Source organism: Phenylobacterium sp., from assembly GCF_036723115.1.
GTDB lineage: Bacteria > Pseudomonadota > Alphaproteobacteria > Caulobacterales > Caulobacteraceae > Phenylobacterium.
Map to the genome: position 1 here is coordinate 1 of NZ_DAIMHV010000010.1, position 43,344 is coordinate 43,344.

General features: G+C 69.6%; 35 protein-coding genes. 23 read left to right on the forward strand and 12 right to left on the reverse strand.

All coding sequences use genetic code 11. From position 1 onward, the window contains the following. The 4 genes from V7D28_RS02380 to V7D28_RS02395 all read right to left on the reverse strand — a co-directional run. On the reverse strand, window positions 1-3,489 hold a 3,489-nt coding region (locus V7D28_RS02380; RefSeq protein WP_333585754.1), incomplete at its 3' end, for a cobaltochelatase subunit CobN. Between the two features lie 38 nt (window positions 3,490-3,527). Next, window positions 3,528-3,905, reverse strand: coding sequence for a DUF2149 domain-containing protein (locus V7D28_RS02385; RefSeq protein WP_333585755.1), 378 nt, complete (start codon window positions 3,903-3,905; stop codon window positions 3,528-3,530). Continuing rightward, the gene (locus tag V7D28_RS02390) at window positions 3,902-4,444 is read right to left on the reverse strand and encodes a MotA/TolQ/ExbB proton channel family protein (RefSeq protein WP_333585756.1); all 543 of its coding nucleotides are present in this window, start codon (window positions 4,442-4,444) and stop codon (window positions 3,902-3,904) included. Before V7D28_RS02390 ends, V7D28_RS02385 begins: the two co-directional genes overlap by 4 nt. Window positions 4,445-4,447: 3 nt before the next feature. Continuing rightward, on the reverse strand, window positions 4,448-6,478 hold the full coding sequence (locus V7D28_RS02395; protein WP_333585757.1) for a TonB-dependent receptor: 2,031 nt from the start codon (window positions 6,476-6,478) through the stop codon (window positions 4,448-4,450). 200 nt (window positions 6,479-6,678) lie between these two features. On the opposite strand from V7D28_RS02395, the gene V7D28_RS02400 reads away from it, so the two are divergent. Further along, the gene (locus tag V7D28_RS02400; protein ID WP_333585758.1) at window positions 6,679-7,776 is read left to right on the forward strand and encodes a phytase; all 1,098 of its coding nucleotides are present in this window, start codon (window positions 6,679-6,681) and stop codon (window positions 7,774-7,776) included. Between the two features lie 15 nt (window positions 7,777-7,791). Here V7D28_RS02400 and V7D28_RS02405 read toward each other — a convergent pair whose 3' ends face one another. After that, window positions 7,792-8,592, reverse strand: coding sequence for a universal stress protein (locus V7D28_RS02405; protein WP_333585759.1), 801 nt, complete (start codon window positions 8,590-8,592; stop codon window positions 7,792-7,794). A 69-nt stretch (window positions 8,593-8,661) separates the two neighbouring features. Here V7D28_RS02405 and V7D28_RS02410 point away from each other — a divergent pair, with 69 nt between their 5' ends. Continuing rightward, a complete protein-coding gene (locus tag V7D28_RS02410; protein ID WP_333585760.1) occupies window positions 8,662-10,269 on the forward strand; it encodes a Na/Pi cotransporter family protein in 1,608 nt (535 codons plus the stop codon). On the opposite strand, the gene V7D28_RS02415 is transcribed toward V7D28_RS02410, so the two are convergent. The 3 genes from V7D28_RS02415 to V7D28_RS02425 all read right to left on the reverse strand — a co-directional run bounded on the left by V7D28_RS02415 (window position 10,256) and on the right by V7D28_RS02425 (window position 14,567). Then, window positions 10,256-11,626, reverse strand: a complete 1,371-nt coding sequence (locus V7D28_RS02415; protein ID WP_333585761.1) for an FAD/NAD(P)-binding protein — start codon at window positions 11,624-11,626, stop codon at window positions 10,256-10,258. The genes V7D28_RS02410 and V7D28_RS02415 overlap by 14 nt on opposite strands. A gap of 74 nt (window positions 11,627-11,700) precedes the next feature. Further along, the gene (locus tag V7D28_RS02420) at window positions 11,701-14,046 is read right to left on the reverse strand and encodes a TonB-dependent receptor (RefSeq protein WP_333585762.1); all 2,346 of its coding nucleotides are present in this window, start codon (window positions 14,044-14,046) and stop codon (window positions 11,701-11,703) included. Between the two features lie 80 nt (window positions 14,047-14,126). Further along, on the reverse strand, window positions 14,127-14,567 hold the full coding sequence (locus V7D28_RS02425) for an RrF2 family transcriptional regulator (protein WP_333585763.1): 441 nt from the start codon (window positions 14,565-14,567) through the stop codon (window positions 14,127-14,129). A gap of 157 nt (window positions 14,568-14,724) precedes the next feature. On the opposite strand from V7D28_RS02425, the gene V7D28_RS02430 reads away from it, so the two are divergent. Genes V7D28_RS02430 through V7D28_RS02445 form a run of 4 tightly spaced genes read left to right on the forward strand, consistent with a single transcriptional unit; the run spans window position 14,725 to window position 18,483 of the window. Next, a complete protein-coding gene (locus V7D28_RS02430; RefSeq protein WP_333585764.1) occupies window positions 14,725-15,741 on the forward strand; it encodes a sulfate ABC transporter substrate-binding protein in 1,017 nt (338 codons plus the stop codon). Continuing rightward, window positions 15,738-16,601 carry a sulfate ABC transporter permease subunit CysT gene (cysT, locus tag V7D28_RS02435; RefSeq protein WP_333585765.1) on the forward strand — a complete coding sequence of 288 codons (864 nt, stop codon included), beginning with the start codon at window positions 15,738-15,740 and terminating at the stop codon, window positions 16,599-16,601. Before V7D28_RS02430 ends, cysT begins: the two co-directional genes overlap by 4 nt. Beyond that, window positions 16,598-17,431: a sulfate ABC transporter permease subunit CysW gene (cysW, locus tag V7D28_RS02440; protein ID WP_333585766.1), complete on the forward strand. Its 834-nt coding sequence runs from the start codon at window positions 16,598-16,600 to the stop codon at window positions 17,429-17,431. Before cysT ends, cysW begins: the two co-directional genes overlap by 4 nt. An 11-nt stretch (window positions 17,432-17,442) precedes the next feature. Continuing rightward, on the forward strand, window positions 17,443-18,483 hold the full coding sequence (locus V7D28_RS02445) for a sulfate/molybdate ABC transporter ATP-binding protein (RefSeq protein ID WP_333585767.1): 1,041 nt from the start codon (window positions 17,443-17,445) through the stop codon (window positions 18,481-18,483). A 24-nt stretch (window positions 18,484-18,507) separates the two neighbouring features. Here V7D28_RS02445 and V7D28_RS02450 read toward each other — a convergent pair whose 3' ends face one another. Next, window positions 18,508-18,948, reverse strand: a complete 441-nt coding sequence (locus tag V7D28_RS02450; protein WP_333585768.1) for an RrF2 family transcriptional regulator — start codon at window positions 18,946-18,948, stop codon at window positions 18,508-18,510. A gap of 212 nt (window positions 18,949-19,160) precedes the next feature. Here V7D28_RS02450 and V7D28_RS02455 point away from each other — a divergent pair, with 212 nt between their 5' ends. Then, window positions 19,161-20,381, forward strand: coding sequence for an NAD(P)/FAD-dependent oxidoreductase (locus V7D28_RS02455; protein ID WP_333585769.1), 1,221 nt, complete (start codon window positions 19,161-19,163; stop codon window positions 20,379-20,381). On the opposite strand, the gene V7D28_RS02460 is transcribed toward V7D28_RS02455, so the two are convergent. The 3 genes from V7D28_RS02460 to V7D28_RS02470 are packed head-to-tail and all read right to left on the reverse strand — an operon-like array spanning window position 20,382 to window position 25,038. Continuing rightward, window positions 20,382-22,268, reverse strand: a complete 1,887-nt coding sequence (locus V7D28_RS02460) for an ATP-binding protein (RefSeq protein WP_333585770.1) — start codon at window positions 22,266-22,268, stop codon at window positions 20,382-20,384. It abuts the gene before it with no gap. 5 nt (window positions 22,269-22,273) lie between these two features. Next, complete coding sequence (locus tag V7D28_RS02465; protein WP_333585771.1) at window positions 22,274-23,881, reverse strand: carboxyl transferase domain-containing protein; 1,608 nt, start codon at window positions 23,879-23,881, stop codon at window positions 22,274-22,276. Further along, window positions 23,878-25,038, reverse strand: a complete 1,161-nt coding sequence (locus V7D28_RS02470) for an isovaleryl-CoA dehydrogenase (RefSeq protein WP_333585772.1) — start codon at window positions 25,036-25,038, stop codon at window positions 23,878-23,880. Before V7D28_RS02470 ends, V7D28_RS02465 begins: the two co-directional genes overlap by 4 nt. Before the next feature lie 88 nt (window positions 25,039-25,126). Here V7D28_RS02470 and V7D28_RS02475 point away from each other — a divergent pair, with 88 nt between their 5' ends. From V7D28_RS02475 to V7D28_RS02550, 16 genes are all read left to right on the forward strand, one after another. Beyond that, window positions 25,127-26,002: a LysR family transcriptional regulator gene (locus V7D28_RS02475; protein ID WP_333585773.1), complete on the forward strand. Its 876-nt coding sequence runs from the start codon at window positions 25,127-25,129 to the stop codon at window positions 26,000-26,002. A gap of 75 nt (window positions 26,003-26,077) precedes the next feature. Beyond that, complete coding sequence (locus V7D28_RS02480; protein WP_333585774.1) at window positions 26,078-27,409, forward strand: OprO/OprP family phosphate-selective porin; 1,332 nt, start codon at window positions 26,078-26,080, stop codon at window positions 27,407-27,409. A 73-nt stretch (window positions 27,410-27,482) separates the two neighbouring features. Further along, a complete protein-coding gene (locus V7D28_RS02485; protein ID WP_333585775.1) occupies window positions 27,483-29,891 on the forward strand; it encodes a membrane-bound PQQ-dependent dehydrogenase, glucose/quinate/shikimate family in 2,409 nt (802 codons plus the stop codon). A 49-nt stretch (window positions 29,892-29,940) separates the two neighbouring features. Then, entirely contained in the window at window positions 29,941-30,144 is a 204-nt protein-coding gene (locus V7D28_RS02490) for a hypothetical protein (protein WP_333585776.1), read from the forward strand. A gap of 86 nt (window positions 30,145-30,230) precedes the next feature. Continuing rightward, window positions 30,231-31,163, forward strand: a complete 933-nt coding sequence (locus V7D28_RS02495) for a response regulator (RefSeq protein WP_333585777.1) — start codon at window positions 30,231-30,233, stop codon at window positions 31,161-31,163. A 49-nt stretch (window positions 31,164-31,212) separates the two neighbouring features. After that, window positions 31,213-31,722 carry a GAF domain-containing protein gene (locus tag V7D28_RS02500; protein ID WP_333585778.1) on the forward strand — a complete coding sequence of 170 codons (510 nt, stop codon included), beginning with the start codon at window positions 31,213-31,215 and terminating at the stop codon, window positions 31,720-31,722. A 57-nt stretch (window positions 31,723-31,779) separates the two neighbouring features. Beyond that, window positions 31,780-32,907 (forward strand): GNAT family N-acetyltransferase, encoded by a 1,128-nt coding sequence (locus V7D28_RS02505; RefSeq protein ID WP_333585779.1) that lies wholly within the window; start codon window positions 31,780-31,782, stop codon window positions 32,905-32,907. A gap of 16 nt (window positions 32,908-32,923) precedes the next feature. Beyond that, a complete protein-coding gene (locus V7D28_RS02510) occupies window positions 32,924-33,853 on the forward strand; it encodes a glycosyltransferase family 2 protein (protein WP_333585780.1) in 930 nt (309 codons plus the stop codon). A 16-nt stretch (window positions 33,854-33,869) separates the two neighbouring features. After that, entirely contained in the window at window positions 33,870-34,796 is a 927-nt protein-coding gene (locus V7D28_RS02515; protein ID WP_333585781.1) for a hypothetical protein, read from the forward strand. Between the two features lie 130 nt (window positions 34,797-34,926). Beyond that, window positions 34,927-36,099, forward strand: a complete 1,173-nt coding sequence (locus tag V7D28_RS02520; RefSeq protein WP_333585782.1) for an acetyl-CoA C-acetyltransferase — start codon at window positions 34,927-34,929, stop codon at window positions 36,097-36,099. 13 nt (window positions 36,100-36,112) lie between these two features. Further along, the gene (locus V7D28_RS02525) at window positions 36,113-36,811 is read left to right on the forward strand and encodes an SDR family oxidoreductase (RefSeq protein ID WP_333585783.1); all 699 of its coding nucleotides are present in this window, start codon (window positions 36,113-36,115) and stop codon (window positions 36,809-36,811) included. An 83-nt stretch (window positions 36,812-36,894) separates the two neighbouring features. Beyond that, window positions 36,895-37,053 carry a hypothetical protein gene (locus V7D28_RS02530; RefSeq protein ID WP_333585784.1) on the forward strand — a complete coding sequence of 53 codons (159 nt, stop codon included), beginning with the start codon at window positions 36,895-36,897 and terminating at the stop codon, window positions 37,051-37,053. After that, the gene (locus tag V7D28_RS02535; RefSeq protein WP_333585785.1) at window positions 37,050-37,307 is read left to right on the forward strand and encodes a hypothetical protein; all 258 of its coding nucleotides are present in this window, start codon (window positions 37,050-37,052) and stop codon (window positions 37,305-37,307) included. Before V7D28_RS02530 ends, V7D28_RS02535 begins: the two co-directional genes overlap by 4 nt. Before the next feature lie 72 nt (window positions 37,308-37,379). Continuing rightward, the gene (locus tag V7D28_RS02540; protein ID WP_333585786.1) at window positions 37,380-39,395 is read left to right on the forward strand and encodes a TonB-dependent receptor plug domain-containing protein; all 2,016 of its coding nucleotides are present in this window, start codon (window positions 37,380-37,382) and stop codon (window positions 39,393-39,395) included. A 201-nt stretch (window positions 39,396-39,596) separates the two neighbouring features. Further along, window positions 39,597-42,143 (forward strand): TonB-dependent receptor, encoded by a 2,547-nt coding sequence (locus tag V7D28_RS02545; protein WP_333585787.1) that lies wholly within the window; start codon window positions 39,597-39,599, stop codon window positions 42,141-42,143. 179 nt (window positions 42,144-42,322) lie between these two features. After that, the coding region (locus V7D28_RS02550; protein WP_333585788.1) for a protoglobin domain-containing protein at window positions 42,323-43,344 on the forward strand (1,022 nt) is incomplete at its 3' end.

Here is a 43,344-nt window from a genome sequence, read left to right on the forward strand (position 1 = left end):
GGCGCCAGGGGCGGGCGGGGCCAGGCGTTGGCGCAGTTCGGCCACGGTCGCGGCGTCGGCCTTCCACAGCCCGCGATCCACCGCCTCCAGCAGGGTCTCGGCCAGTTTTTGACCGGCGGCGGGGTTCTCGCGGGCGAAGTAGTCGGCCAGGCCAAGCTCATAGCGGTCGCGCACATACACGTCGCGCACGGCCTCCCACTCCTGGTCGGTGACCAGGTCGGGCGTGGTGACATCCCAGAGCAGCAGATGCTCGGTGAAGTCGGCCAGATAGCGGGCGCCGTTATAGCCGTCGGCCTGCATGTCGGCGATCCAATGCGGGTTCAGGTAGCGGCTGCGCAACTCCCGCCCCATGGTCCGGGCGATGGGCTCCACCCGGGCGTCGGTCGGGGAGGCGAGCTGACTGATATAGGTCTCGATCCTGCGGCCGGTCTCATGACGGACGGCCATGTTCAGCCCGCCCAGATAGGCGGCCGGCATGGGGGTGTCGAGAAGGCCGAAGACGTTGGAACTGCGGCTGAACACGGCGGCGTCGACGGTCTTCAGGTTTTCCGCAAAGGCCTCGCCATCCGCCCCGCCGCCGCCTTCCGGGTCCTCGCCATAGGCATGGGCCAGGCGCCGGCCATAGAGATCGGCCAGGGCGTCGTCGCTCCACCGCGGCTCCTGCTGAATGGCGAATTCGGTGGCGGGGGAATAGGCGCCGGGCGCCGTGGAGAAGATCCGCCTCAGGGCGCGGCTCCGGGCCGCCTCGGGGGCGACGCCCTCGCCGACCAGCCGCTCAGCGGTGGCGGCGGCGTTCTGGCGCACGCGGTTGTCGGCTTCGTCGGCCGCGGCGGCCAGGGCCACGGCCTTGTGCAGCAGGACGAGCTTGTCGCCGAAGTGGTCTCGATAGGTGCCAGAGGTGGTGACCAGCACATCAATCCGTCCGCGTCCCAGGACGCCGCGGTCCTCCAGCGCCACATCGATCACCTGGCCCTTGGGATTCCAGACGGGGCGGGCGCCCAGCAGGCGCAGGATCTGGGATTCCAGGACCCCCTCGTTCTGCACCGTCTCCCCCGACCACAGGACGAAGGCCGCCTTGCGCGGGGCTTCTCCGTGGGTCTCGACATAGTCGCGCACCATCTCGTCGGCCAGCCGGCTGCCGATGGCCCAGGCCTGGGGCGTGGGCAGCCCCCGCGGATCGAGGGTGAAGGGATTGCGGCCGCCGGGAAGGGCGTCGGGATTGCGAATGGCGTCGGCGTTGGGACCGGGCGTCACATAGCCGCCGGCCAGGGCGCCGATCACCGCGTCCATTTCGCGGGGCGCCTGAGCGATGCGCTCCAGATAGGCGGTGAGCTGCGTGACGACTTCGGCCGGGGCGTCCAGGGGTTGGCCCTCCACAAAGGCCCGCACCGCTTCCAGACTGGGGGCGTCGTCCGAGGCGGCCATCATGGCGTGGGCCATGCGGGCGGCGGCCTCGGGCGCCGGCGCCTCGCCCAGAACGTGGCCCCCCTGGGTGACGGGGGCCCGGTCGATCTCCTCCAGATGCCGCGTCAGAGCCTCGGCCAGGGCCGACCAGGGGGCGCTGGCCGGATCGATCCCCAGCACCCGGTCCACACCGAGGTCGGCGGCCTGGGCCCGAGCCTTCGCCTGGCGTGCGGGATCATCCTCCGCGGCGGCGATGTCGAGTTTCAGTTGGGCCAGGTCCGGCGCCAGGCCGGCTTGGGCCAGTTCAGGCATGAAGCCGATCAGAACGGCGTTGGCGCGCCGCTTGTTGGCCACGCCGCCATTGGCCTGCAAGGGGGTCGGCTGGATGTGCGGCATGCTTCCGATGAGCAGGCCGATCCAATCGGTGCTGGCCGGTCCTTCCTGCTTGCCGGGCATCAGGCTGAGCTGGGTGAAGAGCGGCAGATAGGCGTCGGCCCGCCACATCTTCTGCGCCCACAGATAGAAGGCGATGTACTGGTGATGAGGCGTGAGCGCCCCCTGGCTCTCAAGCCCCCGCGCTTCCTGCATGCCCCAGATCGGATGGGGCGTGAGGGCGACCTTGCCGAACTGCAGAAGGGGGATGGCCAGGGCGCGACGGCCCTGCGGGTCAAGGGTCACCATGACATCCCCCGGAGGCGGCCCCCACTGGGCCTCGACCGCCGCGCGGGCCGCTTCGGGCAACTGGTTCCACCAGGCGAGATAGTCGGCCTCCGGCACGAAGGCCATCAGGCCCTGCGCCGCCCGGACCCGCAGGGTCTCGGCGTCGGGGGAATTGGAGCCGGACAGCGCCATGAGGCGCGAAAGCTCGGCCTTGTCGGGCAGGGGCGCCTCGCCCACGTCATACCCCTCGGCCTTGAGGCGTTGCAGCAGGGCGACAAGGGTCCCCTGGGCGTCGAGGTAGCTGTCGGGGTCGGAGCCGACATCGGCCTGGCTGCGGCCTTCGCTGTAATAGGGGACCAGCAGCCGCTTCTGGCTGTTGTCGAGGCGGGCCAGCCTGGCCCACGCCATGGCGCGCGAGACGCGCCAGGCGATCTGGTGGTCGATGGGCTCGATCACGGCCGAGCCGTCGTCGGCGACGGCGCGGGCCCCCACCATCATCGGCTCCACCAGACCCTGGAGTTCGCTCATGGCCAGCTGTCCGGAGCGGGCGGGGGCGAAGCCGCCCAGGGCGCGCTCCCACGCCTGCGGCGTGCGGCTGTAGTCGTTGGTGCAGTTCAGCAGCGGCGCGTTCAGCGCCTGGGCCGCCCGCACCCCGGCGGCATGGTCCTGATAGTCGATCCAGTTGGAACAGAGGATGATCGCGTCCACCCCGGGAGATCCCGGCGGCGCCAGAACCTGGAGAGTCTCGGCGCTATCGCGTCGCCAGAGGGGCAGGGGCAGGCCGCCCTGGGCTTCGACCTCGGCGATCAGGGCGTCCACCACCTTGGCGTTCTCGGCCAGCACCAGGCTGCGATAGAAGACCACGCCGATCCGGGGGCGGGTATCGGCGTCCGGCAGGCGGGTCCGGGCCCAGGCCTCATAGGTCGCCAGGTCGGGGAAAGGCGCCTCGGCCTGCGGATGGTGGAAGGCTGTCTCCGGATAGACGACCGGCGGCTGAGCGGGGCCGCCCTGCTTCAGAACCTCGGCCAGCACATAGTCCAGCAGGCGCGCATAGTTCTCCGCCGTCGCATTGGTCCAATAGGTCTGGAGGTCAGGCAGGCTCTTTGGATCGACATTGCCGGCGACCCACTGCTCGCCATTGACCACCAGCACGCGGGTCCGTCGCTTGGCGGCCTCGATGGCGTCGGAGAACTGGACCAGCTGCGGCCCCACCCCTTCGATCAGGACAAGGTCATAGGCGGGCAGATCGGCCTCGGCCACGCTGGGCAGGAGACCGCCCCCGAGGCCGAACAGCTCCACCTGCGCCACCTCCGCCCGGGCGCGGGCCGCCCGCAAGGCGAGGTTGGGCGATTGGGCCAGCTCGATGGAGACCAGGGCGATCCGGGGCCGCGGGGCGGACTCCGCCGCCGCGGCTGGGGCGGTCATGCCGACCAATAGAAGCCAGGCGAGCGCCAGCCAAGCCCTCACGGGACCGCTGGCCCGTTGTCGTCGCCGTCAGACACCTCGCCCTCGGGGACATAGATCACCCGCCCGTCGGAGAGCTTGTAGGCCACGCCCAGCCGGTCGCCGTCGCCGGAGAGCTGCTGGTCGGTGACGCGCTGAACCTTGATCTCGCGGCCCTCCTTCTGGACCACCTCCAACGTGCCGTCCGCGGCCTGATGGGTCAGCGTCCAGTCGGCGGATTCATCGAACAGATTGCGGGCGCCGAAGACCGAGAACAGGGCCACGCTCAGGGCCACGATGAAGGCGAGGCTGAGATCGAACAGATTGGCCACCCCCGACAGGGGGTCTTCCTCCCAGGCGGAGGAGTCCTTCTGGCGCATGAAACGCAGCCGGCTCACGCCCCGGCCTCGCTGGCGCGCAACACGCGTTCAGCGTGGAGACGAATGGCGTCCAGGTCGCTGCGCACCCAGGCCTCGCGCACCAGGGTGAGCATATAGGCCACCACGCCCACAGCGATCCCCACCACGGTGCTGGAAAAGGCGATGACCATGTTGTTGGCCAGGCTGGGCAGGTCGCCCCGCGCCAGGCCGCTGAGGGCGGCCGACATGGGGATGAGGGTCGCCATCAGGCCCAGGGAAGGTCCGATCCGGACGGCGAAGCGGATGCTGTTCAGCATCCGTCCCGCCTCGGCGTCGGCGCGCTGGACCAGGCTTTCCAGAACGATGTCCAGATCGCGGCGGGCCGGAGCGCCGGCCGCCTCGTTCATGGCGTCGACGAACCGCGCCCTGGCCGGCGCCTTGCCGCCCAGACGTTGCAGGCCGCTGCGAATGAGAAGGCCGGTCTGAATCAGCGTCCAGACGAGGGTCGCCATCAGCAGGAGCGTGACCGGCGTGAACAGCAGATTGCTTATGCCCGTGAGAACCGCCTTCTCCCACATGGCTCAGAAGCTCCGCTGGTAGCGGACATAGGCCGCCCGTCCGGGCATCGGATAGTCGGCCTTCTCGTAGTAGTTCTCGTCGAAGAGGTTGGCGACCTCGACGCGGAGCGTGTCCCTGGCGGTCACATCCCAGCGCAGACTGGCGTCGACCACCGTGAAGGTCGGATATTCGAACAGGCCCCCCCGGCCTGCGGTGAAGATGCGGCCGGAGCTGTTGTCAGTGTCCCAGCGCTCGCCATTGTACCGGGCGGTGAGGGTGACCGAGACATTGTCGATGGGGCTCGCCGTGGCCGAGATCAGGCCTTTCCAGTCGGCCACATTGCGGATCGGCGTCGCGACGCCCGCCACCCTTTCCTCGGCCTTCAGGATACGCGTCAGGCTGGCCCGCAGGGTCAGCCGGCCGGGCGCGAGGCCGACCCAGTCGCTGGCGTCAGCCCAGGCCTGGGCCTCCACGCCACGCATCCGGGCCTCGTCGGCGTTGACATAGGTGGTTTCGCGCAGGGTGGCGGTGTTGGTCCGGATCACGGTGGTGATCCGATCCTTGGTGGTGGAATGGAAATAGGAGAGGTCCGCGCCGAGGCTCGCCGTGGCGTAACCCACGCCCAGGTCGTAGGTGACGTTGCTCTCGGGCTCCAGGTCGGGATTGCCATAGGTCAGGCGTCGCTGGACCCCGGCGAACTCCTCGCTGACCCCGGCGATCTGGTTGCCCTGCGGCGGGGCGAAGCCGGTCCCGGCCGTACCGTGGAGGCGCCAAGCCTCATTGAACTTGAAGACGAAGCCGCCGCGCGGGCTGAAGACCTCGAACTCGCTCTTGCCCGGGGTGAAGGTGGTGAGCAGGGGGGTGGCCAGGGTCTCTGACGTGATCCAGTCCTGCCGCGCGCCGAGGTTGACGATCAGTCGGTCCTGCAGGCCGCGCCACACGCCCTCGGCATAGAGGGCGCGGGTCTCGCGACGTTCATTGGGGCTGAAGGGCGCACGCGCCACGCCGCCCGCCAGATAGGAGGCGCGCTCCATTTCTACGGTCTGCCAGTCGGCCCCATAGGTGAGGGTGAAGGCGGGCCAGAGGGTCCAGACATCCTGGAGCATCAGACCCCGATATTCCGACTCCGTCCGGCTCGACCGATAGCGCGGCCCGGTCGTCGGAATGGTGATGTACTCATAGAGGTCGGCCGAGCCGTAAATCAGGCCGCTCAGCTGGTGGGCGCCCAGGTCGGCGGTGGCCCGCAGATCGCCGCCGAACCGCTCCAGCTCCGTGCCGTTGGCCGTCGGCGGATTGAAGGAAAACGCCCCGGAAGCGTTGTTGGAGAGGCGCGCCCCATCAAGACTCGCGTCCACGCGCACACGTTCGCCCAGGTTCGCCCCCACGCGCAGGCGTCCCGAAAGACGCTCTGAATCGCTGTTGGGACGCACCGTCCCGCCGCCGATCTTGAAGTCCCCGGCCTGGTTCACATAGCCAAGACCGACGTCGAAATCGGCGGCGCCGGCCGCCAGGTCGCCCCCGGCGCTGGCTTCGGCGCGGAAGGTCTCGAACGCCCCGTAGCCTACGCCCAGCCGGCCGCTCAGGGGACCGCTGGACCTGCGCGTGATGATGTTCACCACCCCGCCGATGGCCGAGGCGCCGTAGAGCGAAGAGGCGGGGCCTTTCAGCACCTCGACCCGCTCGATGCTCTCGGGCGCGATGGTGGTGAAGCTGGTGGAGCCCGACGGGCGGCCGTCCACAAGGGTCAGGGTTCGCGGATTGATGCTGAACTCGAAGTCCGGCCGAAACCCGCGCAGGCTGACGCCGGCCAGGCCGTTGGGATACTGGATGACATCCACGCCCGCGGTCTTCTTCAGGGCGTCGATGAAGCCCGTGGAGACCGTGTTTTCCAGCTGTTCGGCGCTGACCACCTCGACCACCGAGGGCACGTCCCGCGCCGATTGGGCGCGGCGGTTGGCGGTGACGACCAGTTCATCCACCGGCGTCGATGGTTGCGCCATGGCCCACACGGGCGCGGCCGTAGCCAGCAGGGCCGGCAAGATCATCCACTTCATAGTCATCCCCCCTCAAAGGCGTCGGGGGCGGACTGAAACAATATAACATAACGATCAAGGGAAATGTTATTCTGTAACAATGGTATGTGGCGGGCGCCCCTGACCTGGGCAGCGCGCGCCGACGTATCGTCGCGCGGGGCCGGCGGAGCCTGACGCAGCTCCGTCACACAAGCTTGTCCGTCCCGTCGCCGAAGCGGCCTATGGCGGCACAAGCTGTGCTGGAAGCCGGGGGACCCATGCAGATCCGCGATCTCGCCATTCTTGGCCTGTTGCTCACCGCCGGGTGCGGGGGCGCGACGCTTCAGCCCGCGGCGCCTGTGACGGCGCGGGGGGAGACTGCGGTGGTGGCCACGGTCAACGCCGATGCGGCTGACGATCCGGCCATCTGGCGGAACCCGGCTGATCCCTCGGCCAGCCTGATCGTCGGCACCGACAAGAAGGCCGGGCTCTACGTCTATGACCTGACGGGCGCCGTGCGCGATTTCCGGGATGCGGGCGCGGTGAACAATGTCGATCTGCTCGATGGCGTGGAGATCGCCGGTACGCCCGGGATCCTCGTGGTGGCCAGCGACCGCAACGATGTGGCCAACGCCAGGCTCGCCCTCTTCCGTCTGGACGGGCAGACCGCCAAGCTCACGGCCCTGGGAACCACGCCGGCCGGAACGGGCGAGGCCTATGGCCTGTGCCTCTACCGCGCGCCGGAGGCGATCTACGCCTTCATCGTCCTGAAGGACGGGACCATCCGCCAGATCGCCCTCGACCTGACGGGCGCTGCGCCCTCGGGCCAGATGGTCCGGACGCTCAAGCTCGCCACCCAGTCCGAAGGCTGCGCCGCCGACGAGCGGACTGGCCGGCTCTATGTGGCCGAAGAGGATGCGGGCCTCTGGCGCTTTGACGCCCGGCCTGAGGGCGATCCCCAACCGGTGAAGGTCGCCGCCGTCGATGGCGAGAGGCTGGTGGCGGACGCCGAGGGCGTGGCCATCGCCCGGGAGGGCGCAGACGGCGGCTATGTGCTGGTCTCCAGCCAGGGCGACAACGCCTTCGCCGTCTATCGCCTGCCCGACGAAGCTTATGTGGGACGCTTCCGCATCGAGGCTGGAACCCTGGGTGCGGTGGAAGAGACCGACGGGATCGAGGTCACGGTGGGGGATTTCGGACCCGCCTTCCCTGGCGGCCTGTTCGTGGCCCAGGACGGGGTGAGCGCCGATCGCACCCAGAACTTCAAGCTGGTGGCCTGGGACGACATCCGGCAGGCCCTGGACCTGCCGCCCGCCGCGGCGGGTGACCGGGCGCCCTGAAGTTCCGGTTCGGCGTCAGGCCCGTGGCGGGGCCACCATCACATCGCAGGCCGCCCCGACCAGAATTCCGTGAGCCACGCTGCCCAGCAGGGCGCGGCTCAGGCCCGTCTTGGCGTGGCTTCCCACCACGATCAGGTCGGGCTTGAGCCGCTCAGCCAGCCCGAGCAGGGTCTCGGCCGTGGCGCCCTCGCACAGACAGGCATGACGCCGCGCCCCGACCAGGCCGAGGGCCGAGGCCCATAGGGCGAGCTCGGCCTGAACCTCGATCTCGCTCTGGCGCAGGGACGCGCGTACCGCCCCCATGCCGGCGCCGCTCTCGATCAGCAGTCCGGATTCCGGGCTGGAGAAGGCGTGCGCCAGATGCACCTCTGCGCCGGGGACCAGCTTCAACGCGCCGATCAGGGCGGCGGCCGCCTCGGCGGCAGGCGAGAAGTCCACGGCGAACAGGATCCGCCGGTAGGGCTCCGGCGTCTCGGCGGCCGCCATCAGCACGGGCCGGTGAGACAGGCGCAGGGTCTGCTCCAGGGTCGTGCCGGCGAACAGCTCCCGCAGGGGCCTGCGGGTGGGGCGGCCCATGACGATCAGGCCTGCGCCCTCAGATTCGGCGACCTCGATGATCGCCTCGGCCGTGGGACCTGCGCGGAAACGCAGGGCCTCGGCGTCCTCCGGGCGCAGTCCGGCCCCTCCGGCGCCGGCGTACGGCCCCACATGGACCAGGGCCAGACGGGCGCCGAGGGCGCTCGCCAACCCGCGCGCGCGGGCCAGAACGGGGGAGGGTCGATCCAGGCGGTCGATTGCGGCAAGAATGGCGTCCATGAGGTTCAGTCTAACACCTGCAGGCCCACTCGCCCCTCCGGGACGTCCCCAGGGCCCGGGGCGCGGCGCATGAGCCTGGCCTTGTTGGCGCCGTTGCTGGGGGGCGTGGGCCTGTTCCTCATCGGCATGCGCATGATGACCGACGGGCTGAAGCTGGCGGCCGGCGGCGCTCTGGCCGACTTGCTGCGCGCCTGGACCAGCAGCCCTGGGCGGGGGCTGCTGGTGGGCGCCCTGATCAGCGCGGTGGTCCAGTCGTCCAGCGCGGTGACGGTGGCGACCCTGGGCTTCGTCAATGCGGGCCTGCTGACCTTGGCCCAGGCGGTCTGGCTGGTGTTCGGCGCCAATGTGGGCACCACCATGACCGGATGGCTGGTGGCCATTGTGGGGGTCAAGATCGACCCTGCGGCCCTGGCCCTTCCCCTAGTGGGGGTCGGCGCCCTGGCCGGACTGGTGGCGGGGGAGCGGCCCCGGCTGGCGGGCGCGGCCCAGGCCTGCGCGGGCTTCGGCGCCTTCTTCCTGGGCGTGGCGGTGCTTCAGTCCGGCTTTGCGGGCCTGGCCGAGACCTGGGACTTCTCGGGGGCGACGCTGAGCGGCCCCGCCGCCCTGCTGGCCTATGCCGCCGCCGGCGCGGCGATCACCGTGCTCACCCAGTCGTCCAGCGCGGCGGTGGCGGTGGTCCTGACGGCCGCGGCCGGCGGCGCCGCGCCCCTGGAGGCCGCAGCCGCCGCAGTGGTGGGCGCCAATGTGGGCACCACATCGACTGCGGTGTTCGCCGCCATCGGGGCGACGGCCGCCGCCCGGCGGCTGGCGGCGGCCCACATCGTCTTCAACCTGCTCACAGGCGCCGTGGCCCTGCTGTTGCTGCCCGTGCTTCTGGGGGTCATCGACCGGCTGGCGGTGCTGTTGGACCTGGGCGTTCAGCCGGCCACGCGGCTGGCTCTGTTCCACACCGTCTTCAACCTTTTGGGGGTGGCCCTGATGGCGCCCCTGGCGCCGGCCCTGGTCGCACGTCTGTCCACCCTGTTCGTCACTCCGGTGGAGGATCAGGCCCGTCCGCGACACCTGGATGCGACCCTGCTCGGCATTCCCTCGGTGGCCCTGCAGGGGCTCTTGCTGGAGACCGCTCGCCTGCGGGATCTGAGCTACCAGCTTCTGGCCGGCCGCATGTCGGGCGCCTCCGGCGGCGAGGTTCGCGTGCTGGCGGCGGCTCTGCCGGAACTCTCCAAAGCGATCCGGGACTTCATCGCCCGCCTGCAGACAAGGCCCTTGCCCGAGGACGTGGTCCAGCGCCTGCCCGACGTGATCCGCGCGATTCAGCATCTGGAAGAGATCACCGCCCTGGCGCACGGGTGGCGCGCCGAACCCCTCCTGGATCAGGACCTTCGTCTGGCGTTTCGCCGGCTCTCGCGCCTCGCTGAAGAGGCGCTCAGCGCCCCGGGCGAGCAGGACGTCGAGGCCGAGCAGGTCTATCAGACCCTCAAGGCCGCCCTGCTGCATCGCGCGGCCGTCGGCGATTTGCCCATGGCGCGCATGGACGAGGCGCTCATGGCCGCGGCCGATCTGCGTCGGGCCGCCGTCCTGGCGCTGAAGACCGCCCGGCGCCTCGCAATGGCCCAGGCCCCGGGGGGTGAAGCGGCCGTGGCGGCCGCCGAGGCGGCTGACCCTAGCCAGACGTGACCGGCTGGCGCTGGCGCAGAGCGCCGATCAGACCATAGGCCGTGGCCGCGGCCTGCAGGCGGATGTCGGGGACCGAGGTGATCTCCCAGCGGGCGGCGCGGCTGAGCGCGCCCACCACCCGCAGGCGGTCTTCGCCCTGACCGCGGGCGTCCAGCACCCGGCCTTCGGCGTCCACATCTATGCCCACCGTGTTGGGGTCTGGCTGGATCAGGTCCTGGGTCAGCAGATCGGCGATCAGGGGCGAGCCGCTGCGCCTCAGGTCCGTCCCCGGCCCGGTGCAGTTGATAAGGGCGTCGAAGGCGCGGGTGCGGGTGAGGTCTTCGCCCCGAGGGCGCCAGGTGACGTGGACCTGGGCCGGGGTGGCGGCGATGGCCACAGTGCGTCCGGCCTGCAGGCTCAGCTGGCCGCTGCGCATCAGGTCCTCCACCCGCCGGCCCACCGAAGGCGCCATGCGGTGGCGACCGGCCTCCCACCAGGGACGCAGGTGGCGCAGGAACCGGCGCCGCGCCGCCGGGCTCCAGTCGCGCCAGATGTCGGACACCCGGGGGCGCAATCCGTCGATCACCGCCCGCCAGTCGCCCTGCGCCACGGCGGCCGCCGCCCGAGCCTGGCGAAGCAGAAGGGCTGGAGAGCCCTGATAGGCGGCGCCATAGGGCGTGACATCGCCCTCGGCGTGGCGCAGCGGCAGCAGGCCACGACGCGAGATGGCCACCATGCGTCGCCCGCTGTCGGCCAGGCTGAGGGCCGCATCCACCATGGTGAGGCCCGAGCCGAGCAGGAGAACCGGCCCGTCGCCCGGCGGCAGTCGCCCCTCGACCCGCCAGGGGTCGGCCAGGTAGCGGGGCGAGCCTTCGAGGCCCGGCTCGGCGCCGGGCGGCAGGGCCGGGGGCAGAACCCCCAGGGCCAGGACCACGGCGTCGGCGGCGATCTCCCGGCCCATGGCCATGGAGAGCCGCCACCCCTGGCCGGCGCGGCGCAGGCCCACCACCTCGTCGGCCTCCAGCAGCAGGCGGCCGGCGGAGGCCGGCGCCTCGGCCGACCGGCGCAGCAGATCCTGCAGATAGTCCCCGTAGCAGCCCCGCGTCACGAAGCCGCTCCGCGCCTGCCAGCCGGGCCGGCGGTCCAGCCAGTGCTGGAAGTGGGACGGGTCGGCGGGAAAGGCGCTCATATTGGCCACCCGCACATTGAGGATGTGGAGGGGATTGCCGGTGGCGTAGGCGGCTCCCCGCGCGAAGGCGCCGGCCCGCTCGATCAGGCGCACCCGCGGGCCTTCCGGATCGGCGAGCAGATGCAGGGCGGTGAGCAGGCCGCTGAAGCCGCCGCCAACGACGGCGACGGTGGTGGAGGCGAGGGACATGGGTGTTCACCCTGGAAAGCCGGCTGGGGGGACAAGCGGCCGGCGGGGGCGGGCCTTCAGCCCCCGCCGGATCTTCAGAAGCTGGCGCGCAGGGTCAGGCCGAAGGTCCGGGGGTCGCCGGGCAGGCCGACATAGAGACCGGAGCCGCCGGGAGCGGCCGACAGCAGTTCGAAATAGTTCTCGTCGAACAGGTTCCGGGCCCAAAGGTAGGCCGACCAGCCGTCCCCGCTGCGAACGCCCAGGCGGGCGTTGGTGAGGCTGTAGCCCTCGATGTTGAGGTATTGGGACGGAGAGGGGCTGGAGGAGAAGTCGGAGCGGTAGCTGACGTCCACCCCGGCGAAGGCCTCCAGTTCCCGCCCGGCCAGGGCGACGGGCGCGGAGTATTCACCGCCAACGGAGCCCGCCCATTTGGAGACGCCCGGCAGGCGGGACCCGGAAATGTCCACCACCTGCGGCCCGCCGGTCAGTTCCAGCGGCGGGGGCGCGTCGGTGAAGGCGGCGTAGATGGCGTCCGTATAGGCTGCGGCCGCATAAAGGGTGAGGCCGTCCCCGATGCGGGCCTGACCATCGAACTCCGCCCCGCGCACGCGGACCTTGTCGGCGTTGGCCAGGTAGCCGCGCAGAACGCCGACCGAGGCGTTCACCACCTGGGCCTGGAAGTCTTTGATTTCCGTCTGATAGACGGTGAAGTTGGCGGTGATCCGCCGGGTGGGCTGGGTCTTGATACCGGCCTCGTAGTGGGTCACTTCCTCGGGCCGCACCGTGGCGGCGTCCAGGGCCGGCGCGCCCGCGGCGTTGTTCGGCACGCCCCCCAGGTTCAGGCCCACCGATTTGAAGCTGGTGGCGTAGGTGGCGTAGGCGTTGACGGCCTCGGACACCTCATAGGCTACGGTGATCTGGCCGGAGATGTTGGTGTCGTCGGTCTTGGCCGCATAGCTCTGCGGCGCGAGGATGGAGCGCTGCAAGGCGATCAGGGCCGCATCCGTCGTCTGCAGGCCGCCATAGACGAAGCTGGCATAATCCACCTCCTTCTCGTCGTAGTTCAGCCGCAGGCCGGGCATGACCCGCAGGCGGTCGGTCACCGACCACTCCACCTGGCCGAACAAGGCCGCGCTGAGGAAGGTGGAGGAGATGTCGGAGGTCTGGCCGTAACCGTTCAGCAGGCCCGGCGTGGCGGCTGCGGCGCTCGGCGCCAGCAGGAACCGCGCCGCCGCCGAACCCTGCTCCTGCTTACCGGTGGAATCGATGGTCTGGCGGAAGACGAAGGCGCCCAGGACGAAGTTCAGGCGGTCCGACAGGTCGCCGGCGTAGCGCAGCTCCTGCGAGAACTGGCGCTGTTCGGAGGGATTGGCCGAGATGGTGGTGATGGGCAGGCCCAGGAAGTCCCGGTCGTTGGAGGGGTTCCAGTCCCAGTAGCGCCAGGCGGTGATGGAGGTCAGGGCGCCGGGTCCCACCTCCCAGTTCACCGTCAGGGCCGCGCCGCCCACGTCCTGATAGGAACGGTGGGGCGTATCGGCGTCGGTGAGCCTGTCGAAGGCGTCGAAGCTTGGAGGCCGGTAGTTCAGGTCGGCGGCGATGCCTTCATAGCGCCGGTTCGCCGCCCGCTGGGTGGGGGCGACGCCGGCCACGACCTGGGCGTAGCCTTCGGGACGCTGGCGGGTGTAGTCGCCGGCCAGGATCACCTCCAGCTTGTCATTGACCAGGAAGAGGACCTGGCCCTTCAGGCCCAGATTGTTGAGGTCGTTGAGGTCGTCCTGGGTGGCGGTGTTGTAGAGGACGCCGTCTCGGCGGGTGCCCGAGAAGGACAGGCGCGCGGCGATCCGCTCGGACAGGGGGCCCGTGATCGAGGCCTTCACCTGCTGGAAGTTGAGGTCGCCGACGCTGACTTCCACATCGGTGCGAGGCGTGAACTGCGGTCGCCGGCTGGTGACGTTGATGGCGCCGGCCGTGGTGTTCTTGCCATAGAGCGTGCCCTGCGGTCCGCGAAGCACCTCGATCTGCTCCACATCGACGAAGTCAAGGGTGGCCGCCGCCGGCCGGGCGTGGAAGACCCCGTCGATATAGAGGCCGACGCCCGGCTCGATCCCGTCATTGGTCAGGCCATAGGGCGAACCCAGACCCCGGATGTTGATGGCCGAGTTTCGGGGGTTGGTGGAATAAAACTGAACGGTGGGCACCATCTCCTTCAGCCGGGTGACGTTGAAGGTCCCGGTGTCGGCCACCTGACTGGCGCTGAGCACCGTGACCGGGATGGGCACATCCTGCAGCAGCTCCACCCGCCGCCGGGCGGTGACGGTGATTTCCTCGACATTCACCGCGCTGGTGGAGCCGCCCGCGGTCTGGGCGGCGACGTCATGGGCGCCCAGAAGGGCGAGAGCCGAAGCGGCGACGAAGAGCTGAGTACGAATGGAAACTGACATGGGTCCCTCCCTAAAACATATAAAATCTAGCAAGAAAGTAGAGAATAGAAAGGCCAAGATTTTCTCAACCCGTTTCGGCCTTAGCTAGGGGGCTGGAGCGGCGGGCGGACTGCGCCCGGAGGCGGCCTGAGCCCGTCCAGGGTCTGGGCCGCGAGCGAGGCTTCCAGCGCGCCCCGGCAATCGGCCAGCAGGAGGCGGACCTTGCAGGTCGCCACGCGATCGCATCCCTGGCAGGCAGGGCTGTCTGGGCTGCACTCGTGACTCCACAGGCGGACCCCGCTGGCGTTCACAATGTCGAGGACTGACACCGACGCCGGCGGCCTGGCGAGGCGATAGCCGCCCGCGCGGCCGCGCTGACTGACCAGCAGGCCTTGGTGCGAGAGGTCTGTCAGGATGGATTCCATGAACTTCGGCGAGGCGGCCAGGCCCTCTGCGACCCGGTGCGCGCTGGCGAAGCGAGGATACCGGTCGGCGAGCCACAGGGCGGCGCGAAGGGCGTAGCGGGCGCGGCTTGCAAACATGCTGGCCTCCTAAACCATATTAAACAAATGGGAAAAGAAGGGGAATGTCCAGCCCCTTCGATGGGCGCCGGCCCAGAAAGAGCGTTAAGTCGCTAAAACATACTGGACAAATAGGGATACAGGGGCTTTCCTCCTCTTGAGCTTTCGGAGACACCCCATGGCCGCTCTTCTCGACCGCCGTATTTTCCTGCAAGCCGCGTCCGCGCTGGCCGTGGCGGCCTGTGCGCCCCGGGGCGGCGCATCCCAGACGCTGCTGAATGTCAGCTATGATCCCACGCGGGAGTTTTACAAAGAATACAATGCGTTATTCGACGCCTTCTGGCGCGGCGAGGGTCACTCCGGCGTGACGATGGAGCAGTCTCATGGCGGTTCTGGCAAACAGGCGCGCTCGGTCATCGACGGGCTTGAAGCCGATGTGGTCACGCTGGCCCTGTCTGCGGATATCGACCAGATCGCCCAGCGGGGCCTCCTGGCCCGCGACTGGCAATCGCGCCTTCCGGACAACAGCTGCCCCTATACCTCGACCATCGTTTTCCTGGTCCGGAAGGGCAATCCCAAGCAGATCCGTGACTGGAACGATCTGCTCAAGCCTGGGGTGGAGGTGATCACCCCCAACCCGAAGACCTCCGGCGGGGCGCGCTGGAATTACCTCGCAGCATGGGCCTACGCGGCCAGTCAGGGGGGCGGGGAGCGCGGCGCCGAGGCCTTTGTGAGCGAGATGTTCCGTCATGTTCCGGTGCTCGACACCGGCGCCCGGGGCTCCACCACCACCTTCGTCCAGCGCGGCATCGGCGATGTGCTGCTGGCCTGGGAGAACGAAGCCTTCCTGGCCATCGAGGAACTGGGCGAGGGCGCGGTAGAGATCGTGTCGCCAGCCCTCTCGATCCTCGCCGAACCCCCGGTGGCCGTCGTGGACGCCATCGCTCAGCGCCGCGGGACCCTGGAGCTGGCGCAGGCCTATCTGTCCCATCTCTACGAGCCCGACGCCCAGGCCCTGATCGCCAAGCACCACTTCCGCCCGCGCAACGCCGAGGTCGCCGCCGCCAACCGGGACAAGTTCCCCGAGCTGCAGCTGGCCACCATCGCCGATTTCGGCGGCTGGGACGCCGCCCAGGCCAAGCACTTCAGCGAGGGCGGCGTGTTCGACAAAATCTATCAGCCGGCCGCCCGATGAGCCTGGCCCTTCCCACCGCCGCCGCCGGCGCCCGGCGACGGCGGCGACACGTGCTGCCCGGCTTCCAGCTCTCGCTGGGCTTTACGGTCATCTATCTGAGCCTGATCGTGCTCATCCCGCTCTCGGCCCTGCTGCTGCGGCCATGGGAACTGGGCGTCGCGGGGGTCTGGGAGGTCGTCTCATCGCCCCGGGTGGTGGCGGCGCTGCGGCTGAGCTTCGGCGCCTCGGCCATCGCCGCGGCGGTCAATGCGGTGATGGGCCTGCTGGTGGCCTGGATCCTGGTGCGCACCCGCTTCCCGGGTCGCCGGCTGCTGGACGCGATCATCGATCTGCCCTTCGCCCTGCCCACCGCCGTGGCGGGGATTGCGCTGACCGCCCTCTATGCGCCCAACGGCCCCATTGGCCAGTGGCTGACCGAACTGGGCATTCGTGCGGCCTATTCCCCCCTGGGCGTGATCATCGCCCTGACCTTCGTGGGCTTCCCCTTCGTGGTCCGTGCGGTTCAGCCGGTGCTGGAGGACCTTGAGGCCGGTCTGGAGGAGGCCGCCCTGACGCTTGGCGCCTCGGCCTGGCAGAGGACGTGGATGGTGGTCCTGCCGGCGGTGCGCCCGGCGCTCATCACGGGCGTCTCGCTGGCCTTCGCCCGCGCCGTCGGCGAGTATGGCTCGGTCATCTTCATCGCCGGCAACCTGCCCCTGCGGACCGAGATCGCACCCCTGCTGATCATCGTGCGCCTGGAAGAGTACGACTATGCCGGCGCCGCCGCCGTGGGTCTGGCGATGCTGACCCTGTCCTTCGTCATCCTGCTGGGGGTCAATCTGCTCCAGCGCGTGATCGCTACGCCCGGAGCCGGCCGATGACCGACAAGCCCCTCGGGCGCCCTTCGCCCGTCCTGCTCGGCCTGGGCGTCGCCTATGTGGTGGTGCTGATCCTGCTGCCCATGGGCATGGTCTTCGTGGAGGCCTTTCGGCGGGGCCCTGAGGCCTATCTGGAGGTCTTCTCCCATCCTGACACCTGGTCGGCCATCCGGCTGACCTTGCTGGTGGCGGCCATAGCGGTGCCCCTGAACGCCGTCTTCGGCGTGGCGGCGGCCTGGGCGGTGACCAAGTTCAACTTCCCGGGCAAGGGTCTGCTGCTGACCCTGATCGACCTGCCGTTCTCGGTGTCTCCGGTGGTCTCCGGCCTGGTCTGGGTGCTGCTGTTCGGGGCCAGCGGCTGGTTTGCGGGTCTGGCGACGGACGCGGGTTTGCGGATTCTGTTCGCAGTCCCAGGCCTGGTGCTGGCGACGCTCTTCATCACCCTTCCGTTCGTGGCGCGCGAACTGATCCCGCTCATGCAGGAACAGGGCGCCGACGAAGAGGAGGCCGCCATCACGCTCGGCGCCGGCGGCTGGCGGACCTTCCTGTTGGTCACCCTGCCCAACATCAAATGGGCGCTGCTCTACGGGGTGCTGCTCTGCAACGCCCGCGCCATGGGCGAATTCGGGGCGGTCTCGGTGGTGTCGGGCCACATCCGCGGCAAGACCAACACCCTGCCGCTGCATGTGGAGATCCTCTACAACGAGTACAATTTCGTGGGCGCCTTCGCCACCGCCTCGGTCCTCGCCGGACTTGCTATTGTCACCCTCGTCATCAAGACCGGGCTCGAGTGGCGCTATGCCGGCGAGCTCTCGGCCAGCCGACGTCACTGAGCTTCAGACCCATGCCTTTGCACGTACAGAACATCGTCAAGGACTACGGCCAGAGCGCCGCCCTGCGCGGCGTCGATCTGGAGATCGCCGACCGGGAGTTCCTGGCCCTTCTGGGACCCTCGGGATCGGGGAAGACCACGCTCCTGCGCATTCTGGCGGGCCTGATCCAGCCGACCGAGGGCCAGGTGAGCTTCAACGGCGCCGACCTGCTGGCCCAGAGCCCTCGCGAGCGCAAGGCCGGCATGGTGTTCCAGCATTACGCCCTGTTCCGCCACATGACCGTGGCGGCCAATATCGGCTTCGGCCTGCGGGTCCGCCCCCGGGGCGAGCGGCCTTCTGCTGAGGACATCCGCCGCCGGACAGAAGAACTGCTTCGGCTGGTTCAGTTGGAAGGCTATGGCGGGCGCTATCCCTCCCAGCTTTCCGGCGGCCAGCGCCAAAGGGTGGCCCTGGCGCGCGCCCTGGCCATCGAGCCCCGGATGCTGCTGCTGGACGAGCCGTTCGGCGCGCTCGACGCCAAGGTGCGTCGCGACCTGCGCCACTGGCTGCGGCGGCTGCATGACGAGACCGGCGTCACCACCATCTTCGTCACCCACGACCAGGAAGAGGCCATGGATTTGGCCGACCGGGTGGCCATCCTGAACCAGGGGCGCATCGAGCAGGTGGGCGCGCCCAACGACATCTACGCCGCGCCGGCCACGCCGTTCGTCTTCGACTTCCTGGGCGCGGCCAATTCGGGGCAGGGGGAGGTCCGCGGCGGCGAACTGCACCTCTTCGACGCCCGTTTCCCCGCGGGCGAGGCGGTCGACGGCAAGGTGACCGCCTTCTTCCGTCCCCATGAGGTGGAGATCAATCCCGCCGACGGTCGGGGGTTCGAGGCCGAGGTGATCGGGATCATCGCCCGCGGCCCCGCCACGCGCATCGAATGCGCCCGGGGCGACTCGGTGCTGGAGATCGACTGGACCCGCGGTCGTCTGCCGGACGGCGTCGGGCGCGGGGCGAAGGTCCGGCTGGCGCCGGAGCGCTTCACCACCTTCGCCGCGGGCGGCTGAGGCGCGGCGCGTCGGGGCTGACGCTCAGGCGAGCACGCCCAGGGGGGCGGCTTCGGGGCGTTCCACCAGGTCGGTGAGGCTGGTGTTCTCCAGCACTTCGGCCAGGGCGTCGCGGCCCTTGGCGAAGGCCATGCGGATGCGGCAGCCGTCGGGATCGGGGCAGTCGTCGCAGGGCCGGTAGCTGGTCACCGAGGCGCAGGGCAACATTGCCAGGGGACCGTCGATGGAGCGGATGACGTCGGCCAGGCTGATCTCATCCGGGGCGCGGGCCAGGCGGTGGCCGCCCTCGCGACCGCGCTCGCTGATGGTCAGCCGGGCGCGCTTGAGGTCGATGAGAATGGCTTCCAGGAATTTGCGCGGCAGATCGTCGGCCAGAACGATCTCGCCGGTGTTCATCGCCTTCGGATAGGACCGCGCCAAACTCATAAGGGCGCGAATGGCGTAGAGCGCCTTCTTGGAGATCATCTCGTTTCCGCTGGGGCGGCGCGCCGTGCGTCGCCTGCAAAATTCCTAGTTGATCGGCGTACATAGTTTCAAGAGCCGACCCGCGCCACCTTCGATCGGCCGGAGGCGGAGCGGCGCGTCATCGCAGGCGACGACGGCGCCAGGCGGTGGAACCGCATCCTCGTCCGTCCATTGCCAAGGTCATGGGCCGATCAGCAGCAGGACAGCCGAGGGTGGTGATCCTGGGCGGCGGATTCGCCGGCCTGGCCGCAGCCCGCGCGCTCAAGGGCGCGCCCTGCCGGGTGACCCTGGTGGACCGCCAGAACCATCACTGTTTCCAGCCCTTGCTCTATCAGGCGGCCACGGCGGCGCTGACCGCCAACGACGTGGCCTGGCCCATCCGCGAAATCCTGGGACGCCAGGCCGATCTCGACATCCTCATGGACGAGGTGGAGGGCCTCGATCCCGAGGCGCGGCAGGTGAGGCTGTCGGGCGGGACGCTGAACTATGATCGGCTGATCGTCGCCACCGGCGCCAGCCACGACTATTTCGGCCATGACGAATGGGCGGCCCATGCGCCCGGCCTGAAGACGATCAATGACGCCATCCACATCCGCAGCCGTCTGCTGCGGGCGTTCGAGCGCGCCGAGGCGAGCCGGGACGAGGCCGAGCGGGCGGCGCTCACCACCTTTGTCGTGGTGGGGGGCGGCCCCACCGGGGTGGAGATGGCCGGCGCCATTTCCGATCTCGCCCGCGGCGCCCTGTCCCGGGACTTCCGTCATGTGGCGCCGGAGAAGGCCCGGGTCATCCTGGCCGAGGCGGCCCCCCGCATCCTTAGCGGCTTCCCCGAGCCGCTCAGCCGCTACGCCGCCCGCGCCCTGGAACGGCGCGGCGTGGAGGTCAGGCTGGACGCAGCCGTGAAGTCGGTGAAGGCGGGCGAAATCCAGATCGGCGAAGACACCCTCAGGGTAGGGGCGGTGGTCTGGGCGGCCGGGGTGCGGGCCTCCCCCGCCGCGGACTGGCTGGGGATCGAGGGGGACAAGGCCGGGCGGATCGCCGTGGGGCCGGATCTCGCCCTGCCCGGACGGCCGGAGATCTTCATCATCGGCGACCTGGCCTCGGCCTGCGACGCGCGGGGGCAGCGCCCCCCAGGCCTGGCCCCGGCGGCCAAACAGATGGGCGACCATGTGGGGGCGAGGCTCAAGGCCGAGTTCAGCGGCCGCCCGAAGCCCTCGAGCTTCGTCTATCGGCACCAGGGGGACCTGGCCACCATCGGGCGCCGGGCGGCCATCGTGCGGCGAGGGGGCTGGTCGATCACCGGCTATCCCGCCTGGGCCTTCTGGAGCTTGGCGCACATCTATTTCCTGGTGGGCGCGCGCAACCGGCTGGCGGTGGCCGCCACCTGGGCCTGGAACTACCTGACCTTCACCCGACGGGCGCGGCTCATCACCTGATCAGGCCAGCGCCTGGCCCAGCCGCGCCAGCACCTGACCCTCGCTCACCTGATCGCCCGCCGCCACGCTCAGGGTCTCCAGCACGCCGTCGAAGGCTGCGACCAGGGTGTATTCCATCTTCATGGCCTCCAGGGTGAGGATCGCCGCGCCCTTGGCCAGGGCCTGACCGGCCTGCGCATGAAGGACTGTGACCTTTCCGGGCATGGGGGCCAGGACCTGACCATCCCCCGCGGCGCCCGCGCCGGCGGCCTGGGGCGCAGGCGAGGCGAAGCCATAGGCCTCGCCCGCCTCGAAGACCACCAAGGCGCCGTCCACCATCGCCCCTGCCGGGACCTCGGCCAGGGTCTCGTCGGGCGCGGCGACATTGCGCACCTCCGTGCCGTAGGCCAGCAGGGCCTCAGGCCTTGCCGACGCGCCCAGTCGGAAGCCCTTCAGCGCCGCCCAGGGATCGGCCGTGGGACCAGGCGCGGTCTCGGCGACCCGCAGGGCCGCGGCCGCACTCCAGGCGGCCTGGGACGGGGTCTCGGGCGGCAACAGGTCGGCCAGGCGCTCGCCGATAAAGCCCGTATCGAGCTGCGCCGCCCCGAAGTCCGGATGCTCCACCAGCCGGGTCAGGAAGCCGGCATTGGTCCGCACGGGCCAGACCTCGACCTCCGCGCAGGCCTTCGCCAGCCGGCCGATCGCCGTGGCGCGATCTGGTCCATGGGCGATCAGCTTGGCGATCATCGGATCATAGTGGGAACTGACCTCGTCGCCCTGTTCGACGCCGCCATCCACCCGCACCGTGCGCGGCAGGCTCAGGTGGGACAGGCGGCCGATGGAGGGGAGGAAGTCGCTGGCTGGAGATTCCGCATAGAGGCGCGCCTCCACGGCGTGGCCGGTCAGGGTGATCTCGTCCTGGCTGAGTGGCAGGGGCTCTCCGGCGGCCACCCGCAACTGCCATTCCACCAGGTCCAGGCCGGTCACCGCCTCGGTCACCGGATGCTCCACCTGCAGGCGGGTGTTCATCTCCATGAACCAGATGCGCTCGGCGCTCAGGCCCTGAGAGGCGTCGGCGATAAACTCCACGGTGCCCGCGCCCACATAGTCCACCGCCTGGGCGGCGCGCACCGCGGCCTGGCAGATGGCCGAGCGCGCGGCCTCCGACAGGCCCGGCGCGGGCGCCTCCTCGATCACCTTCTGGTGGCGGCGCTGGACCGAGCAGTCGCGCTCGAAGAGGTGGACGACCTGGCCACGGGTGTCGGCGAACACCTGCACCTCGATATGGCGGGGGCGCGCCACATAGGTCTCCAGCAGCACCCTGTCGTCGCCGAAGCTGGCTAAGGCCTCCCGGCGGCAGCTCTCCAGGGCCGCGGCGAAGTCTTCGGGGCGCTCGACCCGCCGCATCCCCTTGCCCCCGCCGCCGGCGACGGCCTTGATCAGGACCGGATAGCCGATGGCGCCGGCCTCCGCCGCCAGCCGCTCGGGGCTCTGGTCGTCTCCCAGATAGCCGGGCGTCACGGGCACGCCGGCGGTCTGCATCAGCGCCTTGGCTGCATCCTTCAACCCCATGGCCCGGATGGCGGCCGGCGGCGGTCCCACCCAGACGAGACCGGCGGCGATCACCGCCTCGGCGAAGTCGGCGTTCTCGGACAGGAAGCCATAGCCCGGATGGATCGCCGCAGCGCCGGTCTCCCTCGCCGCCGTCAGGACGGCCTCGCCCCGCAGATAGCTCTCCCGGGCCGGCGCAGGTCCCAGACGCACGGCGGCGTCGGCCTCGCGCACATGGGCGGCGCCTGCGTCGGCGTCGGAATAGACGGCGATGGTCCGCACCCCCAGCCGCCGGGCGGTGCGGATGATGCGGCGGGCGATCTCGCCGCGGTTGGCGATCAGCAGGCTCTCGATCATCGGGATCACATCCGGAAGACGCCGAAGCGCGTCTCGGGCACAGGCGCGTTCAGGGCGGCCGACAGGGACAGGCCCAGGACATCGCGGGTCTGGGCCGGGTCGATGATCCCGTCGTCCCACAGCCGGGCGGTGGCGAAATAGGGGCTGCCTTCGTCCTCATAGCGTTGGCGGATGGGGGCCTTGAAGGCCTCCTCGTCCGCCGCGGGCCAGGTCTCGCCCCGGGCCTCCAGCCCGTCGCGGCGGATGGTGGCCAGGACGCTGGCGGCCTGCTCGCCGCCCATGACGCTGATGCGGCTGTTGGGCCAGGTCCACAGGAAGCGGGGCGAATAGGCCCGGCCGCACATGCCGTAGTTCCCGGCCCCGAAGGACCCGCCGATGAGCACGGTGAGCTTGGGAACCTGGGCGCAGGCCACGGCGGTCACCAGCTTGGCGCCATCCTTGGCGATGCCGCCCGCCTCGTACTTGCCGCCCACCATGAAGCCGGAGATGTTCTGCAGGAAGAGCAGGGGGATGCGTCTCTGGCAGGCCAGCTCGATGAAGTGCGCGCCCTTCAGGGCGCTCTCCGAGAAGAGCACGCCGTTATTGGCCAGGATCGCCACAGGAAATCCCCAGATGCGGGCGAAGCCGCAGACCAGGGTCGTCCCATAGAGGGCCTTGAACTCGTCGAAGTCCGAGCCGTCCACGATGCGTGCGATCACCTCGCGCACGTCATAGGGCGCGCGGACGTCGGTGGGGACGACGCCGTAGAGCTCCTGGGGGTCGAAGGCCGGCGGCCGTGGCGGCGCCAGCGCCAGGTCCACGGACTTGGTGGTGTTCAGATTGGCGATGATGGCGCGGACGATCAGCAGGGCGTGGACATCGTTCTCCGCCACATGGTCCACCACGCCCGAGCGCCGCCCATGGGTGTCGGCGCCGCCCAGTTCTTCGGCGCTGATCACCTCGCCGGTGGCGGCCTTCACCAGGGGCGGGCCGCCCAGGAAGATGGTGCCCTGGTCGCGGACGATCACCGTCTCGTCGGACATGGCAGGCACATAGGCGCCGCCGGCGGTGCAGGACCCCATGACGCAGGCGATCTGGGCGATGCCCGCGGCGCTCATCTGGGCCTGGTTGAAGAAGATTCGGCCGAAATGGTCGCGGTCGGGAAAGACCTCGGCCTGGTGGGGCAGGTTGGCCCCGCCGGAATCCACCAGATAGACGCAGGGCAGGCGGTTTTGCAGGGCGATTTCCTGGGCCCGCAGATGCTTCTTCACGGTCAGGGGGAAGTAGGCGCCGCCCTTCACCGTGGCGTCATTGGCCAGGATCATCACCTCGCGGCCGCTCACCCGGCCGATGCCGGCGATGACGCCGGCCGCCGGCGCCTCGTCGTCATAGACCCCGTCCGCCGCCAGGGCGCCGACCTCCAGGAAGGGGGAACCGGGATCGAGCAGGTGGGTGACCCGCTCGCGGGGCAGGAGCTTGCCCCGGGCGGCGTGGCGCTGGCGCGAGGCTTCCGGCCCGCCCAGGGCCGCCTTCGCCAGACGGGCGCGGAGGTCCTCGGCCAGGGCGCGGTTCACCTGGTCATTGGCCCGGAAGGCCTCGCTCCGGGGATCGATGTTGCTGGCGAGCCGGCTCATCCCCCGATCAACTCCCGACCGATCAGGAAGCGGCGGATCTCGTTGGTGCCCGCCCCGATGTCATAGAGCTTGGCGTCACGCAGCAGACGCTCCACGGGATAGTCGCGGGTGTAGCCCGCGCCGCCCAGGGCCTGGATGGCCTCCAGCGTGACCTTCACCGCGCTTTCGGACGCCATGAGAATGGCGCCGGCGGCGTCGAACCGGGTGGTGTGGCCAGCGTCGCAGGCCTTGGCCACAGCATAGACATAGGACCTCGCCGCGTTCAGGGCGACATACATGTCGGCCACCTTGGCCTGCATGAGCTGGAAGCTGCCGATGGGGGCGCCGAACTGCCGCCGCTCGCGAACATAGGGCAGCACGACGTCCAGGGCCGCCTGCATGATGCCCAGGGGGCCGCCGGCCAGGACGGCGCGCTCATAGTCCAGCCCGCTCATCAGCACGCCCACGCCGCCGTTCAGGGGGCCAAGGACATTCTCCTCCGGGACCTCGCAGTCCTCGAACACCAGTTCGCCGGTGTCGGAGCCGCGCATGCCCATCTTGTCCAGCTTCTGGGCGCAGGAGAATCCGGCGAAGCCCTTCTCGATGAGGAAGGCGGTCATCCCGCGGCCGCCGGCCTCGGGGTCGGTCTTGGCATAGACCACCAGCACGTCGGCGTGCGGCCCGTTGGTGATCCAGAACTTGGTCCCGTTCAGCACATAGCGATCGCCGCGATGCTCGGCCTTGAGCCGCATGGACACCACGTCCGAGCCCGCCTGGGCCTCGCTCATGGCCAGGGCGCCCACGTGCTCGCCGCTGATCAGCCCGGGCAGGTAGCGCCGCTTCTGTTCCTCCGACCCCCAGCGACGGATCTGGTTCACGCACAGGTTGGAGTGGGCGCCATAGGAGAGCCCCACCGAGGCCGAGGCGCGGCTCACCTCCTCCATGGCCACCACATGTTCGAGATAGCCCAGACCCAGGCCGCCGAACGCTTCCTCGACGGTGATCCCGTGCAGGCCGAGCGCCCCCATGGCGGGCCACAGGTCCCGGGGGAAGGTGTTCTCGGCGTCGATGGCCGCCGCGCGGGGCGCGATCTCGGCCTGGGCGAACCGGGCCGTGGTCTCGCGAATGGCCTCGGCGGCCTCGCTGAGCTGGTGTCGGAAGGCGGGGGCGGCGGACAAGTCTTCCTCCTGGGACCGAACGGCGAGGGTGGAGACTAGAACGGCCCCGAACGCATCGGAAATTGTCGTTAAGCCTGTCATCGCATAGATGACGTCTATGATTGAGCGCTACCAGCTCCGATACTTTCTGGCCGTGGTGGACGCCGGGAACTTTTCTCGCGCCGCGGCCCAGGTGAATGTGACCCAGCCCACCCTGTCGGCGGGCATCGCCAAGCTGGAGGCGGCCGTGGGCGCACGGCTCTTTCTGCGCAACAGCAAGCGGGTGGAGCTGACCGAGGCCGGCGCGCGCCTTCTCGACCATGCCCGTGCGATCGAGGGCGAGTTCCACAGCCTGGAGGCGGGCCGAACCCTGGGGTCGGGGCCGCGTGTGGTGCGGATCGGGGTGATCTCCAGCCTGCCCCTGCGCCTGTTGAAGGGGGTGCTCACCGCTGCGGGTCACGCCGGGGCGGCCATCGAACTGGTGGAGGGGACCGAGAGGGACCTGGCCCAGCGCCTCCAGCGCGGCCGGCTGGACGTGGCCGTCTCCCTCGTCCGTTCGGACGAGACGCGGCTTTCCCAGACGCCCCTGTTCGAGGAAGGCTACCGCCTGGCGGTGGCGCCGTTCCATGTCTGCGCGGGTCAGGACGAGGTGGCCGGCGAGGCCCTGGGGGCGGAGACCATGATCGTGCGGCGACATTGCGAGGTCCTGCCCCAGACCAGCCGCTACTTTACCGAGCGCGGCGTGAGGCCGCGCTTCGCCTACCGGTCCACCAATGACGAGCGGGTGCTGGCCCTGGTGGCCGGGGGGCTGGGCGTGACAGTCATGCCCGACTGCTATGCTGACGCCGATGCGCCGGCCTGGCCCCGGCTCGAGGGGTTTGGCCTGCGGCGGCAGGTAGGCCTGCTCCACCTGCCCGGCGCGGAGGCGGCGTTCTCCGGGGGGGAGTTGTGGCGCGCTCTGCACGAAGTTCATCCCGCCGACTGAGGCGCTCCCCGGCCATCTTCACCGGGCCCGCAGAGCGCTGTGGCGCACCTTCGGATTCGTCAGTATTGGGAGGAAATGTCGACCCCCAAAGCCCCCGCCGCCATGGCGTCCGCGCTCATCATCGCCATGGCCGGGACACCCGTCATGGCCCAGGCGCCGCTTCCCCCGGAGGTGGCGGCGCTGATCGAAGCACAGGCCGCCAAGATCCGTGATCTGGAGGCCCGGCTGGAGCGCCTGGAAGCTAAGGCGGACGCCTCGCCGCTGCCGACGGCCCAGTCCCAACCACCAAAGCCGCCGCCCATCTCCCTGGCGCTGGCCCCTGCGCCGCAGGCCCGGAGTTCCGATCGGGCGCTCGAGCCGCTCACCGTGCGCGGCAGGCTTCAGGCCGACGCCCTGGTCTTCAACAATGACGAGGGCTCGGTCAGCACGGGCACGCAGCTTCGGCGTCTGCGCCTGGGGGTGAAGGGCGATGTCAGCGAACGCTTCGGCTATGTCGCCGATGTCGATTTCGCGGGCGGGTCGGTCAATCTCCAGGACGCCTATCTGCGTTACAAGGTGAGCGAGGGCCTGGAACTGGTGGCCGGCCATCTGCGGCCTTCAATCTCGGCTGACGAACTGACCTCCAGCAACCATACGATCTTCCTCGAACGCTCGGCCTACGCCACCACCTTCGCGCCGGGCCGGCGGCTGGGGGTGGCGGCGCATGCCTGGGGCGAAGCCTGGGGCGTGCGCGCAGGCCTGTTCGGCGAGCGCGACGCGTCGGACCTGGACACCGAGCGCAAGGAATCCTCCCTGGCGGCCCTGCGGGTGCATGGGGACCTGTTGCCCGGGGACCCGGCGCTGCATCTGGCGGTGTCCACCTATCACGCCCGCATGCCGGACCGGGGTCCGGGCGTCTGGTTGCGGGTGCGGCCCGAGACCAACCGCGCCCCGCGCCTGCTCGATACCGGCGCCTTCATCGCCAGCGAGGCCGCCTTCTGGGGCCTGGAGGTCGGCTATGGCGCCGGCCCGCTGACTCTGCAGGCGGAAGGCGGCCGGGTGGACTATGGCGGGCCCATCTCGGCGCCGGATTATGACGGCTGGTCGGCCCAGGCGGCCTGGCGCTGGACGGGGGAGGGGCGACCCTATGACATCCAGACCGGAACCTTCGGCCGGATCACCCCCGACCGCCCCCTGGGCCAGGGGGGCTTCGGCGCCGTGGAGACCGGGCTGCGCGTGACCCATGTGGACCTGGGCGACGAGGCCGTCCATGGGGGCGAGATGACCACCCAGGGCCTGGTGGTGAACTGGCATCCGGTCACCCGCGTGCGCCTGTCGGGCAATCTGATCCAGGCGCGGATCGAGCGGCTGAGCGCGCCGGCGTTGGACGAGGTTCTGCTGACTCTTCGCGCCGCGGTGGACTGGTAGGCCGGAACGCTTCTCCCCCTTCGCCCGTTGGCCCCCGAAGGCGCCCAGGCGCCCGCGACCGGAGGACGGGGCCATGGGGCGGAATACGGATGGATCGACGGGCCGTTGGGCCAGGCTCGGCGTGCGGGCGCTGGCGGCGGTTTTGCTGCTGATCGGCGCGGTGCTGAGCGTCGGCGGCGTCTGGCTTCTCGCCCTGGGCGGCTCGGCCTACTATCTGCTGGCGGGTCTGGGCCTTGTGGCCTCAGGCGTCTTCCTGATGCGGCTGAGCCCGCTGGGCGTCTGGATTTATCTTGCCGTCTATCTGGCCACCCTGGCCTGGGCCGTATGGGAGGTAGGCTTCAACGCCTGGGCCCTGACGCCGCGCGTCATCGCCCCCACCGTCCTGCTGATCCTTGTGCTCTTCGCCGCCCAGGCGGTCTTCGCAGACCGCCGCACGCGCTGGCTGGGTCCGCTGGGACTGGCCTATTCGGTGGTGGCCGCGGCGGTCTGGGTGCTCATGATCAACGTCCAGACCCAGCCCGTGGGGACGGGGGCGGCGGACAAGGTCATCGCCGGAAGCGCGCCGGCCTCGGCGGGGTCGGACTGGCCCGCCTATGGCGGCGACAAGGGCGCCACCCGTTATACCCGTCTTTCGGGCATCGACCGCGACAGCGTGAAGACCCTGCAGAAGGTCTGGACCTATCACACCCGCGATCTTCCCAGCGAGCAGTCCCAGGGCAAGTATTCCGCCCAGACCACGCCACTTAAGGTGGGCGACAGCCTGTATCTCTGCTCGGCCAAGAATATCCTGATTTCGCTCGACGCCGGCACGGGGCGCGAGCGCTGGCGCCACGATCCGGGCGTGCCCGACGACGCCATCCCCTACAGCGCCAGCTGCCGCGGCGTGGTCTATCATCAGGCCCCGGATCTGCCCCAGGGCGGCGCCTGCAAGGCGCGGATCATCCAGGGCACACTGGATGGCCGGCTCATCGCCGTGGACGCCATGACCGGCCAACCCTGCGCTGACTTCGGCCACGGCGGGGTGGTGAGCCTGCTGGAGGGGATCGGTCGCTCCACGCCCGGCTTCTTCGCCGTCACTTCGCCGCCCACCCTGGTGAACGGGGTCGTGGTCACCGGCCATCAGGTGCTGGACGGCCAGAGGCGCGATGCGCCCTCCGGCGTGATCCGGGGCTATGACGCCGTCACTGGCGAGATGCTCTGGGCCTGGGACATGGGCCGGCCGGGCCAGAAGGGGCTGCCGGGAGAGGGCGAGACCTACACCCGCGGCACCCCCAACATGTGGACCACCGCCACGGGCGACGACGCCCTGGGCCTGGTCTATCTGCCCATGGGCAACGCCGCAGTGGACTATTACGGGGCCGATCGGCGGCCGGAGTCCAACCAGTTCTCCACCGCCCTGGTGGCCCTGGACGTGACCACGGGCGAGCCGGCCTGGAGCTTCCAGACTGTCCGCTACGACGTGTGGGACTATGATCTGGGCGGGCAGGGCAGTCTGGTGGACATCGCCACCCCGCAAGGTTCGATCCCGGCCATCGTCCTGCCCAGCAAGCAGGGGGACATCTATGTCCTAGACCGCCGCACGGGCGCGCCGCTCTTTCCGGTGGAGGACCGCCTGGCGCCTCGCGGCGGGGTGGAGCCGGACAATCTTTCGCCGACCCAGCCCTTCAGCAGCTTCCACACCGTTCGCAAGCGCGACCTGACCGAGCGGGACATGTGGGGCATGTCGCCCATCGACCAGCTCTGGTGCCGCATCCAGTACCGTCAGGCCAACTATGAGGGCGTCTACACTCCGCCCAGCTTGGACCGCCCCTGGATCCAATACCCCGGTTATAACGGCGGCTCCGACTGGGGCGGGGTAGCCATCGATCCCCGGCGCGGCGTGATCGTCGCCAACTACAACGACATGCCGAATTACAACCAGCTGATCACCCGTGAGGAGGCCCGCTCTCGCGGCCTCTTGCCCATCGACGCGCCGGAGGCCGACGGCGGCGATCCCAGCGCGGGCGTGCCGCAGAAGGAGGTCCCCTACGCGATCGATCTGAACGCGGGCTGGCGGGTGCCCTTCACCAAGATGATGTGCAAGCAGCCCCCCTATGGCGGCATTCGCGCCATCGACCTGGCCACCGGCCGAACCCTCTGGGACCGCCCCCTGGGCCAGGCCCGGCGCAACGGCCCGTTCAATATCCCGTCCATGCTGCCGCTGACCATCGGCACGCCGAACAATGGCGGGTCGGTGATCACGGCGGGCGGCGTGCTGTTCATCGCCGCCACTACCGACAATGTGATCCGCGCCATAGACCTGGAAACCGGCGAGACCCTGTGGCGGGACGTTCTTCCCGCCGGCGGTCAGGCCAACCCCATGATGTATGAGGTCGATGGGCGGGAATTCCTGCTGATCATGGCCGGCGGCCACCACTTCATGGAGACGCCCATCGGCGATGCGCTGGTGGCCTACGCCCTGCCGCCGCCCAACGAAAGGTAGGAACCCGCCCCGCCCCGGCCCGTTGGTTTCAGGACAAAGGAGACACCCGATGATCGACCTTTCCTGGGAACTGCTCTACGGCCTCGGCGCCCTCTTCATCGCCCTGGCCATCGCCTATGGGCTGATGCGCAATCGCGGGCGCAACAAGGCAAATGATGCGATCACCGAACAGGCCACCCGCGAGGAGTATCAGCATCCCGAGCGCTATGAGCGCACCGAAGAGGAGTTCCGCGAGCGCGTGCGTCCCTCTTAAGGGGGACGTCGCAGGCTGAATTAACCGCGTCCATAAACCCCATTTTCAAGCTCCCCTGCGAGGATCGCGCCGCGCAGGGGATGGGCATGAGCAGGCAGGACCGACTTCCTAGCACCAGTCTCGGGTCGGCCGACCTTGCCGACCTGTCCGTGCTGGTGGTCGATGACCACGCCAACACCGTGCTCCTGATGACCGACGTCCTACGCGCCGCGGGCGTGGGTCAGGTCTTCTCCGCGGCCAACGGCCTAGCGGCGCGACAGGAGATCGCCCGCCGCGACCCGAAGATCATCTTCACCGACCGGCGCATGCCGCTCATGGACGGGCTGGACCTGACCCGAGCCGTCCGACTGGCTGCGGTGCGACCTGACCCCCTGACGCCCAATCCCGAAGTGCCCATCATCATGGTGAGCGGCCACCGAAGCGCCCGCGAGGTGGAGGAGGCGCGCCAGGCCGGCGTCAATGAGTTCGTCATGAAGCCCTTCACGCCTGCGGCGCTTCTGTCGCGCATCCAGCTGGTGCTGAGCCATCCGCGCCCCTTCGTCGTCTCCAACGTCTATATCGGCCCCGACCGGCGCCGGCGCACCGAGCTCAGCTACGGCGGCCCCCTGCGCCGCAACAGCGACCCCGAAGAGGTGGTGGACGTGGTCGAGCGCCGCGCCGCCCGTGAAACGATCAGCGTGGAGTTGGAGGCCATGCGCCGGCTCATCGCCGCCCGGGGCGGGGTGGACCGCGCCACCCTGCAGATGACCTATCGCGTGATGCAGCACACCCGCTTTCGGGCCAAGCAGGTGCGCGACAAGATGCTGGACCGCGCCTCTTCGGCCCTGCTGGCCTATGCCGCCGAGGTGGGCGGCATGGAGCATTGCGACTCAGAACTGGTGGAGGCCCATCTCGACGTCCTGTCCCAGATCCTGGAGGCCGATGAGGCCGACGCTATGGGCGCGGCCAAGCGGGTGCGCGGGCTCGAAGCCCTGATCCGGCGCAAGCGCGCGGCCAACCTGGCGCAGCAGGCCGCCTGACTCCGCCCTTGGGGCTTCAATCCGCCAGGGAAACCGACTACCGCAAGCCATGGCTGAAGCTTTCAACGACCTGATCCTGCCCGCCGACAAGGCCGAGCGCTACCGCACCCTGACCGACGAGATCAAAGCCGTCCTGGAGGGCGAGCCCAACCTCACCGCGCGGATGGCCACGGTGGCCTCCATGCTGGCGGCCAGCTTCGACCACTTCTTCTGGACCGGCTTCTATGTGGTCGATCCCGACAAGGACGACGAACTGGTGGTGGGCCCCTATCAGGGCACCCTGGGCTGTCTGAGGATCAAGTTCGGCCGCGGGGTCTGCGGGACGGCGGCGGCCACGGGCGAGACCCAGCTGGTCCCGGACGTCCACGCCTTTCCCGGACACATCGCCTGCGACGGCCGCTCGCAGAGCGAAATCGTCGTCCCGGTGTTTGACGCCGCGGACCGATTGATCGCGGTGCTGGACGTGGATTCCGACCAGAAGGCGGCCTTCGACGAACAGGACGCCTTGTGGTTGCAAGTGATTGTTAAGGAAGCGTTTTCCATGTCCAGAACGGCCTGAGACTTGAAGGGTTGATCCCCGTCGTTCCCGCTCCGGGACGGCGGAGATGCGACCCCTATGCTGACGACCGAAATTCTGCACCCCAGCGCCCTGGACGCCGCCGATGCGGCGGTGTGGCGCGACCTCTGCGCGTCCCATCCAGACACAGCCTCGCCGCTCCTGGGGCCGGACTTCGCCCGCGCGGTGGGGGCGTCCCGTCCCGACGCGGCCGTGGCCATCTGGCGGCAGGGCGCGGCGCCTGTCGCCTTTCTTCCGCACATGCGCCGCCCCGGCGGACTGGCCCGACCCATCGGTGCGCCCCTGTCGGACTATCATGGCCTGGTCGCGGCCCGGCCGATGGACCTGGCCTCGGCCCTGTCGCTGGCCGACATTTCCGCCTACCGCTTCAGCGGGCTGGTCGGCCCGGCGGTCGAGGCCGCGACTCACGGCCTTGCGGGCCAGCCCGCCTATGTGATCGACATCGGCGATGACGCCCCGGCCTATCTGGAGGCGCTCCGGTCGGCCAGCCCCAAGCGCTTCAAAAACTTCCGGCGCCTGGAGCACAAGCTGGAGCGGGAGGTGGGACCGCCCCGCCTCGTCGCGCCCGACCAGGACCCTCGCGCCCTGGAGCAGGTCCTCGCCTGGAAGCGCGACCAGCTGGCGCGCAGCGGCCTGCAGGACTTCCTGGCGCCGGCCTGGGTGAACCAGCTGCTGTGGCGGCTCTTCTCCGAGCCGGCAGGCGAATTGCGGGGCCTGCTGATCGGCCTCTATGCGGGCGACCAGCTGCTGGCCGGTCAGTTCGGCGTCCGGCACGGCGGGATCTTCCACCCCTGGATCGCCTCCACCAATCCAAACATGCACCCGTGGTCGCCGGGCCAGCTCTTCCTGCTGGCTGCCATCGCGGCCATGCCGGGACTGGGCCTGCGAACCTATGACCTCGGGCCCGGACATGAACACTACAAGGCGCCCTTCGCCCTGAGCCGGCGGGAAATCTGGTCCGGGACGGTGGCGGCCGCCGGCGTACGGGGCCTTCGCGCGCGAATGGGCGAGGGCGCCTGGCGCCTGGCCGAGGCGGGCGGCGGCCGCCTGGTCCAGCGGGCGAGGCGCCGTTTCGAAACCATCTCCACCGTAGAACTCACGCTCAGCGGCCGCGTGCGCGGTCTGGCGAGCGCGGTCGCCAGCCGGGCGCGCCGCTCAGAGGCTTGAGGAACGGGGGCGGCCGGTGTCGAAGGCGACCATCAGCGTGATCATTCCCACCCAGCGGCGTCCGCAAGGGCTCGCCGTGGCGGCGCAGTCGATTCTGCGCCAGCAGGGCGTGGCGGCCGATCGGCTCGAGCTGGTGGTGGTGGACAACGATCGCACCCCGTCGGCGGCGCCCCTGGCCGCCGAACTGGCCGCCCAGGCGCCCTTTCCCGTCCACTATGTCCACGAACCCGAACCGGGCGTCGCCAATGCCCGCAACGCCGCCATGGCGCAGGCGTCCGGCGATCTGATCGCCTTCCTGGACGACGACGAGGAGGCGCCCGAACACTGGCTGGCGACCCTGCTGGAGGTTCAGGCGCGGCTCCAGGCCGATGTGGTGTTCGGACCCGTACGCGGCCGGGCGCCGCCGCAGGTGACGCGCCACCGCGACTATCTGGAGACCTTTTTCTCGCGGCTCGGACCGGACGAGGCGGGCCTGATCGAGAACTACTACGGCTGCGGCAACAGCCTGCTGCGGCGGGCGGCCCTGCCTGACCCCATCGCGCCCTTTTCGGCGGTGCGCAATCACACCGGGGGCGAAGATGATCTGCTGTTCGGGGGGTTGAAGGCGGCCGGGGCGCGCTTCGCCTGGGCGGCCGAGGCCTTCGTCTGGGAGGACCCGGTCCCGGCGCGGCTGAGCCTCGGCTACACGATCCGGCGGGCCTTCGCCTATGGCCAGGGGCCCTCGGCGGCCTGCGCCGCGGCCCAGCCGCCGGCCTATCTCGGGCTGGCCTATTGGATGAGCCAGGGCGTCGTCCAGGCGGCGGTCTTCGGCCTGCTGGCGGCCTGGAAAGGCGTGACGGGCGCGCCGGACTTCGCCTTCACCCTGGACCGCGCCGCCCGCGGCCTGGGCAAGACCCTGTGGTGGGGTCCCTTCAAGATCGAATTCTACGGCCGAAGCGCCGCCTGACGAGAGCAAGAACGCCATGATCATTCGCGACTGGACGGCGGAGAAGGCCAGGGCCTTTGGCCGCGAAACCCTGACCTTCGATCACGACCTCCACACCCGCCCCCTGTTCAGCGACGAGGGTCTGGCCGAGGCCCTGGAGGCCTATCCGAGGTCCAGGCTCGGGGTCTTCACCATGAGCGAGGATCCCAGCGACTGGTCCAGCTGGCGCAAAGGCCAGGCCGATGACCTGTCGGGCCAAGACCTGCTGGTCGCGGCCAAGGCCGGCCGCATCTGGCTGAACCTGCGCGAGGCCAATCGCTACCTGGCGCCCTATGCCGATCTGGCCGACGAGGTCTTCGCTGAAAAAGAAGCTCAGGTCCCGGGCCTGAAGACCTTCAAGCGCGACGTGGGTCTGCTGATCTCATCGGCCAAGGCCCATGTGTCCTATCACCTGGATGTCCCGCTGGTGTCCCTGTGGCAGGTGCGCGGGGTCAAGCGGGTCTGGGTCTATCCCCCTGCCGATCCCTATGTGGGCGAAGAGGACCTGGAGAAGATCGTCCTGCGGGAGAGCGCCGAGCAGTTTCCCTATCAGCCGGCCTGGGACCAGGGCGCGCAGATGGTGGAGCTGACGCCCGGCCGAATGGTCACCTGGGCCCAGAACGCCCCCCACCGGATCGAGAACGGTCCGATGCTGAATGTCTCCCTGTCCATGGAGTTCATGACGCCGCCGGCCCTGGTCCGCGCCAATGTGATCTACGCCAACGGCGTCCTGCGTCGGCGCGCGGGCCTGCGACCGCGCCTGGCCGAGGGCCTGGGCCCCGCCAATCTGGGCAAGCTGATCGTCGCGCGCGGGGCCAAGGCGCTCAAGCTTCAGCAGCCGCATGAGCGGATCCTGCCGGCCACCTTCCGCCTGGACCCCGCCCAGCCGGGCGTGACCCTGCCGGTGGCCGGGACGAACCCTTAAGGGGGCGCAGTCCGGCGGCCCCCACGTGGGTCAGCTTGGCTGAAACGACCCCGTTGGCTTACCTCGCGGCGCCTCCCTAGAGTGTTCCTGACGCGCCGTGGGAGGCGCGCTTTCGCAAGGGAGCGGAACAATGGGCGAAGCCTATATCGTGGCGGCCACGCGCACGGCCGGCGGCCGCAAGGGCGGCAAACTGAAGGACTGGCATCCGGTCGATCTGGGCGCGGTCGTGCTCAACGACCTGGTGGATCGCACCGGCGTCGATCCGGCGCGGGTCGAGGATGTGGTCATGGGCTGCGTCATGCAGGTCGGCGAACAGGCCATCAATGTGGCGCGCAACGCGGTCATGGCCTCCAAGCTGCCGGAGAGCGTTCCGGGCACCTCCATCGACCGGCAGTGCGGCTCCTCTCAACAGGCGCTGCAGTTCGCCGCCCAGGCGGTGATGAGCGGCACCCAGGACGTGGTGATCGCCGCCGGCGTCGAGAGCATGACCCGCGTGCCCATGGGCTCGTCGGCGGCGCTCGCGGCCAAGGCCGGCATGGGCCAGTACAAGAGCCCGCGCATGGAAGAGCGCTATCCCAACATCCAGTTCTCCCAGTTCATGGGCGCGGAGATGATGGCCAAGAAGTATGGCCTGACCAAGGATCAGCTGGACGAGTACGCCTATCACAGCCACCAGCGCGCCATCGCCGCCACCCAGGCCGGCGCTTTCAAGGACGAGATCGTCCCGCTGACGATCAAGGACGAGAACGGCGTCGAGAGCGAGCACACCGTCGATGAGGGCATCCGCTTCGACGCCAGCCTGGACGGCATCCGCGGCGTGAAGCTGCTGGCCGAGGGCGGTGCGATCACCGCGGCCACCTCCAGCCAGATCTGCGACGGCGCCTCGGGCGTGATGATCGTTTCGGAAAAGGCGCTGAAGGAAATGGGCCTGACCCCCCTGGCGCGCATCCATCACCTGTCGGTGCTGGGCCACGACCCGGTGATCATGCTGGAAGCCCCGCTGCCCGCCACCCAGCGGGCCCTGGAGCGCGCCGGCATGAAGATCGACGACATCGATCTGTTCGAGGTCAATGAGGCCTTCGCGTCGGTCCCCACCGCCTGGCTCCAGGCCACGGGCGCCGATCCGGAGCGTCTGAACGTCAACGGCGGGGCCATCGCGCTGGGCCACCCCCTGGGCGCCTCAGGCACCAAGCTGATGACGACCCTCGTGCATGCGCTCAAGGCCCGCAACAAGAAGTGGGGCCTGCAGACCATGTGCGAAGGCGGCGGCATGGCCAACGTGACGATCGTCGAGCGCCTCTGATACAAGGGGGCGCATGAACCCTCGTATCGTCGCCGTCACCGGCGCATTCGGGGTCCTGGGGGAGGTGGTCGCCACGGCCGCCGCCGCCCAGGGCGCCCGTCTGGCGCTGATCGATTTCAACACCGTCCCGCCCGACAGCCTGGTGGAGGCCTGCGGCGTCGACGCCCTGGTCCTGACCGGCGTCGATCTGGCCGATCCGGAACAGGCCGGCGCGGCCTTTGAGGCTGTCGGCGCCCGCTTTGGCCGTCTGGACGCCCTGCTCAACATCGCCGGAGGATTCCGCTGGCAGACCCTTGAGGACGGGGCGCCGGCGGTCTGGGACATGCTCTTCGCCATGAATGTGAAGACTGCGGCCAACGCCAGCCGGGCGGCCTTGCCCTGGCTCCGTCGCAGCGCCGCGGGACGCATCGTCAATGTAGGCGCGGCGGGGGCGGTGAAGGCCGCGAGCGGCATGGGCGCCTATGCCGCGGCCAAGGCCGGCGTCCATCGCCTCACCGAGAGCCTGGCCGAGGAACTCAAGGCCGAGGGCATAACCGTCAATGCGGTCCTGCCCTCTATCATCGACACTCCGGCTAACCGGGCGGATATGCCCGACGCCGATCCCGCGAACTGGGTGGCGCCGGCCGATCTGGCCGAGGCCATGCTGTTCTTGGCCTCCGACAAGGCCCGGGCCATCACCGGCGCCTTGCTGCCCGTCACGGGCAGGGTGTGAGGCGCAGGGTTCGCAACCCTTGTGATCCTCAGGCGTTCTTCCACCGCAGGCCGGGCCTTTCGCTCGCCGCGCATGGATTTGTGATGAGTTTCGACGATCGCGTCTCCCGCCAGGCCTTCTGGCGAGCCGAGCCCCTTCTGGCGCTGTGCGCGATCCTGAGCGGCCACGACAACAATCTGGCCGATGAACTCGTCCATGCCCCCGCCGACACACCCTCGACCCCGGAGATCAGATCAGCATGAAACTCTCGCGCACGACGGCCGACGACGGACTGGTGATCTATCCGGGCGTCATCGAGAAGGTGGGCTACGAGTTTCGCAGCGATGAAAAGATGCGGATGGGCAAGGGTGAACTGACCGGCCCCGCCGATCTGCTTCGCGATGCGTTCCGGCAGGGACGCCTGACCCTGAAGCTGGCGGAGGGCTCGGACCTGCGCATCATCATGGTGGCCCACAGCGAGGGCGGCGAGCGGGCCTTTTTCGAAATCGAGGCCTGATCACCCCCTGGCCCTCGCCCCCCTTTCCGGCCAAGCTGTCAGAAAATCATAAGACAGTCTCCGGGGAGGGGCATGATTACGTTCTGGCTGGCCGCAGGGCCGGCGCTGGCCGCGCCTGCCATCGAGGCGCCGGAGCCGGCCGCCACGGGCGTGATCGCCTATCCGCCCAGCTTCTTCGCCGAGGCCGCGCCCGACACGGCCTATGACATGGTGCTTCGGCTGCCGGGCTTTACCTTCGACAAGGGGGCGGCCGTCCGTGGCCTCGCCGGGTCTGGCGGCAACGTGCTGATCGACGGCCAGCCGCCCGTCTCCAAGAACGACGCCCTCGACGAACTGCTCAAGCGCATCCCGGCCGCATCGGTGGCGCGCATTGAGCTCATTCGGGGCGGAGCGCCCGGCATCGACATGCAGGGGCGCTCGGTGATCGCCAATGTGGTCCGCGCCCGCACGGGCGGGGTCCGAGGCGCGGTCATGGTCTCCACCCACCTCATCGACGACGGCCGGGTGCTGAACAGCCTGCGGGCCGAAAGTCAGGCCGAATGGGACGGCCGGCGGGTGGAGGTGTCGCTCGTCTATGGCAAGGGACCCGACGATTCCCTCGGGGACGGGGTGCGCCGGCGGACGGGACCCGGCGGCGCGGTGATTTCGATCGCCGACGTGGAAGGCGAGGGGGGCGGCTTGCGGGCCTGGACCACCGGCGCCTTCGAAACCCCCCTGGCCGGGGGGCGGCTGCGTCTCAACGGGGCGTATATGCGCACGCCGGCGAGCGGGGAGATCACCGACCGTATCCGCGGCGGCGGCCGGGAGTACGAGTACTACACCAATGTCCGCCTCCAGCGGGAACTGGGCGGACGCTTCGCCCGGCCGCTGGGACCGGCCACTTCGCTGGAGGCCGTGGCGTTTCAGCAATGGAACGACCTGGAAACCCGGGCGGACTTCGAGGCGCCCGGCGTGCGGCGGGATTTCGACCTGGACAAGCGAGTCTCCGAAAGCGTGGGCCGCCTGACGATCAAGCGGTCCTTCGGACCCCTCTGGTCTGTGGAGACGGGCGCCGAAGCCGCGCTGAACCGCCTGGAGAGCCAGACGGCCTTCACCCTCAACGGGGCGACGGTCGCCCTTCCGGCCGCCGATGTGGAGGTGGAGGAGGCCCGCGGCGAGGCCTTCGCCAATGTGAGTTGGCGGCCCCGCGCCGACCTCAGCCTGGAGGCGGGCCTGCGCCACGAGGCGTCCTCGATCTCGGCGGAGGGCGACGTCCGGCTCGAGAAGTCCCTGGCCTTCACCAAGCCCCGCCTCGCCGGCGCCTGGACCCTGGGCGGCGGGCGACAGCTGCGGCTGCGGTTGGAGCGCGAAGTGGGCCAGCTCAACTTCGACGACTTCGTGGCCTCCTCTTCGGCGGTGAGCACCGGGGCGGTGCTGGCGGGCAATCCCGACCTGTCGCCTCAGCAGGCCTGGGTGAGCGAGCTGGCCTTTGATCAGAGGCTGGCCTGGGGGGCGGTGCTGGTCGCCACCTACCGCCATGCCGAGCTGAGCGACGTGATCGACCGCGCCCCCATCTTCGTCGGCGGCCGGGCGGTGGCCGACGCCCCGGGCAATATCGGCGCGGGCCGGCGCGACGAGTTCATCCTCAACCTGACGCTGCCCCTCGAGCGGTTCGGCCTGACGGGCGCCCAGTGGCGCGGCCAGGTGACGGTGCGCGATTCCGAGGTTCGCGACCCCGCCACCGGCGCGGCGCGCGAAATCTCCGCCCTGCGTCCCGTGGAGTGGGAGATGCATCTGACCCACGATCTGCCGGCCTGGCGGGGAAACTGGGGCGTGGACGTGCTGGGCGGCTACCGCGAGCGGTCCTATCGCCTGTCGGAAGTGGAGACACGCAAGCAGGGCGTGTGGGTCACGGTCTTTGGCGAGCGGAAGCTGGCGGCGGACCTGATCCTGCGGCTGGAGGTCCAGAACCTGACCGAGCGCCATGTGCGCCGGATCCGTGAAATCCATTCCGGTCCGCGATCGGTGGCCCCTGTGGCGGTGACGGAGGTGCGGGACCTGGACTACGGCCGGGCGGTCTTTCTGCGTCTGCGCAAGACCTTTTCGTAACGGGGTTCGTCGAGCGGGCTCGGCAGGCGTCACGACGGCCGGCCAGGTGAGGCGCGGGCGCCACAATTGCGACGTCCCGTCGCCGCGGTCTCGCCAAGCCCCGGCATGTTCACAGAGCTGTCGCGCAAGGCGGGCACGGCGAGCTTGAGCGCGATCCTCCCATCGCGATTCACCGAACTCGCAAAGACCATGGGGATAGAGATGAACCGTTACGCCGCGCGGCTGCTCGCCGCTGCGAGCCTGCTCGCCATCGCCGGCGCCGCCCAGGCCCAGGACAGTGTCCTGATCGAGGAAATCGTCGTCACCGCCCAGAAGCGGGAGCAGCAGGCGCTGGACGTGCCGGTCGCCCTGACCGCCTTCAGCGGCGAACGCCTCGTCGAACTGGGGGTGCAGGACTTCGCCGTCCTGTCGGCCTATACGCCGGGCTTCCTGGTGCAGGACCAGTCGCCCAACAATCCGGGCTTTGTGATGCGCGGCATCACCTCTGACTCCACCGACACCACCGCCGAGCCGCGGGTCTCGGTCTTCCAGGACGGAGTCTCCATCTCCAAGGCGCAAGGCTCCTATGTGGAGCTGTTCGACCTGGAGCGGGTGGAGGTGGCCAAGGGGCCGCAATCGACCCTGTTCGGCCGCGGCGCCCTGATCGGCGGGGTGAACCTCATCCAGCGCAAGGCCCAGCCGGGCCAGACCAACGGCTACTTCACCGCCGAGGCCGGGGACTACGGCTACCGCATGGCCGAAGGTGCGCTGAACCTGTCCATGACCGACGCCGCGGCGATCCGCTTCTCCGGGCGCATCCGGCAGCGGGACGGCTATGTGACGAACGCCCTGGGCGGCGAGGACTTCCAGTCGGTGGACACCGCTGCGGCCCGCCTGGCGTTCAAGCTGAACCCGTCCGAGCGGGTGAACTTCGACTTCATCGTCAACTATCAGGAAGACAAGCCGTCGGGCACCTCGTTCAAGTCCGGCGGATTCTCTCCGACCAATCCCGCCACGGGCCAGGTGCTGGCCTCTCGTGACCCCTGGGACGCCGCGGCCCTTGCTGCGCCGGCCAATTTCCAGGGCGGCATGTCGCTTGGGGTGGATCGCACGGTCTGGGGCGTCACCGGGATCGCCGCCATCGCGCTCAACGATGTGCTGACGCTCAATTCCATCAGCGCGGCCCGTCGCTTCGAGTCCCAGGAGGTCTATGATCCGGACGGCCTGTCGCTGCCCATTCTGACCGGTCTGAACGACGCCGTGGGCGAGCAGTTCAGCCAGGAACTGCGCCTGAACTTCGACAATGGCGGCCGGATGCGCGGCTTTGTGGGCGCCGGCGTCTTCCGGGAGGACGGCCGCCAGCGTCTGCCCCTGCAGTTCGACGAGCGCATGGGCCTGGCTGTGCTGGCCGGCCAGTTGAACGCTGGCGCTACGGGGCTTGGCCTGCCGGCGACGACGCCCGCGCCGGCGGCGGTGTTCGGCTCCACGGCTTTCACGGGCGCGCTGATCCAGGGCCTGGTGGCCCAGCAGAGCGGCGGACGCATCCTGCTGAGCTCGGCGCAGGCCGCCGCGATCGCGGCCAATCTGCGCTCAAACCATGTGGAAGAGGCGACCAACAGCAGCGAGCTGACCTCCTATGACGTGTTCGGCGACGTCACCTTCGACGTCACCGACCGCTTCGAACTCTCGGCCGGCCTGCGCTACACCCATGACGACAAGACCACGGGCTTCTCTTCGCGGGTCGTGGGCGGGCGCAGCGTGCTGGGCGGGGTGATCGGCGCGGCCGGCCTCGCCGCCTCCGGGACGCCTCAGGGCCTGGCCCAGGCCCAGGCCATTCTGGGCGCGCTTTCCCTGAACACGGTGCAGCAGATCCCCGCCAGCGCCCTGCCGCTGTTCGGTCTCACCTTCCAGCCCACGGCCGGCAATGGCGGCCTGACGGAGCGGGACCTGCAAAGCGACGGCTTCACCTGGCGCGTGGTGGGTCGCTATGCGCTGTCGCCGGAGGCCAACCTCTATGCCGCCTATGCCCGCGGCCGCCGGCCCGAGGTCCTGGCCGCCGCCGGCCCGGCGAGCCCCGAGGGGGCCAACCGGTTCACCGAGGTCGAGGCCGAGACGGTGGACTCCTACGAACTCGGCGTGAAGGCGGCCCTGGGCGGCCGGCTGCGGGTGGACGGCTCGATCTACTACTACGACTACGACAACTTCCAGACGGTGGAGCAGCAGGGCACCCTGTTCGTCACCACCAATGCCGGCAAGGCCAAGGCTTACGGGTTCGAAGGCCAGGCCGACTGGTCGCCGGTGGCGGGCCTGAACCTCTATGGCACCTACGCCTACAGCCACGCTCGGTTCGACGGCGGCGCCTATGACGGCAACAGCTTCCGCCTTGCGCCCGACCACATGGCGAGCCTGGGGGCGAACTGGAGCTTCGATCTGCTGGGCGGCCGGGCGTCCCTGCGGCCCACCTACACCTGGCGGTCGAAGACCTTCTTCGACGACAACAACGACCTGGCCCGGTTCCAGCAGCCGCCCAGCGTCTTCGTGGCCGACAACATCCAGGATGAGGTTCAGGACGGCTATGGCCTCGTGAACCTGCGCGCCTCCTGGCGGCCCCACAGCCTCCCCCTGTCGATCGAGGCCTTCGTCAACAACCTGACCGATGAAACCTACATCATCGATGCGGGCAATACCGGGGATTCGCTCGGCCTGCCGACCTTCATCGCCGGCGCGCCGCGCATGTGGGGCCTCGGCCTGACCTGGCGCTTCCAGTGACGTCGCAGCCGCACGGTCGCTCTGCCGGCCGTGCGGCAACCCGTCGCAGGGTGAGCCCATTCACCGAACGTCGTTGTTAGGAAGTGGTTAGGGCTGTCCAGGAGATAGAAGTGCTCAATGCCGACCGACCCGATGGGCCTGCGCCAGGCAGCCCAAAAACCGGTTCGGAAACGCTCTCCATGACGACTTCGGCTCACAATCTCCGGGAACGCCTCGACTTCATCGGTCTTGACGCCGCCGCATCTGAGCGCCTGAGGCAGATGAAGTCGTTTCTGGCTCAGGCTGTCGGCCCGGCCCTCGACGTTTTCTACGCCAAGGTCCGCCAGACTCCCGACGTCTCACGCTTCTTCAGCGACGAGCGCCATATGACCGGCGCCCAGAGCCGTCAGGCTGACCACTGGAAGATCATCGCCGAGGGGCGCTTCGGCGACGACTACGCCCACGGGGTCCGCAAGATCGGCGAGACGCACGCGCGGCTGGGACTGAACCCGCAGTGGTACATCGGCGGCTACGCCCTGGTGCTGGAACAACTTATCACCGCCGCGGTGGCCCGGCAGTGGCCGAGCTTCAAGCAGCGCACCAGGCCCGAGGACATGGCCCAGTCCATCGGCGTGCTGGTCAAGGCGACCCTGCTGGACATGGACCTGGCCATTTCCATCTATCTCGAGGCGCTTGAGGCCGAGCGTCAGAAGGCCGAAGCCCTGCGCGCTGCGGCGGAGGCCGAACAGGCCAGCGCCATGAACGCCCTGACCGAGGCTCTGCGCCACCTGGCCCAGGGGGACCTGGCCCGCAGGCTCGACGCACAGCTTTCGCCTCAGTTCGACGCGGTGAAGGAAGACTTCAACGAGGCGGTGGTTCGTCTGGCTGAAGCCATGCGCGGCGTGGCCGAGGCTGCCGGCGGCATACGCTCCGGCGCCGATGAGATTTCCTCCGCCTCGGACGACCTGTCGCGGCGCACCGAACAGCAGGCGGCCAGCCTGGAGCAGACCGCCGCAGCGCTGCATGAGCTGACCGAGAGCGTGCGGAAGGCCGCAGCAGGGGCGCGGGAGGCTTCCGGCAAGGCCAGCGAGGCGCGCGAGGAGGCCGAGCGTTCCAGCGGGGTCGTGGAACGGGCCGTCTCGGCCATGGGCGAGATCGATCGCTCCTCCAAGCAGATCGGCCAGATCATCGGCGTGATCGACGAGATCGCCTTCCAGACCAA

What these genes read in the sequence shown, in the direction of transcription:
- V7D28_RS02390 (WP_333585756.1), bottom strand. Translation starts at nt 4,444, where the DNA reads ATGTGGGAGAAGGCGGTTCTCACGGGCATAAGCAATCTGCTGTTCACG.
- V7D28_RS02395 (WP_333585757.1), bottom strand. Translation starts at nt 6,478, where the DNA reads ATGAAGTGGATGATCTTGCCGGCCCTGCTGGCTACGGCCGCGCCCGTG.
- V7D28_RS02400 (WP_333585758.1), top strand. Translation starts at nt 6,679, where the DNA reads ATGGCGGCACAAGCTGTGCTGGAAGCCGGGGGACCCATGCAGATCCGC.
- V7D28_RS02405 (WP_333585759.1), bottom strand. Translation starts at nt 8,592, where the DNA reads ATGGACGCCATTCTTGCCGCAATCGACCGCCTGGATCGACCCTCCCCC.
- V7D28_RS02410 (WP_333585760.1), top strand. Translation starts at nt 8,662, where the DNA reads ATGAGCCTGGCCTTGTTGGCGCCGTTGCTGGGGGGCGTGGGCCTGTTC.
- V7D28_RS02415 (WP_333585761.1), bottom strand. Translation starts at nt 11,626, where the DNA reads ATGTCCCTCGCCTCCACCACCGTCGCCGTCGTTGGCGGCGGCTTCAGC.
- V7D28_RS02420 (WP_333585762.1), bottom strand. Translation starts at nt 14,046, where the DNA reads ATGTCAGTTTCCATTCGTACTCAGCTCTTCGTCGCCGCTTCGGCTCTC.
- V7D28_RS02425 (WP_333585763.1), bottom strand. Translation starts at nt 14,567, where the DNA reads ATGTTTGCAAGCCGCGCCCGCTACGCCCTTCGCGCCGCCCTGTGGCTC.
- V7D28_RS02430 (WP_333585764.1), top strand. Translation starts at nt 14,725, where the DNA reads ATGGCCGCTCTTCTCGACCGCCGTATTTTCCTGCAAGCCGCGTCCGCG.
- cysT (WP_333585765.1), top strand. Translation starts at nt 15,738, where the DNA reads ATGAGCCTGGCCCTTCCCACCGCCGCCGCCGGCGCCCGGCGACGGCGG.
- cysW (WP_333585766.1), top strand. Translation starts at nt 16,598, where the DNA reads ATGACCGACAAGCCCCTCGGGCGCCCTTCGCCCGTCCTGCTCGGCCTG.
- V7D28_RS02445 (WP_333585767.1), top strand. Translation starts at nt 17,443, where the DNA reads ATGCCTTTGCACGTACAGAACATCGTCAAGGACTACGGCCAGAGCGCC.
- V7D28_RS02450 (WP_333585768.1), bottom strand. Translation starts at nt 18,948, where the DNA reads ATGATCTCCAAGAAGGCGCTCTACGCCATTCGCGCCCTTATGAGTTTG.
- V7D28_RS02460 (WP_333585770.1), bottom strand. Translation starts at nt 22,268, where the DNA reads ATGATCGAGAGCCTGCTGATCGCCAACCGCGGCGAGATCGCCCGCCGC.
- V7D28_RS02465 (WP_333585771.1), bottom strand. Translation starts at nt 23,881, where the DNA reads ATGAGCCGGCTCGCCAGCAACATCGATCCCCGGAGCGAGGCCTTCCGG.
- V7D28_RS02475 (WP_333585773.1), top strand. Translation starts at nt 25,127, where the DNA reads ATGACGTCTATGATTGAGCGCTACCAGCTCCGATACTTTCTGGCCGTG.
- V7D28_RS02480 (WP_333585774.1), top strand. Translation starts at nt 26,078, where the DNA reads ATGTCGACCCCCAAAGCCCCCGCCGCCATGGCGTCCGCGCTCATCATC.
- V7D28_RS02485 (WP_333585775.1), top strand. Translation starts at nt 27,483, where the DNA reads ATGGGGCGGAATACGGATGGATCGACGGGCCGTTGGGCCAGGCTCGGC.
- V7D28_RS02490 (WP_333585776.1), top strand. Translation starts at nt 29,941, where the DNA reads ATGATCGACCTTTCCTGGGAACTGCTCTACGGCCTCGGCGCCCTCTTC.
- V7D28_RS02495 (WP_333585777.1), top strand. Translation starts at nt 30,231, where the DNA reads ATGAGCAGGCAGGACCGACTTCCTAGCACCAGTCTCGGGTCGGCCGAC.
- V7D28_RS02500 (WP_333585778.1), top strand. Translation starts at nt 31,213, where the DNA reads ATGGCTGAAGCTTTCAACGACCTGATCCTGCCCGCCGACAAGGCCGAG.
- V7D28_RS02505 (WP_333585779.1), top strand. Translation starts at nt 31,780, where the DNA reads ATGCTGACGACCGAAATTCTGCACCCCAGCGCCCTGGACGCCGCCGAT.
- V7D28_RS02515 (WP_333585781.1), top strand. Translation starts at nt 33,870, where the DNA reads ATGATCATTCGCGACTGGACGGCGGAGAAGGCCAGGGCCTTTGGCCGC.
- V7D28_RS02520 (WP_333585782.1), top strand. Translation starts at nt 34,927, where the DNA reads ATGGGCGAAGCCTATATCGTGGCGGCCACGCGCACGGCCGGCGGCCGC.
- V7D28_RS02525 (WP_333585783.1), top strand. Translation starts at nt 36,113, where the DNA reads ATGAACCCTCGTATCGTCGCCGTCACCGGCGCATTCGGGGTCCTGGGG.
- V7D28_RS02530 (WP_333585784.1), top strand. Translation starts at nt 36,895, where the DNA reads ATGAGTTTCGACGATCGCGTCTCCCGCCAGGCCTTCTGGCGAGCCGAG.
- V7D28_RS02535 (WP_333585785.1), top strand. Translation starts at nt 37,050, where the DNA reads ATGAAACTCTCGCGCACGACGGCCGACGACGGACTGGTGATCTATCCG.
- V7D28_RS02540 (WP_333585786.1), top strand. Translation starts at nt 37,380, where the DNA reads ATGATTACGTTCTGGCTGGCCGCAGGGCCGGCGCTGGCCGCGCCTGCC.
- V7D28_RS02545 (WP_333585787.1), top strand. Translation starts at nt 39,597, where the DNA reads ATGAACCGTTACGCCGCGCGGCTGCTCGCCGCTGCGAGCCTGCTCGCC.